Origin of the sequence: Thalassospira profundimaris (assembly GCF_003326755.1) — a bacterium.
GTDB classification, from domain to species: domain Bacteria; phylum Pseudomonadota; class Alphaproteobacteria; order Rhodospirillales; family Thalassospiraceae; genus Thalassospira; species Thalassospira profundimaris_B.
In genome coordinates this window covers 173,014-230,515 of the sequence record NZ_JPWH01000007.1, presented here as the reverse complement: position 1 = coordinate 230,515, position 57,502 = coordinate 173,014, and the positions used below count along the sequence as shown (strand labels likewise).

48 protein-coding genes (2 of these 48 running past the window's edge) are annotated in these 57,502 nt (G+C 53.8%); 20 read left to right on the top strand and 28 right to left on the bottom strand.

The window, feature by feature from the left end; translation table 11 throughout:
• Nucleotides 1–28: 28 nt before the first annotated feature.
• Nucleotides 29–805, bottom strand: a complete 777-nt coding sequence (locus TH25_RS10650; RefSeq protein ID WP_114088405.1) for a FadR/GntR family transcriptional regulator — start codon at nucleotides 803–805, stop codon at nucleotides 29–31.
• Between the two features lie 344 nt (nucleotides 806–1,149).
• On the opposite strand from TH25_RS10650, the gene gndA reads away from it, so the two are divergent.
• The 4 genes from gndA (at nucleotide 1,150) to TH25_RS10630 (ending at nucleotide 5,963) form a co-directional block, all read left to right on the top strand.
• Entirely contained in the window at nucleotides 1,150–2,568 is a 1,419-nt protein-coding gene (gene gndA, locus TH25_RS10645; RefSeq protein ID WP_114088404.1) for an NADP-dependent phosphogluconate dehydrogenase, read from the top strand.
• Nucleotides 2,569–2,709: 141 nt separating this feature from the next.
• Nucleotides 2,710–3,633 carry a LysR substrate-binding domain-containing protein gene (locus TH25_RS10640; RefSeq protein ID WP_181847545.1) on the top strand — a complete coding sequence of 308 codons (924 nt, stop codon included), beginning with the start codon at nucleotides 2,710–2,712 and terminating at the stop codon, nucleotides 3,631–3,633.
• Nucleotides 3,634–3,742: 109 nt separating this feature from the next.
• Nucleotides 3,743–4,783 (top strand): aromatic ring-hydroxylating dioxygenase subunit alpha, encoded by a 1,041-nt coding sequence (locus tag TH25_RS10635; RefSeq protein ID WP_114088402.1) that lies wholly within the window; start codon nucleotides 3,743–3,745, stop codon nucleotides 4,781–4,783.
• Between the two features lies 1 nt (nucleotide 4,784).
• Complete coding sequence (locus TH25_RS10630; RefSeq protein WP_220151388.1) at nucleotides 4,785–5,963, top strand: 2Fe-2S iron-sulfur cluster-binding protein; 1,179 nt, start codon at nucleotides 4,785–4,787, stop codon at nucleotides 5,961–5,963.
• A gap of 128 nt (nucleotides 5,964–6,091) precedes the next feature.
• On the opposite strand, the gene TH25_RS10625 is transcribed toward TH25_RS10630, so the two are convergent.
• Entirely contained in the window at nucleotides 6,092–7,033 is a 942-nt protein-coding gene (locus tag TH25_RS10625; RefSeq protein ID WP_114088400.1) for a bile acid:sodium symporter family protein, read from the bottom strand.
• A gap of 511 nt (nucleotides 7,034–7,544) precedes the next feature.
• On the opposite strand from TH25_RS10625, the gene TH25_RS10615 reads away from it, so the two are divergent.
• Genes TH25_RS10615 through TH25_RS10605 form a run of 3 tightly spaced genes read left to right on the top strand, consistent with a single transcriptional unit; the run spans nucleotide 7,545 to nucleotide 10,353 of the window.
• Nucleotides 7,545–8,564 carry an ABC transporter substrate-binding protein gene (locus TH25_RS10615; protein ID WP_114088398.1) on the top strand — a complete coding sequence of 340 codons (1,020 nt, stop codon included), beginning with the start codon at nucleotides 7,545–7,547 and terminating at the stop codon, nucleotides 8,562–8,564.
• Nucleotides 8,561–9,601: a FecCD family ABC transporter permease gene (locus tag TH25_RS10610; RefSeq protein ID WP_258549113.1), complete on the top strand. Its 1,041-nt coding sequence runs from the start codon at nucleotides 8,561–8,563 to the stop codon at nucleotides 9,599–9,601. Before TH25_RS10615 ends, TH25_RS10610 begins: the two co-directional genes overlap by 4 nt.
• The gene (locus TH25_RS10605) at nucleotides 9,598–10,353 is read left to right on the top strand and encodes an ABC transporter ATP-binding protein (protein WP_114088396.1); all 756 of its coding nucleotides are present in this window, start codon (nucleotides 9,598–9,600) and stop codon (nucleotides 10,351–10,353) included. Before TH25_RS10610 ends, TH25_RS10605 begins: the two co-directional genes overlap by 4 nt.
• 73 nt (nucleotides 10,354–10,426) lie before the next feature.
• On the opposite strand, the gene TH25_RS10600 is transcribed toward TH25_RS10605, so the two are convergent.
• Together TH25_RS10600 and TH25_RS10595 are read right to left on the bottom strand one after the other, a co-directional pair.
• Nucleotides 10,427–12,589 carry a dihydroxy-acid dehydratase domain-containing protein gene (locus TH25_RS10600; RefSeq protein WP_114088395.1) on the bottom strand — a complete coding sequence of 721 codons (2,163 nt, stop codon included), beginning with the start codon at nucleotides 12,587–12,589 and terminating at the stop codon, nucleotides 10,427–10,429.
• 70 nt (nucleotides 12,590–12,659) lie between these two features.
• The gene (locus tag TH25_RS10595) at nucleotides 12,660–13,421 is read right to left on the bottom strand and encodes an SDR family NAD(P)-dependent oxidoreductase (RefSeq protein ID WP_114088394.1); all 762 of its coding nucleotides are present in this window, start codon (nucleotides 13,419–13,421) and stop codon (nucleotides 12,660–12,662) included.
• A gap of 235 nt (nucleotides 13,422–13,656) precedes the next feature.
• On the opposite strand from TH25_RS10595, the gene xylF reads away from it, so the two are divergent.
• The 4 genes from xylF (at nucleotide 13,657) to TH25_RS10575 (ending at nucleotide 18,392) form a co-directional block, all read left to right on the top strand.
• Entirely contained in the window at nucleotides 13,657–14,688 is a 1,032-nt protein-coding gene (gene xylF / locus TH25_RS10590; protein WP_114088393.1) for a D-xylose ABC transporter substrate-binding protein, read from the top strand.
• An 82-nt stretch (nucleotides 14,689–14,770) separates the two neighbouring features.
• Nucleotides 14,771–16,036 (top strand): sugar ABC transporter permease, encoded by a 1,266-nt coding sequence (locus tag TH25_RS10585; RefSeq protein ID WP_258549112.1) that lies wholly within the window; start codon nucleotides 14,771–14,773, stop codon nucleotides 16,034–16,036.
• A 12-nt stretch (nucleotides 16,037–16,048) separates the two neighbouring features.
• On the top strand, nucleotides 16,049–16,858 hold the full coding sequence (locus tag TH25_RS10580) for an ATP-binding cassette domain-containing protein (protein WP_114088392.1): 810 nt from the start codon (nucleotides 16,049–16,051) through the stop codon (nucleotides 16,856–16,858).
• Between the two features lie 229 nt (nucleotides 16,859–17,087).
• Nucleotides 17,088–18,392 carry an ROK family transcriptional regulator gene (locus tag TH25_RS10575; protein WP_114088391.1) on the top strand — a complete coding sequence of 435 codons (1,305 nt, stop codon included), beginning with the start codon at nucleotides 17,088–17,090 and terminating at the stop codon, nucleotides 18,390–18,392.
• Nucleotides 18,393–18,446: 54 nt separating this feature from the next.
• Here the strand turns inward: TH25_RS10575 and TH25_RS10570 are convergent, their stop codons facing one another.
• Complete coding sequence (locus TH25_RS10570) at nucleotides 18,447–18,836, bottom strand: DUF983 domain-containing protein (RefSeq protein ID WP_114088390.1); 390 nt, start codon at nucleotides 18,834–18,836, stop codon at nucleotides 18,447–18,449.
• A gap of 257 nt (nucleotides 18,837–19,093) precedes the next feature.
• On the opposite strand from TH25_RS10570, the gene TH25_RS10565 reads away from it, so the two are divergent.
• A complete protein-coding gene (locus tag TH25_RS10565; protein WP_114088389.1) occupies nucleotides 19,094–20,473 on the top strand; it encodes an aminotransferase-like domain-containing protein in 1,380 nt (459 codons plus the stop codon).
• A 95-nt stretch (nucleotides 20,474–20,568) separates the two neighbouring features.
• On the opposite strand, the gene TH25_RS10560 is transcribed toward TH25_RS10565, so the two are convergent.
• Together TH25_RS10560 and TH25_RS10555 are read right to left on the bottom strand one after the other, a co-directional pair.
• On the bottom strand, nucleotides 20,569–21,531 hold the full coding sequence (locus TH25_RS10560; RefSeq protein ID WP_114088423.1) for a threonine/serine dehydratase family protein: 963 nt from the start codon (nucleotides 21,529–21,531) through the stop codon (nucleotides 20,569–20,571).
• Nucleotides 21,532–21,536: 5 nt separating this feature from the next.
• Nucleotides 21,537–22,529, bottom strand: a complete 993-nt coding sequence (locus tag TH25_RS10555; RefSeq protein WP_114088388.1) for an ornithine cyclodeaminase family protein — start codon at nucleotides 22,527–22,529, stop codon at nucleotides 21,537–21,539.
• A gap of 570 nt (nucleotides 22,530–23,099) precedes the next feature.
• Between TH25_RS10555 and katG the strand changes: the two genes are divergently transcribed.
• The gene (katG, locus tag TH25_RS10545) at nucleotides 23,100–25,283 is read left to right on the top strand and encodes a catalase/peroxidase HPI (protein ID WP_114088386.1); all 2,184 of its coding nucleotides are present in this window, start codon (nucleotides 23,100–23,102) and stop codon (nucleotides 25,281–25,283) included.
• A 100-nt stretch (nucleotides 25,284–25,383) separates the two neighbouring features.
• Here katG and TH25_RS10540 read toward each other — a convergent pair whose 3' ends face one another.
• On the bottom strand, nucleotides 25,384–27,012 hold the full coding sequence (locus TH25_RS10540) for a hypothetical protein (protein WP_114088385.1): 1,629 nt from the start codon (nucleotides 27,010–27,012) through the stop codon (nucleotides 25,384–25,386).
• A gap of 298 nt (nucleotides 27,013–27,310) precedes the next feature.
• On the opposite strand from TH25_RS10540, the gene TH25_RS10535 reads away from it, so the two are divergent.
• On the top strand, nucleotides 27,311–27,871 hold the full coding sequence (locus TH25_RS10535; RefSeq protein WP_220151387.1) for a DUF6653 family protein: 561 nt from the start codon (nucleotides 27,311–27,313) through the stop codon (nucleotides 27,869–27,871).
• Between the two features lie 21 nt (nucleotides 27,872–27,892).
• Here the strand turns inward: TH25_RS10535 and TH25_RS10530 are convergent, their stop codons facing one another.
• From TH25_RS10530 to TH25_RS10450, 17 genes are all read right to left on the bottom strand, one after another.
• Complete coding sequence (locus TH25_RS10530; protein WP_114088384.1) at nucleotides 27,893–28,669, bottom strand: ABC transporter ATP-binding protein; 777 nt, start codon at nucleotides 28,667–28,669, stop codon at nucleotides 27,893–27,895.
• Nucleotides 28,663–29,730 (bottom strand): FecCD family ABC transporter permease, encoded by a 1,068-nt coding sequence (locus TH25_RS10525; protein ID WP_114088383.1) that lies wholly within the window; start codon nucleotides 29,728–29,730, stop codon nucleotides 28,663–28,665. Before TH25_RS10525 ends, TH25_RS10530 begins: the two co-directional genes overlap by 7 nt.
• A complete protein-coding gene (locus TH25_RS10520; RefSeq protein ID WP_114088382.1) occupies nucleotides 29,727–30,860 on the bottom strand; it encodes an ABC transporter substrate-binding protein in 1,134 nt (377 codons plus the stop codon). The genes TH25_RS10525 and TH25_RS10520 overlap by 4 nt, the downstream gene beginning before the upstream one ends.
• Before the next feature lie 11 nt (nucleotides 30,861–30,871).
• Nucleotides 30,872–32,137 (bottom strand): MFS transporter, encoded by a 1,266-nt coding sequence (locus TH25_RS10515; RefSeq protein WP_181847541.1) that lies wholly within the window; start codon nucleotides 32,135–32,137, stop codon nucleotides 30,872–30,874.
• On the bottom strand, nucleotides 32,137–34,050 hold the full coding sequence (locus TH25_RS10510; RefSeq protein ID WP_114088381.1) for an IucA/IucC family protein: 1,914 nt from the start codon (nucleotides 34,048–34,050) through the stop codon (nucleotides 32,137–32,139). Before TH25_RS10510 ends, TH25_RS10515 begins: the two co-directional genes overlap by 1 nt.
• Nucleotides 34,047–35,213 (bottom strand): NAD/NADP-dependent octopine/nopaline dehydrogenase family protein, encoded by a 1,167-nt coding sequence (locus tag TH25_RS10505; protein WP_181847539.1) that lies wholly within the window; start codon nucleotides 35,211–35,213, stop codon nucleotides 34,047–34,049. The genes TH25_RS10510 and TH25_RS10505 overlap by 4 nt, the downstream gene beginning before the upstream one ends.
• Complete coding sequence (locus TH25_RS10500) at nucleotides 35,213–35,695, bottom strand: ParB N-terminal domain-containing protein (RefSeq protein ID WP_114088380.1); 483 nt, start codon at nucleotides 35,693–35,695, stop codon at nucleotides 35,213–35,215. The genes TH25_RS10505 and TH25_RS10500 overlap by 1 nt, the downstream gene beginning before the upstream one ends.
• The gene (locus TH25_RS10495; protein ID WP_114088379.1) at nucleotides 35,692–36,732 is read right to left on the bottom strand and encodes a PLP-dependent cysteine synthase family protein; all 1,041 of its coding nucleotides are present in this window, start codon (nucleotides 36,730–36,732) and stop codon (nucleotides 35,692–35,694) included. The genes TH25_RS10500 and TH25_RS10495 overlap by 4 nt, the downstream gene beginning before the upstream one ends.
• A gap of 2 nt (nucleotides 36,733–36,734) precedes the next feature.
• Nucleotides 36,735–38,012 carry a type III PLP-dependent enzyme domain-containing protein gene (locus TH25_RS10490; protein WP_220151385.1) on the bottom strand — a complete coding sequence of 426 codons (1,278 nt, stop codon included), beginning with the start codon at nucleotides 38,010–38,012 and terminating at the stop codon, nucleotides 36,735–36,737.
• A 273-nt stretch (nucleotides 38,013–38,285) separates the two neighbouring features.
• Nucleotides 38,286–40,721 carry a TonB-dependent receptor gene (locus tag TH25_RS10485; protein WP_258549111.1) on the bottom strand — a complete coding sequence of 812 codons (2,436 nt, stop codon included), beginning with the start codon at nucleotides 40,719–40,721 and terminating at the stop codon, nucleotides 38,286–38,288.
• Nucleotides 40,722–40,841: 120 nt separating this feature from the next.
• A complete protein-coding gene (locus TH25_RS10480) occupies nucleotides 40,842–41,801 on the bottom strand; it encodes a FecR family protein (protein WP_114088376.1) in 960 nt (319 codons plus the stop codon).
• Nucleotides 41,802–41,919: 118 nt separating this feature from the next.
• Nucleotides 41,920–42,441 (bottom strand): RNA polymerase sigma factor, encoded by a 522-nt coding sequence (locus TH25_RS10475; protein ID WP_114088375.1) that lies wholly within the window; start codon nucleotides 42,439–42,441, stop codon nucleotides 41,920–41,922.
• A 230-nt stretch (nucleotides 42,442–42,671) separates the two neighbouring features.
• Nucleotides 42,672–43,709, bottom strand: coding sequence for a DUF475 domain-containing protein (locus tag TH25_RS10470; protein ID WP_114088374.1), 1,038 nt, complete (start codon nucleotides 43,707–43,709; stop codon nucleotides 42,672–42,674).
• Between the two features lie 56 nt (nucleotides 43,710–43,765).
• Complete coding sequence (locus TH25_RS10465; protein ID WP_114088373.1) at nucleotides 43,766–45,388, bottom strand: ABC transporter ATP-binding protein; 1,623 nt, start codon at nucleotides 45,386–45,388, stop codon at nucleotides 43,766–43,768.
• Entirely contained in the window at nucleotides 45,381–46,316 is a 936-nt protein-coding gene (locus TH25_RS10460) for an ABC transporter permease (RefSeq protein ID WP_114088419.1), read from the bottom strand. The genes TH25_RS10465 and TH25_RS10460 overlap by 8 nt, the downstream gene beginning before the upstream one ends.
• A 10-nt stretch (nucleotides 46,317–46,326) precedes the next feature.
• Nucleotides 46,327–47,241, bottom strand: a complete 915-nt coding sequence (locus TH25_RS10455; RefSeq protein ID WP_114088372.1) for an ABC transporter permease — start codon at nucleotides 47,239–47,241, stop codon at nucleotides 46,327–46,329.
• Between the two features lie 68 nt (nucleotides 47,242–47,309).
• Nucleotides 47,310–48,815, bottom strand: a complete 1,506-nt coding sequence (locus TH25_RS10450; RefSeq protein ID WP_114088371.1) for an ABC transporter substrate-binding protein — start codon at nucleotides 48,813–48,815, stop codon at nucleotides 47,310–47,312.
• A gap of 477 nt (nucleotides 48,816–49,292) precedes the next feature.
• Here TH25_RS10450 and TH25_RS10445 point away from each other — a divergent pair, with 477 nt between their 5' ends.
• Genes TH25_RS10445 through TH25_RS10430 form a run of 4 tightly spaced genes read left to right on the top strand, consistent with a single transcriptional unit; the run spans nucleotide 49,293 to nucleotide 53,498 of the window.
• Nucleotides 49,293–50,501 carry a sialidase family protein gene (locus TH25_RS10445; RefSeq protein WP_220151384.1) on the top strand — a complete coding sequence of 403 codons (1,209 nt, stop codon included), beginning with the start codon at nucleotides 49,293–49,295 and terminating at the stop codon, nucleotides 50,499–50,501.
• Nucleotides 50,498–51,451 carry a 4-hydroxythreonine-4-phosphate dehydrogenase PdxA gene (gene pdxA / locus TH25_RS10440; protein ID WP_114088369.1) on the top strand — a complete coding sequence of 318 codons (954 nt, stop codon included), beginning with the start codon at nucleotides 50,498–50,500 and terminating at the stop codon, nucleotides 51,449–51,451. Before TH25_RS10445 ends, pdxA begins: the two co-directional genes overlap by 4 nt.
• Nucleotides 51,448–52,377, top strand: a complete 930-nt coding sequence (locus TH25_RS10435) for a dihydrodipicolinate synthase family protein (protein WP_114088368.1) — start codon at nucleotides 51,448–51,450, stop codon at nucleotides 52,375–52,377. The genes pdxA and TH25_RS10435 overlap by 4 nt, the downstream gene beginning before the upstream one ends.
• A complete protein-coding gene (locus TH25_RS10430; protein ID WP_114088367.1) occupies nucleotides 52,374–53,498 on the top strand; it encodes an iron-containing alcohol dehydrogenase in 1,125 nt (374 codons plus the stop codon). The genes TH25_RS10435 and TH25_RS10430 overlap by 4 nt, the downstream gene beginning before the upstream one ends.
• On the opposite strand, the gene TH25_RS10425 is transcribed toward TH25_RS10430, so the two are convergent.
• Nucleotides 53,495–54,217: a FadR/GntR family transcriptional regulator gene (locus TH25_RS10425; protein ID WP_114088366.1), complete on the bottom strand. Its 723-nt coding sequence runs from the start codon at nucleotides 54,215–54,217 to the stop codon at nucleotides 53,495–53,497. The two genes, TH25_RS10430 and TH25_RS10425, sit on opposite strands and share 4 nt — an antisense overlap.
• A gap of 1 nt (nucleotide 54,218) precedes the next feature.
• Entirely contained in the window at nucleotides 54,219–55,316 is a 1,098-nt protein-coding gene (locus TH25_RS10420; RefSeq protein ID WP_181847537.1) for a four-carbon acid sugar kinase family protein, read from the bottom strand.
• Between the two features lie 299 nt (nucleotides 55,317–55,615).
• Between TH25_RS10420 and TH25_RS10415 the strand changes: the two genes are divergently transcribed.
• Nucleotides 55,616–56,515 carry a LysR family transcriptional regulator gene (locus tag TH25_RS10415; RefSeq protein WP_181847535.1) on the top strand — a complete coding sequence of 300 codons (900 nt, stop codon included), beginning with the start codon at nucleotides 55,616–55,618 and terminating at the stop codon, nucleotides 56,513–56,515.
• 44 nt (nucleotides 56,516–56,559) lie between these two features.
• On the opposite strand, the gene TH25_RS10410 is transcribed toward TH25_RS10415, so the two are convergent.
• Nucleotides 56,560–57,502, bottom strand: partial view of an isoaspartyl peptidase/L-asparaginase family protein gene (locus TH25_RS10410; protein WP_114088363.1) — the 3' portion only. Its footprint extends 2 nt past the window's final position; 943 of the gene's 945 nt are visible here — the last part of the coding sequence; its start codon straddles the right edge of the window (only 1 of its three bases is visible, at nucleotide 57,502); its stop codon occupies nucleotides 56,560–56,562.
• A protein-coding gene (locus TH25_RS10405; RefSeq protein WP_147253007.1) for a hypothetical protein crosses the window boundary here: on the top strand, nucleotides 57,486–57,502 show its 5' end (the start). Its footprint extends 283 nt past the window's final position; the window shows 17 of its 300 coding nt (coding positions 1–17); the start codon lies at nucleotides 57,486–57,488; the stop codon falls past the right edge of the window. The two genes, TH25_RS10410 and TH25_RS10405, sit on opposite strands and share 19 nt — an antisense overlap.

Genomic DNA, 57,502 nt, shown 5'->3' with positions numbered 1-57,502 from the left:
CCGAAAAATACGCGACCTCGCGCCGGGGTTAGGAACCGGGCGTTGCCGCCCGGTGGCGTGCGATGACATGCTCGATCACTTTGCGCATCGCGTGGCCTGCTTCCTGCGGGTTTTTCTGGCAAAAGGCATAATACAGGCCTTCATACAGGTCCAATTCCGCCTTCTCATCCGCTGCGTTAATCGTTGGCGGATGTTGCTCCCACATCAGTTCCAGGGCTGAACTGATGGCGGGAAATATCTGGTCAACCAATTCCGAACCGGCGGCGTGGATCAGGGCCTGATGAAAGGCAAGGTCCGCGCCAATAAGGGCCGCACGGTGGTCATGTTCATCGCGGCTTTGGTCGCGGTGAACCTCTTTTTTGGCCTGCCAGGCCGCATCAACTTTTTGCCGTGCCGGGCTGTCTGCCAGCATTGTGGCATGTTCGATAATACCGGGTTCCACAATCAGGCAGAATTTCAACAGGTCACGCAACAAGCCATCGCGATCCCCGGCGCGAAGACGCCAATCCATGACATCGGGATCCAGCATCCGCCATTCCGACCGGGGCAGTACCCGTGTGCCATCCGATGTTCGCGACCTTATCAGTCCCTTGGCGGTTAAAATACGGCAGGCCTCGCGGATCACGGATCGGCTGACATCCAGTTCCGTTACCAGATCGGCCTCTTTGGCAATCGTTGCTCCTTCGGGCCAGTCCCCGCGAATAATACGCACACCCAGATTGGCCACGACCGTTCCAAGAATACCGCGTATTTCGATGGTTCCGGCAATCGGTGTCATGGAACGAAGAGGACGCGATGACCGCATTTTACAGATCCTTTCTGCTTTGTCTGATAAACATATAAACAAAATATGGCCTTGTCACCGGGGCAATTTTTGACGCCTGCAAAGGCAGAGCGGGAAAACTTTCATTCGTGAATGTAAAAATCATTCGTACTAACAGGTGCGAAAATTCGATCGGCACGCTATGTTAAGCGCGCAAATCAAGGTATGACCCTGTTATCGTTGGCGAAGAATTTGACTGATTGCCATTTTTGCGCTGCGGACAGGCGGTGCATATGTACGTATCTTGATTGATAAATTGATCAAAGACGGGCAGCGAAAGATGCTGTTCTTCTGCGTCCCACAAGATCGAAAATAGGAAAGTGAACATGTCGGAACAGCCTCGGGTAGGTTTGATTGGTTTGGGAACGATGGGCGCGGCCCTGTCGCTGAATATTGCCGAGAAGGGCCATGCACTCGCCGTTTATAACCGGACCGGAAGTGTCACCGATGCGTTTGTCAAAAATGCCGGCGATCTTGCCCCGCGCCTGACGCCGACCGACAGCCTGGAAAATTTTGTTGCCGCGATTGCGGCACCACGCGTGATTATTCTGATGGTCCCGGCCGGATCCGTTGTAGATGACCATATCGATGCGCTTAAACCGCTGTTGGGCGCGGACGACCTGATCATTGATGCTGGCAATGCCAATTTCTATGACACCGAACGCCGTGCCGAACGCGCCCGGAATGAAAAGTTCGGTTTCATCGGCATTGGTGTTTCGGGCGGCGAAAGCGGTGCACGGCACGGCCCGTCCATCATGGTCGGTGGCACGGAGGCCGATTGGCAGCGTGTTGCCCCGATGCTTGAAGCCATTTCCGCCAAATATGAAGGCACCCCTTGCGCCTCCCTGATGGGGCCGGGCGGAGCGGGCCATTTTGTCAAAATGGTGCATAACGGCATTGAATATGCCGACATGCAAATGATCGCCGAGGTTTACAGCCTGATGCGCGATGGCATGGGCTATAAGGCGCCGCAGGTTGCCGATGTGTTTGAAGGCTGGAATAAAGGCCGTCTTGAATCCTATCTGATCGAGATTTCGGCCAAGGTTTCGCGCGCGGATGACCCGATTTCGGGCAATGCGATGCTTGATGTGATCCTGGACAAGGCAGGCCAAAAAGGAACCGGCCGCTGGACCGCAATTGAAGCCCAGCAGCTTGCTGTGCCCGTCCCCGTGATTGAGGCTGCAGTTGCGGCGCGTAACCTTTCGGCACGCCTTGAAATGCGCCAGCGTGGTGCCGAACATTTTGGTGATGCGCAAAAGGCCCTGGAAGGCGAAGGTATTGCTGCCACCACGCTTGAAAATGCGCTGATTGCCGGGAAAATCCTGTGTTATGCGCAGGGTTTTGAAATGCTGGCGGCTGCTGCGGCGCATTTTAAATGGGATTTGCCGATGCCGGCCATTGCGCGCGTCTGGCGTGAAGGCTGCATCATTCGTTCCGACATGCTTAATGACATGGCAACGGCGCTAACGAATAATCCGGGTGATAACCTGATTTTCGCCGAACCGTTTTCGGGCCTGCTGAAAGAATGCGAAGCCGACCTGCGTGATACCGTGATTGCCGCCACCCGTGCCGGTATCGCCGTTCCGGCACTTGCCGCTGGTCTTTCGTGGTTTGATACGGTGCGTACCCGTCGTACGTCTGCCAACATGATCCAGGCGCAGCGCGATTATTTTGGTGCGCATGGCTTTGAACGTGTGGATGGTAAAGACGAACCGCACGGCCCCTGGGCCGGTCACGAAGACTGATTGTACCTTCTGCTTTTGCGGACGGCGGCGTATTTGGAATGCGCCGCCGTTTTGCTTTCAAGGTGCCAAAGAGTAGGGACAAGTCCATGTTCCTGCTATAGTGTTTGCACAGATCGGATGCTTTGGCGGAATATCGGGAAGGTGACTGTGAAATCCTATTTGCCCCCTTTGCGCGCCGTGCAGGTGTTTGAAGCCGTCGGGCGTCTTGGCTCTGTTGGGGGTGCAGCCCAGGAGCTGGGGGTGACGCCAGGGGCGATCAGTCAGCAACTCAAGGTCCTTGAAGAACATTTGTCCATCAAGCTAATTAACAAGGATGGCCGGCGGACAGCGATTTCCGACGAAGCCCTGGCCTATCACAAATTGATCAGCGAGGGATTTGACCGGTTGCGGATGGCCCACAAGGTTGTTGAACGCGCAAAAATGGGGGCTGACCTTAAGGTTTCGGGGTTGCCAACGCTGCTTTTGAAATGGCTGAACCCGCTTTTGCACGACTTTCAGTCACAGTTGAACGATGTGCCGTTGCGGCTGGAAGCAACGCATCTTGAACCCGATCCGGACATGCCGGTCGATATGTTCCGGCTGACCTATGGCAGTGTTGCGCAGAGGTTTCCCCATGCCCGGATGCTGTTTACCGATAGGTGCTTTCCGGCCTGTGCTCCAGCATTCTTGGAAAAGCATCCGGGGGCTCGCACGCCCGAAGGTCTGCTGGGTCTTCCCCTGATTGAGATTGACTGGGGACCGGCCTATAACGCGGTGCCCCGCTGGGCAGACTGGTTTGCTTCACAGGGAATGCCGGATGCCAAATTCAAAACGGTGGCGGTGCATTCGCTGTCAAGCAGCGCGCTAGAGGCGGCGGCTGGCGGGCAGGGTGTTGTGCTTGCACAGCGGTCTTTTGCCCGGTTTGACCTGGAACTGGGCCGTCTTGTGCGACTGTCAGATCATTACCTGCCCATGCCGTTGCCTTATTATGTCTGCTGGGGGGAGACGACCCTTGATCAGCCCAAGGCACGCGAATTTTTAAACTGGCTGATGACCATTTGCCAAAAACTTGCGACAGAGGCGTAACAGTCGCATCTTTTAGAATATCTAAAATATCCTCGAACATTTCTGACTGTTAAATATGGGATGTTCAGACATAGTTGGGCATAACAGCAAGAAATTTAAGAGGTCGATCATGTTTCTGCGCAATGCCTGGTATGTCGCCGCCTGGAGCACCGAGATCACCCGGGATCTTATGCAGATCAGGGTTCTGGGGGAAAAGATTTGTGTTTTCCGAACCGCGGAAAACGAAGTCATTGCGCTGGAAGATGCCTGCCCGCATCGCAAATTGCCGCTGTCAAAAGGCCGGATCAAAGGCAACACGGTTGAATGCGGCTATCACGGGCTGACCTTTGATTGCGCCGGGCAGTGTGTCTGGGCGCCGGGTGGGGGGCGTATCCCGTCGGCCGCCAGGGTGCGGCCCTATCCGACGCATGAAAAATACGGTCTGGTCTGGATCTGGATGGGCAATGCCGCAATGGCGGACCCGGAAGAAATTATCGACATTCCGAATTTCGACAGCTCGGACTGGGGCATTAATTCCGGCGATGCGATGGAATTGCAGTGCAACTATCTTTTGATGTGCGACAACCTGCTGGACCCCACCCATGTCGCATGGGTACATGAAAGTTCGTTTGCCGCACCGGCCACCAAAGATACGCCGTTGCGCGTCACAAAGACCGCAAATGGCGTGATTGTGCATCGGTGGATGATGGATCACGAGCCTGCACCCTTTTATAAAAAGGTGGTGGAATTTGAGGGCAATTGTGACCGTTTGCAGCATTACGAGGTGCGCTATCCCTCGCACGCCCTGATCCGCGCGGTGTTTACCCCGGCTGGTACCGGTGGCCCGGACGGGCAGCTGCATGAAAAGACCTTTGTCATGGACAGCTACAATTTCATGACCCCAACGTCGGAAACGGAAACGCGGTATTACTGGTTCCAACTTCGCAATGTCCGGCCCGATGACGAAAACCTGTCAAAGATGATGGCCGAAGATGTGCGTCATGCCTTTGAAGAGGACCGGGCCGTGTTGCACGAAGTCCAGATCGGTATGAGCAACAAACAATCCCCTCATATTGACCTTGGTATCGATGCGGGACAGTTGCGGTTCCGCCGTCAGCTTGAGGCGATGATCGCCGAGGAGCGGATGATTGATGCCAAGATGGAAGCGTGACATGGCAGATGCGTTTCGCAGATTTCGTGTCAGTGCGAAAATTCGGGAAAGCGATGTGGTGACATCCTTTCACCTTGCCCCGGTTGATGGCGGGCCACTTTGGCAGGCTTTGCCGGGTCAGTATCTGACCTTTCGGGTACCAACCGCTGCGGGGTCGGTGCTTAAAACCTATTCCCTGTCCGGCGACGTGCAGCAGGACAATTTCCACCGGATTTCGGTCAAGCGCGAATGTGCGCCGACGGGCAACGATGTTCCCGATGGGGTGGGGTCGTGCTGGCTTCATGACCATGTGACGGAGGGGAGTGAAATTGACATCGCCCCGCCGCGTGGCAGCTTTGTGCTGGATCAGGAAAGTACGCGCCCGGTACTGCTTCTGGCGGGTGGCATTGGCATAACGCCCTTGCTGGCAATGGCAAAGGTCTTGGCGCGCAGCAAGCGGCGTGTCTGGATTTTTCATGCCTGCGAAAATGGCGACGTTCAGGCATTTGATGCAGAATTAAGGGCGCTTGCCACAGCATCCGGCGGCAGGATTTCCCTGCATGTGGTGCATCGCCAGCCCACGGCGCGTGACCGTGCGGAACGTCGTTTTGACAGCGAGGGAGTGATCGACACGGCATTGTTGCAGTCGCATCTGCCGCTTGACGATTACGAAGTTTACATGTGCGGGCCAACAGCCTTTATGGCGGCCATGTATCGGCAGTTGCGCGCGCTTGGCATTGAAAAATCCCGCATCGCTTACGAGTTTTTCGGTGCGGCAACGTCGCTTGAACACCTGGCTGAACAACCGGCAACAATCTCGCGGGCGGCGTCACATGCGCCCAAAGCGATTGCCGCCCTTGTCAATCTGACCGACCCGGAAGCCTGGGCCGTACCGGACACCACCGTGCCAATGGCTGATGACATCCCTGATAGGGTGCCTAAGGACGGGGATATTGTTGTGTTCGCGAAATCCGGGGTGACAGCGGCAATGCGCAGTGACGTGCGAACATTGCTGGAACTGGCAGAAGACAAAGGTTTGGCACCCGATTTCTCGTGCCGGTCGGGTATTTGTAATACCTGTCGCTGTACCCTGGTTGAGGGGCACGTATCCTATATTGAAGAGCCACTGGAAACGCCAGCCGATGGTCAGGTACTGATCTGCTGTGCGCGGCCGGAAGGTCGTGTTGTGCTCGATCTCTGACAATCGTCAACGGTACACAAAAATTTGTCATAAGATAGATTATAGCTCTTTTGGGCGAAAAGTGTTTCCCGTAATCCCGGACCAAAGGCATTCATCCGCCTTGGTCCGGGTTTATCAGATTATAAGATTTACGAGATAGGCTGATTTTTAGCAGGTTTGAGACCGGCCTCGTCTACCGGTTTGCGGCTCCAGTACCCGGCCAGAAGCGAGCCGGATATATTGTGCCAGACACTGAACAATGTGCCGGGCAGCGCCGATACCGGGGTAAAGAATTTCATCGCCAGCGCGGTTGCCAGGCCGGAATTTTGCAGGCCAACTTCAAAGGCGATGGTGCGGCAAATTTTGCGATCAAAGCCCAAAAGTGCCGTTACCCCATAGCCCAGCGACAGGCCAATCGCGTTATGCAGCATCACGGCCAATGCCACGATCAAACCCACACTGGCGATTTTATCCGCATTCAGGGCGACAACGATGGCAATGATGACCAGGATGGCGACCATTGAAATATAGGGAAAAACCGCTTCAACCTTGCGCACCCATTTGGACGCGATTTCGTTGAGCACGACACCGATGATCACGGGCACCAGAACAATCTTGACCAGCGACATCAGCATCGACTGCACCGGCACATCAATGCTTTGCCCGGCCAGAAAGGCCACCAGAACCGGGGTCAGGAACACGCCGATCAGGGTCGAGGTCGCCGTCATGGAAATGGAAAGTGCCGTATCCCCCTTTGCCAGATAGCACATCACATTGGAAGATGTCCCGCCCGCGACACTGCCCACCAGCAACATGCCAACCGTCAGGTCATCGTCAAAGCCAAACAGCTTTGCCACCAGCCAGGCAGCAACCGGCATGATCAAAAACTGCAAAATCACGCCAACCGCCAGCGCCTTGCGGCTTTTGGCGACATTGGCAAAATCCTTTGCCGTCAAAGTCAGCCCCATTGCCAGCATGATGACCATCAGCAAGGGCACGATATAGGAACTAAGCGATGTAAACGGCCCTGGCATGAAAAAAGCCAGTAACGAGAGCAACAACGCCCATACTGGAAAAAGTTGAAGGATCACGAACGTTTCTCCTGTTATGCGGTTTTTTGATTATTAGGCCCCTGCCCCGGTGTCTGTCCCCCATGACAAGTGACCAACCCGACAAGACCCCGCAAATGGCACCCTATTCTGACATTAAGGTGCATGATGATACGTGTTTATGGAATAACATCAGGACAGACTCAACGTGTTATCCATTTTATTCATTCCAGTTCGCCCGACAGGTTCATTTCCTGGTGCAGTTGCGATCTTGTGATTGATAAAACCGGTTGGCCCTGGCGATGTTGGCCGGCGGCTGAAATGCCACCTGTTCGAGTATCCGGATTCGGTGGAACGGACTGTTTTGAAAGATTGACCTGGCGCTTATCCTTGAAACTGACGCCCTTTTCCCTGGTCAAGAATCGCGTTTGAGGATCAATTGCATTCATTTCAGTTGAATTTGATATTTATTCGCAAAAATTAACTTGAATTTGCGCTTTGTGGCAGAGTACTACTCGCCACCAAATTTAACGGATCCGGTGGATGGTGGTTCATGACGTGCGCTAAGTCTTTCTTTTTACCTTCGTGTCTGATGGCAGCATTTTTGGCGATTTCGCCTGCCAAGGCGGAAGCAACCAAATATCCCCTCACGATCGAAAATTGTGGCGTTGAAGTCACCTTCAAAAAGGCACCTGAACGCGCCGTTGCCCTTGGTCAGAACAGTGCCGAAATTCTGTTGATGCTGGGCCTTGAAGATAAAGTGAAGGCATCGGCCTTTTGGCCGACCTCGGTGTTGCCGGAGTTGGCGGAAGCCAATAAAAAAGTAAAACTTCTTACGGTTGAAATCCCGACCCTTGAATCGATCCTGGCTGAAGAGCCCGACTTTATTGCCGCACAGTTGCCACTGTTGCTTGGCCCCAACAGCAAAGTTGCCAAACGCGAGGATTTTGCCGCCCTTGGCATTCCCAGCTATCTTGCGCCGGGCATTTGCAACACGCGCAAGGATACCAACGACGTCTATGGAAGCCGTGGCGAATTGTGGAACATGGATCTTCTGTATCAGGAGATTGACGAGCTTTCGCGGATTTTCGATGTTGCCGATCGCGGGCAGAAACTGATCGCCAGTTTCAAGGCGCGCGAAGCGGCCCTGCGCGCCAAGTTTAAACCAAACCCCGATTTGAGCTTCCTGTTCTGGTTTAGCAGCCCATCGGAAGCCGATGATGCCTATTTGGGGGGTAAAAACGGGGCTTCGGGCTTCATTGCCGACCTGTTGGGCGGGCATAATGCCATAACGACCGAAGCCGAATGGCCGACCGTTAGCTGGGAAGGAATTATCGCCGCCAAACCGACCGTCATCGTTGTTGCCTCGCTGGACCGCAATCGCTGGGACCTCGACAAGGCGGAAAACAAAATCGCGTTCTTGAAAAGCGACCCGTCGGTAAAACTGATGGAAGCGGTGCAAAAGAACCGCATCGTTGTCATGAATGGTGCGGCCATGAACCCGACCATCCGCACGATTTATGGCGCGGAAGAAGTTGCCAAACAGCTTGAGGCGCTTGGGCTGGAGAAGTGACCAAAACCTCTATGATTTCCAAGAAAACAATCGGTTTTGAGCTGCTGCTGGTCATCTCGTTTGTGATTCTGGCATTTGCGATTGCCATGGCGGTTGGTATTGGCGAAATGCGCATTCCGCTGCGCACAGTTGCCCTGTCAATTACCAACCACATGGGCCTGAGCAACGCCGAGATCGGTCGCATTCAGGATAGCGTGATCTGGAATTTGCGTTTGAGCCGGGCTTTGGTCACGGCCTTGTGCGGGGCTGGCCTTGCCATATGCGGGGCGGTTTTGCAAACGCTGTTGCGCAATTCACTGGCCGAACCCTATGTGCTGGGGGTTTCTGCCGGGGCCTCGACCGGGGCGGTTGCCGTGATTATTCTGGGTATTGGCGCGGGCGCGGTTTCATTGTCAATGGGGGCCTTTGCCGGGGCGATGACCGCCTTTGTGTTTGTTGCCGTCTTGTCAAATAGCGGGCGCGGCGGGCCGGACCGAACCATTTTGGCCGGTGTTGCCGCCGCCCAGCTTTTTAATGCGCTGACCGCCTATATTGTGACGACATCGGGCAATGCCCAGCAGGCGCGCGACATCATGTTCTGGCTGTTGGGCAGTTTTGGCGGCGTGCGCTGGCCGGAATTTCAGCTTTTGATCGTGATCATCATTATCGGTCTATCGATTTGCATCTGGCATTCCCAGGCGCTTGATGCCTTTACCTTTGGCGATGATGCTGCCGCCTCGATGGGCATTGCCGTGGAACGGGTACGGATCATTCTTTTTGCCGTGACGGCACTGATTACCGCAACCATTGTCAGCATGGTCGGCTCGATTGGTTTTGTCGGGCTGGTGGTGCCCCATGCCGTGCGCTTCCTGATCGGACCGGGACATATTCGCCTGTTGCCTGCCTGTGCACTGGTGGGGGCGGTGTTTATGGTGCTGGCCGATATTGTATCGCGCAGTGTGATGGCCCAGCAAACCCTTCCCATCGGCATTGTCACCGCGCTGGTGGGTGTGCCGTGTTTCTCGCTTATCCTTTATCGGGCGAGGCAGGCTGTATGAGTATCCAGGCAGAAAATCTGATATGGCGGGTCGGTCGCAAGACCATCGTCGATAACGTTTCGCTGAGCATAAAGCCCGGCACGGTTTTGGGCCTTCTGGGCCCGAACGGGTCGGGTAAATCATCGCTATTGCGCCTGCTTGCCGGGTTGCGCCGCCCGGCCACCGGGCGCATCACCCTGGAAGGACGCGATATTGCCAGCATATCGCGCCGGGACTTGGCCCAACGCGTTGCCCTGGTGCAGCAACATGCCGCCACGGAAATAAATATGGCGGTCGAGGATGTTGTGCGTTTGGGGCGAACCCCGCATCGATCACCGCTGGCAGGCTGGACGCAGCTTGACAGCCACGCGGTTGATACTGCCTTGCAACAGGTTGGTATGACGGATTTCCGCCATGTAAGCTGGCAAAGCCTGTCAGGCGGGGAAAGGCAGCGGGTGCATATTGCGCGCGCCCTGGCACAGCAACCCCGTGAACTGTTTTTGGATGAACCGACCAATCATTTGGACATTCAGCATCAATTGGGGCTGTTGCGCCTGATTGCGCGTTTGGGCCTCACCAGCATTGTCGCCCTGCATGACCTGAACCATGCGGCCATGTTTTGCGATTATTTGCTGGTGCTTAATCATGGCAAAGTGGTCGCGACAGGCACACCGGCCGAAGTATTGACACCAGAGCTTTTGAAACAGGTTTTTCAGGTGGAATGCGATTTTGCCCCCCATGAGGACGGGTTTCACATCCTGTTTAAAAAGTAACCTGCAACATGACCGGGTAACGAAGGCCCCTGTCGCTGTGCGGCGGCCTGTCATTGCCCGGCATGATGGCCTGTTACCGCCACGGCAATATGGCGCGCCGGTCCACCATTTCGGGGACAATGCCGCGTGCCGCGTTCGAGACATGATCCATCACGTTACAGGCCGCAACGTCAAGCTGGCGGTTCGACATGCGCTGATGGCGCTGATCGAATATTACTTTGCGATCGGCGACCTTGGCCGGATCACCGGGCACTTCCCGCCCGTCAAGAAAGGCGTCGCGTTCCAGCCAGTCCAGGGACAGGCTGGTAAGGTTCAGGCGCAAAATATCGCCATTCTGCAAATAGCCAATACCGCCGCCGGTAAAGGCCTCGGGCACCATATGGCCAATACAGGCCCCTTTGGTGACGCCGGAGTAACGGCCATCGGTGATCAACATGCTTGATGCCTCGAGAATGCGGTGATGACGCAGATTTTGCGAGGGCGAGAACATTTCCGGCATGCCATAGGCCTCTGGCCCCTGCCCGCCAATCACAAAGGCAAAGGACAAATAACCCTGTGCCAGCATATCGCGCGCGGTCATGCCAGTGGAGGCATCGCCGCCATTGCGTTTGACGATGGCTTTGACCAGGGCCGGGTCAACGCCATCGGTCTTCATCAGGCGGTCCACAAGGTCAGGCGCGGCAAAGTCGTCATTACAAACATGTTCGTTTTCATAATAGCGCACGATGAAAACGTGATTGTTAAAGTGATTTAGTAAATGATCGCTCATACCCGATGTTTTTACAGCACAATTTTCAAAGAAGCTGCCGGTAATCACATCGACGCCAGAGCGTTGCCGCACAGGTGTGGCCCGGATGACGGATTTATCGCCCAGCGACAAATCAACCGGGTTATCCAGCCCGGCAATGCGTTCTGCCCAGGTTTTTCCCAAAATCGTGGGGGCATCCAGGTCCATTGCCACGCCAAGGTCGGAAAGAACGCGATAAATGCTTTCCATACCCCGGTTTTGGCCCTGTGCCATTTGCCGGGCCAAAACAAAGGTATCCCGGTTTTCAGTCAGGCTGTGGGCGAAAATCTCAGGCACGGGGGTTTCGGTACGCACAGCCTGATAATCGTCAATCGTAATGTCAAACCCGGCATGGCGCATCATGAAAGGCAGATGCAGCAGCATGTTGCTGCTTGACCCGGTGGCGTTATGGACCCGCACGAAATTGGCAAAATTCGCCTTGAGCAAATTGCCAATCGCATATTCCGGGCGATTGAACACCGAAAACAGCGTATCCACCCCACTGGCAACCGCCTCGTAGGGGGGCACATCGGTCAGAAGCTCCAGTTCCGGTGGGGTCAGGCCAAAGGCCGCGAGCATGGTGCGCGATGAATTGCCCGTGCCGTTAAAGGCACAAATGCCGCCTTTTGAATCACAGGTGGCGGTTGCCAATTCATCGAGAATGCGGCGTTCCATTGCCCCGTCAATCACACCGATCAAACGCGCCCGTTCCAGCAAACCGGCAAAGGCTTCGTCGGATGTGCATTGCAGGATGTAACGCATATTTTCGCGAATATCACCGCCAAGGTCGACATGCCCGGCAGCATCGGCATCATTTGCAACCTGATCAAGCAAACGGCGCGTACCTTCGGGGATTTCGCCACCCTTTAACACATGCGCCGGGGCAAATACGGCCCAGACCGGGGCCTGGTCTCCGCGATGGGCGCGTGCCCTGTCTGCCGCCGCCAACCCGGCCACCACGGCGGAGGGGGATTTGTCACACCCGGCAATCACGTAAGCCGCATGATAGCTGTGCCCTTCAAAGGTGATATTCACCGCTGTTGCCGTGGTGTTGCGCGATGCCAGCGAATAGCTTTGGCCGATATTGTTTTGCGCCGTGCCATCACAAATGACCGGCACATGAAACAAAAACGGCACCCCGCCCTGTTCCCAAACGCGCAGGGCGGCCATCAGCGCATGGGGCCGATCCAGCAAATGGGCCGGATGGTCCGGCGCACCGGCAATAATGGCAACGCGCGGCCGGTTTTCCACCAGGCGACCCACCACATCGCGGATTTCCGGCACATTGAATTTCTGCTGTTTAACCAGGGCCGGGTTTTCATTGGCGGCATCGCGCAACAGCCGCACAACCGTAATGGGCTGGTTTGCCAACCCCTGAATGCAATCGCGATAGGGGTTGGCTTTTTCGTTGATAACAACAGGTTCGTTATGATGTGTCAGGCGGGACATGGCGGCGGGCTCGATATTCGGGTGTTAAACACGGCGGGATGATGACAAAGAATGCTGCTAGCAGACAGTCTTATACCAGCCCGCCATCGACGATAAAGCTTTGTGATGAACAGGCCGAGGATACATCGGAGGCCAGAAACAGCACCATCTGCGCCACATCATCGCCAACCAGTCGACGTTTAACGCATTGCTGTTGCTGAATGCGGGCTTCATCCTCGGCGGTGATCCACAAATCCAGCTGGCGCTGGGTGATGATACAGCCGGGAATAACGGTATTGACACGAATACCATTTGCCCCCCAGTCACGTGCCAGGGCACGGGTCATGCCAATAATGCCCGCCTTTGCGGTTTCATAGGCAACCAGATCAGGCAGCCCCATTAAAAAGCTGACCGAACTGAAATTGATGATGCTGCCGCACCCCCGATCCGCCATTGCCGGGGCAACCGCGCGGGCACAAAAAAACTGGTGCGACAGGTTCACATCAAGCTTCTCGCGCCATTCATCCGGCCCGGTTTCGGCGGGTGAATGCCGGTCATCGCGGGCGGCATTGTTAACCAGCACATCAATCGTCCCAATCTTGTCGGCCATTTTGGCAATGGCATCGGGAATGGCCGACTGATTGCGAAGGTCCAGCGACGCAAAAACCGGGCGAACCGAGTGTTGTTTTTCAATATCATCGCACAGGTGCCTGGCAGCAGAATCGTCAATATCAAAAAAGCCGACCTTCGCCCCCTGGGCACAAAATGACCGCACAATGGCAGCCCCGATCCCCGATGCGCCGCCGGTTACAAGAACCGATTTATCGTTCAAATCATGATAGGTGGCTGGCATGACGTTTCCTGTTGTTCGTTTATTTTTCTACATAAATTAAATACTGCACCGCAACATGCGTAAGCGGCGAAAGGTTCAATTAAAAGTTACGCATCATGGCGCCATAAACCGTATTATTGTTATTTTTTAATTTTGAACCTAAAAAAAATTTGACAGGCGTGACGCAACCCGTCAACATTTTTTCAATAACAAAAATAAATGTCGTCCAAGGCAATTTTATTCAGGGAAGAAACAGATGAAAAAGCTCCTCTCCTCCGTCGCCCTTGCCGGTGCGGTGATGTTATCGACGCATGCCTTTGCCGCCGATCTGATTGTCGGGGTCAGCTGGTCCAATTTTCAGGAAGAACGCTGGAAAACCGACGAAGCCGCCATTGTTGCGGCCCTGAAGGCTGCCGGGGCGGATTATATCAGTGCCGATGCCCAAAGCTCGCCCAGCAAACAGCTAAGCGACATTGAAAGCCTGATTTCGCGCGGCGCGGATGCCCTGATTGTGCTGGCACAGGATTCCGCCTCGATCGGGGCGGCTGTCAACCAGGCAATTAACGAAGGCATTCCAGTTGTCGGTTATGACCGCCTGATTGAAAACCCCAACGCCTATTATATCACCTTTAACAACAAGGAAGTCGGGCGTTTGCAGGCCGAGGCGGTTTTTGCAAAGCAACCCACGGGGAACTACGTTTTTATCAAGGGCGCACCGACCGACCCGAATGCCGATATTCTGCATCAGGGGCAGCTTGAGGTTTTGCAGTCCGCCATTGATAGCGGCGACATCAAGGTCGTTGGCGAGGCCTATACCGAAAGCTGGCAACCTGCCATTGCCCAGCGCAATATGGAACAGTTCCTGACCGCAGCGGACAACAAGGTGGATGCCGTTGTGGCCTCCAATGACGGTACCGCTGGCGGGGCAATTGCCGCCCTTGCCGCACAGGGCATGCAGGGCATTCCGGTTTCAGGCCAGGATGGCGACCATGCCGCGCTGAACCGTGTTGCCCTTGGTACGCAAACCGTGTCGGTCTGGAAGGATGCCCGCGAGCTGGGCAAAAAGGCAGCCGAAATCGCGGTAGAGCTGGCAAAGGGCACCAAACTGGATGACGTCGATGGCACCCAGGACTGGACCAGCCCGAATGGCACGGTCATGAAATCCTATTTCCTGAAGCCGGTTGCCATTACGCAGGATAACCTGAATGTCGTGATTGATGCGGGCTGGGTCAGCAAGGATGTGGTGTGCAAAGGGGTTGAAAGCGGCAAGGTTGCGGCCTGCAACTAAGCCTTTTGTTTTTTCCGATCTTGCGAAACCACGGGGCCGGTCTGGAAACCAAACCGGCCCCGCTGCCTGACGAGCATATCAAATGACACAGCTTTTCGCCAAAATGGAAATAGACCGCCGCCTGGTGGGTCTGGCAGCAGTATTGCTGATTATCTGGATTGGCTTTGACATCGCTTCTGGCGGGCGTTTTATCACCCCGCGCAATATTTTTAACCTGTCGGTCCAGACCGCATCGGTCGCGGTAATGGCCTGCGGCATGGTCCTGATCATTGTGACACGCCATATTGATCTGTCTGTCGGCTCCATTCTGGGGGTGCTGGCGATGATCATGGGGGTGATCCAGGCTGATATTTTACCGCAGTTTCTGGGCTATAATCATCCGATGACCTGGATCATCACCCTGATGGCCGGTCTGGCAATTGGCGCCCTGATTGGCGGGATCCAGGGCGTTGCCGTGGGGTATCTGGGTGTGCCTGCCTTTATTGTCACGCTGGGCGGCCTTTTGGTATGGCGCGGGGCGGCCTGGTGGGTGACACAGGGCCGCACTGTTGCGCCGCTGGATGCCAATTTCATGCTGATGGGCGGCGGGATTCATGGCACGATTGGCGCGACCTGGAGCTGGATTGTCGCGGCCATTGCCATTTGCGCCATTATTTACAATGCGCTCATCAGCCGACGGCGCAGACTGGCGTTTGAATTTCCCGTTAAACCGGTTTGGGCAGAATGGACCAATGTGTGCCTGATGGCGGGCCTGGTGCTTGCGGGTATTGGCACATTAAATGCCTATATGCTGCCCAGCCGCGCGGCAGAGAAAATTCTGGAAAACCGGGGTATACCCGTTACGCCGGAAAATCTTGAAATTTCGCATGGCATTGCCATTCCCCTGCTGATTGTGGCCCTGGTGGCGATTGTTTTGACCATTGTGGCAAAACGCACCCGGTTTGGGCGCTATGTTTTTGCCATTGGTGGCAATCCGCAGGCGGCAGAACTGGCCGGAATTAACGTCAAACGCATGACCGTGGCCGTTTTTGCCCTGATGGGGGTTTTATGCGCCATCAGTGCGGCCATTTCCTCGGCGCGTTTGCAATCGGCAGGCAATGACCTTGGCACCCTTGATGAACTTCGCGTGATTGCGGCTGTGGTGATTGGCGGAACCTCGCTTGCCGGGGGGCTTGGCACCATTTATGGCGCATTGATCGGGGCGCTGGTGATGCAAAGCCTGCAAAGCGGCATGGCCCTTTTGGGGGTCGATACATCCCTGCAAAGTATCGTTATTGGCCTTGTGCTGGTTCTTGCCGTGTTTAGCGACAAATATTTCCACCGTCGTTACAGCGACCCGAGCGCATAAAGGAGACCGGAAATGTCAAATAGCAATGCCGGTAAAAATCCGCTGGTTGAAATGCGCGATATTCACCTTAGCTTTGGCGGGATCAAGGCGGTTGATGGCGTGTCGATTGACCTCTATCCCGGCGAAGTCGTCGGGGTGCTGGGCCATAACGGGGCCGGAAAATCAACCCTGATCAAGATTTTGGCCGGAGCCTATACGCCGGATAGCGGCGAGATCATTGTTGATGGGCGTGCTGCAAAAATTGAAAATGCCCGCGATGCGCGCGACAACAAAATTGAAACCATCTATCAGAACTTGGCCCTGGCCGATAATCTGGATGCGGCGCAAAACCTGTTTTTGGGACGCGAAATTGTCAGTAAAACCGGGTTTCTGGATGATGTGGCGATGGAGCACAAGGCCCGCGAAGTGCTGCATCGGCTGAACCCGAATTTCAAAAAATTCAATGCCCCGGTGGCGGCCTTGTCAGGCGGGCAAAGACAGTCCGTTGCCATTGCCCGCGCCCTGTTATTCGAGGCACGGATCCTGATCATGGACGAACCCTGTGCCGCGCTTGGGGTGCAGGAAACCCGCATGGTGGGCGAACTGATTGACCAGCTTAAAAAGGACGGGCTGGGCATTTTGCTCATCAGTCACGATTTGCACGATGTTTTTGATTTGTCCGACCGCTTGCATGTGATGAAAAACGGTCAACTGGTGGGGACGGTCCGCACAGAGGATGTTAATCATGATGATGTGCTGGGCATGATCATTCTGGGCAAAATGCCCGACCATCTGATTCATCTGGCCGGTCCTGGCGCAACCAATGTTCCGGCCCCGGCCTGATTTTTGGTTGTGCCGCACACACCGGGGTTACGGGGCGGCGATGGCGCCGGTTTTAATGCCGCCCGCCCAGGCCCTGCCGGTTTTTCAAATTCGATGGCGGGTATTTGTGCCAATTGCCAAATGGCCCGCGCATATATAACAATCGTCGTGACGGGATCATCCTGTCTCAAACCGGTTTTCGGACCCGAACCACCCTACTGCCTTGTTTCCTCAGTTTACAGGCCCCTGCATGCGCCGTCGCCCGACCTCCGATCTTCCGCGCCAGCCCTCCCAGATTGCCATTTTGCGATATTTAAGGCTGCATGGCCCGGTTGCGCGTATTGATATTGGCACTGCCACCGGGTTAAGCCCGGCCTCCGTTACCTCGCTTACGGCCGGGCTGATTGCGCAGGGTCTGGTACAGGAAATTCAACCCGGCCCCGGCCCTCATGACGGGTCAAATGGCGGATCAAATAGTGCACCGGATCCTCATGGCGGCATGACCGGGGCGGCATCCGGGGCCGGCAACGGGCGCGGACGACCAAAAGTGCTGCTCGATCTGGTGCCAACGGCGGCTTATGTCATTGGCATCAAGATAACCATCAATCTGATTGAAATTGCCCTGGGAAATTTCAAAGGGGAAATCGAGCGCATAAGCGAACACCGCATTCAGACCCGCGACCTTGATGCACAATCGCTGATTACAACATTATGCGCCCTGATTGACCGGTTCATCGCGGCGAATGATGATGTCATCACGCAAAACCCGGCGGGAATCAGCATCGCCTTGCAAGGGGTGGCCGATAATAATAGCGGCGAAATCATGTGGTCCCCGGCCCTGCGCCATCGCCAGATCGCGGTGACGGAACCCTTGCGCGCCCGCTATGGCGGGCTGGTGATGATGTCAAACGATGCCAATTGCATTGCCACGGCGATTACACAAAATACCGCCCTGCATCAGGGTGGCGATTTTGCCGTGATCATGCTGGGCTATGGCATTGGCATGGGGCTGGTTTTAAACGGCACGGTGTATAATGGTCCGTTTGGGGCGGCTGCCGAATTTGGCCATATGAAATATCAGCCCGACGGGCCGTTGTGCAATTGTGGCAAGCGCGGCTGTCTTGAGGCCCATATCGGCGATTATGCCATCCTGCGCGATGCCAGTGCGCTGACTGATACCCCCGATAGCGACGCGATCACCAACCAGTTGCATCCCAGCGAAAAACAGATGATGGCGCTGGTGGACAAGGCCCGGGACGGTAACGAGGACTTTGCCGATCTGTTTCGCCATGCCGGAAAGGTGCTGGGATATGGCATTGCCAATCTGATTGCCCTGTTGGGCCCGGAACGGATTTTTATCACCGGCTCTGGCGCGCGTGCCTTTGACCTGATGGAACCCGAACTTTATCGCAGCCTGAAGGATGCCCAGGTGCCGGAATTGCGACGTGGCCCGCAAATCGTGCATTTACCCTGGGACAAGGACATCGCCATCCAGGGGGCCATCGGGCAGTGCCTGCTGCGTTATGACGAAACCATGTTTATCGCGCAATCCTGATACAGTCCGTATGTAAAACATGAATATATCTTCATAAATATTTGATTTATAAAATTATTTTTCAAGCCCATCATCAAGTTTACCTTCTGCCGCCTTGAAATAATACTGGCTGGCAACCAGCCACCCCTTGAGCGGGCGGAGCGGCGGAATGCAGGTCAGCAGCAGGAAAGGCAATGTTGTCAGCAGATGCACCCAATAGGGTGCCTGATAGGCAAGCTCGATCCAAAGACCCATGATCAGCGATGGAATGCAGGCAAAACAGATGACGAAAAATGCCGGTCCATCCGCCGGATCGGCAAAGGAAAAATCGAGATCGCAATAATCGCATTTATCGGCAATTTTCAAAAATCCGGAAAACAAATGCCCCTGCCCGCAGCGGGGACAGCGCCCGCGAATGCCAACGCCAACCGGGCGCAAGGGCGGCCATTCATCATCATTTAGCATTGTTTTTCCTCCGAACCGCGTTTATTGTATGGATATTGTATGGCTTTATGATAAAGCCACGAATCATCCAGTGATCCTGAATTGCTTTATCTGATTTACAAGAATATATCATAAAATTCAGCCTGTTATGAACACACTTGAATCATATCTTCGAACTGATTTTGCAATCATAAGTAGGCATAGCACAAACAAGTCTGTTGGTGTATGCCTTTTTGTCACAATGCAAACATGCAATATATCCATACAATGAGGGGCATATGTGGAATCCGTGGGTCAAGGAAAATGCCCGTCTCAAATATCTCGGCATTGTTGATGCGCTGGAGGAAGATATTAACAATGGTCTGGTGGCGCAGGGCGAACGCCTGCCCGCGCAACGGGTCATTGCCAAAGCGATCGGGGTGGATTTGACCACGGTGACGCGCGCCTTTAACGAAGCGCGCAAACGCCATTTGGTGGAGGCAAGCCCGGGACGGGGGACCTTTATTCGCAAGGGCGTTGAAGTTACCGGGGTGGTCAATGACCGGTTGCCGCTGATTGACATGAGCATGAATACCCCGCCCCAGCTTGCGCATATGAATTTCCGTCGCCTGTTCGCACAGGGGATGTCCGACATTTTATCCAGCAAAACCGGGTTGCTTAACCTGCAATATCAGGAAAGCCGGGGCGCGGAATTTGACCGCGATGTCGCAGCCGACTGGCTGTCATCGCGCCTTGGCACCGTTGCACCGGAATGTGTTTTGCTCGCAGCAGGGGCGCAAAGCGGGCTTTACGCGCTCTGCGATCTTTTAATGAAACGCGGCGATGTTCTGGCAGCAGGAAATTTGACATATCCTGGTATAAAGGCCGTGGCACAGCAAAGGGGGCTGCAGCTGGCGGGCCTGGCGATGGATGACTATGGCATTATTCCCGATGCGTTTGAAAAAACCTGTGCCGAGGATCATCCCAAGGCGATTTATCTGGTCCCCAATATCGACAACCCGACAACCGCCACCTTGCCGCTGGAGCGCCGTGCGGCCATTGCCCGGATCGCGCGGAAATATCACGTCGCCATTATCGAAGACGACCCCTATTGGCCGTTACGAAATGATAAAAACAATCGCGCCTTTGCCAGCCTTGCCGGGGATATCACCTGGCATATTGCCACCCTGTCAAAATGCGCCAGCCCGGCCCTTCGGGTGGCCTATATTGTCGCGCCCGACCCCGCACAGGCGCAAAGGCTGGCCGCAATCCTGCGCACAACCATTTTAATGGCCCCTTCATTGATGGCGGCACTGGCAAGCCGCTGGATCGTTGAAGGGGTGTTACAGGATTTGACGGCCGCGATTATTGCCGAAAACACCGCCCGCCAGGCCCTTGCCAGAAGCGAACTAGGCCGGCCTTTTCATGCCAGCCCGAATGGGCATCACATCTGGCTGGAATTGCCGGCCCATTGGTCGGCCGACAGTTTTGCCCGACAGGCCGAAATGGCAGGTGTTGCCGTGGTACCGGCATCGGCCTTTGCCATCGGGCGGGGCACGGCCAATGCAGTGCGGATTTCGCTAGGTGTTAGCCCCGACCGTGAAACCCTTACGGGTGGCCTGCGCCGATTGGCCGAAATTCATGATCCCGATATGCCCTCTGCCAGGACTATCGTTTAAACAACAGGGTTTAGAAAACAGGTGTCATTCTCCGTGCCATCCCCCCTGCATCGGCCAGGGGGGGATGGCATTATATGACGAACCATCATGCGATTTTATGTGTAAATTTCGGCAAGATCGGCGAGGTCCCAGTTTCCGCCTGACAGAATGGCGCACACCTTTTCATCAGGTCGAACCGTAACATTGCCCGCCAGCAAGGCCCCGACACCGATGGATGCGGCGGGTTCCGCGATCAGTTTTGCGTCTTTGGCAAGGCTTCGCATCCCGGCAATAATATGTTCGTCTTCAACAAGAATGATTTCATCAACATATTTTTCAATAATGGGAAACGGGTTCTGGCCGGGAACGCTGATCCGCAGGCCATCAGCGATTGTATTTTTCAGCGGCAAGGACGTCCGTTTTTTGTTCAAACGGCTTTGATAATATTTTGGCGTCAAGGCTGGTTCCACACCGATCACGCGAATGGAGGGTTTGGTCTCTTTGAGCGCGGTTGCCACACCGGAAATCAGCCCGCCGCCCCCAACAGGCACAAGAACCGTATCAATGTCGGGCATATCCTCCAGGATTTCGCAGCCCATTGTCCCCTGGCCTGCCATCACCCGCGGGTCTTCAAAGGCATGAATGGGGGCGTATTTGTTTTCTTCGGCGATTTCATACACCCTTTTCCAGCGGGCAGCCGTATCACCATCGAAAAGAATGACGTCAGCCCCAAGCGCCTTTGTATTTTCGATTTTGATCTTTGGTGTTGTCACCGGCAGCACCAAAATCGCTTTTACACCCAGCATCCTGGCTGCATATGCCAGCCCTTGCGCGTGATTGCCCGACGAGGTGGCAATAATACCGTTTGCGATTTCGTCTCTGGGCAATGACAGCGCCGTATTCAGGGCGCCGCGAATTTTAAACGCGCCGGTGATTTGCAATGTCTCCGGCTTGAGATAAAGCTGACAGCCAACCTGACGCTCGATTTTATCGGCATGCAAAAGCGGTGTATGCCGAATATGAGGCTTCAGTCGCGCTCGTGCTTCGTGAATGTCCTGAAGGGTTGGGTAATTGCGCATGACCATTACTCGAAAAAGGTAAAAAAGGAGCCGATATTTCTGTTTATCGCGTTCTGATAAATTCTGTTTGCCGTTGTATTGTCCTGTATGGCCATGCCGGTGGAATCAAAAAGAGTGATTTCATCTTCGCTCTCCCGCCCGGATTTGTGGCCCAGCAATATTTCGCCAATCTCGGCATGGATGCCGTCGCGGGTGATGATGTTGTGTTCAAGTGCGTGGCTGGTTTCGCCTTTTTCGCAGCATTGCGAAACGGAATCGACAACGGTTCTGGCGGTGCGAAAAATTTCCGGATCAAATTCCTGTTTACCCGGTGCATCCGTCCCGATGGCGACAATATGTGTGCCAGGTTTTACCCATGACGCGTCAATGACATCCCCCTTGCCCCGCGTCGTGGTCACAAGGATGTCTGCCTGTTCAACTGCATCCTTCTTGGACGTCGCAATGGTGACGTTAATCCCGAATTCCTGCTCGATTTCCGTCTTGAACTGCGTTCGTTTGTCGGGGGTGCGGCTCCAGGCGTGGATTTCGTCAATTTTCATGACTTCAACCAGGGCACGTATCTGCATCCGGGCCTGATTGCCCGTTCCGATGCAGCTTACGCTCCGGGAATTTTTGCGCGCCAGTGCGCGCGCCGAAACCGCCCCGGCGGCCCCGGTGCGCAGCCCGGTGATCAGGCTGCCATCCATAACGCAAATCAGGGTGCCGCTATTGCCGTCAAACAAAAGCACGGTACCCATACTGTTGGGAACATCATATTTTTGCGGATTATCGGTAAATCCGCCGGAATGCGCCTTCATCGAGATGATTTCATTCACCCTGGAATAACCAAGCTTGAAATCAATCTCGCCGCGATGATCAGGTAATGCGATACCGATATAACCCGGTTGTACAACCTGTTTGCTGCTAAATGTCTTATAGGCCTCTTCGACGGCTTCTATCACGTCAGGCATTTTGATCAATTGATCAACTTCGGTTTTTGTAAGCAGAAGTGTTTTCATCAAAATACCTTCCCATAACAATCGTTGCTGCCGGTTTGACGGCCAACTCCGCCGGGCACACTGACCCAAAAGAAGCTGCGAATTGGTAATCGTCACAGGAATTTTGCGCTCTCTATTCCCAATATTATGCCGAATGCGATGGCGTTTACCCAATTTATGACCACATTCAGTCCGTCGACAAAATTTGCCGACGAAAGTGAATAGCAAACCACATTATTGCCAGACTTCCCCACAACATGGAGGATCAGGGCTGACATCGGCTTTGGGTGATCAGCCATCAACATGCCGTGTTGAACGGTTCTGCCGCAACGCCAACAATTAATCGATAAAACCTATCAAAAAATAAAAAAATACCTATTTCCCCTATAATATCATTCCACGCTAAATTTTTCTTCAGCACAAACAGCACGACACACCCACCACAAGACGCCACAGGCAATCATCTAGGTTGAATATTGACTTGGACATAAACGTATTTCGCACATATTCTGGTTATCAGGCCATGCGTTTACAAAAGTCCTGATCAAGACAACAAGCGGCAAATATCTCAGCCAGCATACGGAGAGAGAAATGGACGGAAAAGCAGCAACAGGCAAATGCCCGGTCATGCACGGCGGTCAAACCGCGCTGGGCACCACAGTGATGGATTGGTGGCCCAATGCCCTGAATTTGGACATTCTGCATCAGCATGATGTGAAAACCAATCCGCTGGGTCAGGACTTTGACTATCACGAAGAACTGAAAAAGCTGGATGTCGAGGCCCTGAAAAATGACCTGCGCCAGTTGATGAAGGACAGCCAGGATTGGTGGCCGGCCGACTGGGGCAGCTATGTTGGCATGTTTGCCCGTGTCGCCTGGCATGCCGCCGGGTCCTATCGTCTGGCCGATGGCCGTGGTGGTGGCGGTACCGGCAACCAGCGTTTTGCCCCGCTCAATTCCTGGCCCGATAACGTCAATACGGACAAGGGCCGCCGTCTGCTGTGGCCGATCAAAAAGAAATATGGCAACAAAATCTCGTGGGCGGACCTGATCATTCTCTCGGGCACCATTGCCTATGAAGTGGCCGGTCTGAAAACCTTTGGTTTTGGCTTTGGCCGCAAAGACATCTGGCACCCGGAAAAGGACACCTACTGGGGTGCCGAAAAAGAATGGCTTGCGCCGAGCGATGGCCGTTATGACGATGTTTCCAAACCGGAAACAATGCAAAACCCGCTGGCAGCGGTTCAGATGGGCCTGATCTATGTGAATCCGGAAGGTGTTAACGGCCAGCCGGACCCGATGAAAACCGCCGCCCAGGTGCGTGAAACCTTTGCCCGCATGGCAATGGATGACGAAGAAACCGCCGCCCTGACCGCCGGTGGCCACACCATTGGCAAATGTCATGGCAATGGCGATGCCGCCAATCTGAGCCCCGAACCCGAGGCCGCCGATGTTACCGCGCAGGGCATGGGCTGGATGAACACCAAGGGGCGTGGCATTGGCCGTGATACCGTTGTATCCGGCATCGAAGGGGCCTGGAGCAAAAACCCGACCCAGTGGGATATGGGCTGGTTTGACCTGCTGTTCGGTTATGAGTGGGAGCTCAAGAAAAGCCCGGCAGGTGCCTGGCAGTGGATGCCGATCGACATTAAAGAAGAAGACATGCCGGTTGATGTCGAGGACCCGTCGATCCGTTGCATGCCGATCATGACCGATGCCGACATGGCAATGAAGGTTGACCCGACCTATAACGCCATTTGCCAGAAATTCATCAAGGATCCGGACTATTTCTCGGAAACATTTGCCCGTGCATGGTTCAAGCTGACCCACCGTGACATGGGCCCGAAAGCCCGCTATTTCGGCCCGGATGTGCCGAGCGAAGATCTGATCTGGCAGGATCCGATCCCGACGGTGGATTACACCCTGTCGGACAGCGAAATTGCCGATCTGAAGGCAAAGCTTCTCAATTCCGGGCTAACCAGTGCCGAACTGATCAATACTGCCTGGGATAGTGCACGCACCTATCGCGGGTCGGACATGCGCGGTGGTGCCAATGGGGCCCGTATTCGCCTCGCCCCGCAAAAGGACTGGGAAGGCAACGAACCGGACCGTCTGGCAAAGGTTCTGAAAACCCTGGAGGGTATTCAGGCTGGCCTGGACAAAAAGGTCTCGATTGCGGACCTGATCGTTCTTGGCGGGACGGCAGCGGTTGAAAAGGCCGCCCATGATGCGGGTGTGAAAATCACTGTCCCGTTTGCACCGGGTCGTGGCGATGCCACCGACGAAATGACCGATGCCGACAGCTTTGATGTTCTGGAACCGTTGGCAGATGGTTTCCGCAACTGGCTGAAGAAAGACTATGTTGTGTCGGCCGAGGAAATGCTGCTCGATCGTGCCCAGTTGATGGGCTTGACGGCACCGGAAATGACGGCTCTGGTTGGGGGTATGCGTGCCCTTGATACCAATTATGGCGGCACCAAACACGGTGTCTTTACCGACCGTCCGGGCACATTGACGAACGACTTTTTCGTTAATCTGACCGACATGGCCTATAGCTGGAAACCGGCAGGACAGAACCTTTATAACATCGTCGACCGTAAAACCGGCGATGCCAAATGGACCGCAACCCGTGTTGATCTGGTATTCGGATCAAATTCGATCCTGCGTTCCTATGCCGAGGTTTATGCCCAGGACGACAACCTTGAAAAATTCGTCAAGGATTTCGTTGCCGCCTGGACCAAGGTGATGAATGCAGACCGGTTTGATTTGCAGTAATCCGGCAACTGACTGAGATATAAAGCCATTTGGCTTGAACATTGGAACACTCCCGGTTTTGTGGCCGGGGGTGTTTTATTTAAAAATCCAGAACTTTCATTTAGTGATCAGAAACCGGCAAATGCTTACCGCAGTAACCAATTATTATCTTTTCTCTCGAATAATCCCAATAGAAGTGAACTCTAATAGTCTTGGAAACATCGTCAGATGTCCCGATTTTCAAATGCCGAAACATTTCCACATCTTCACCCAAATAATTAAATGTTCTATATCTCTTCAGCTTTAAATGACTCATAACCGTCTCAGATTCCTTAGCCGCGAACTCATTTTGCCCAAAAACTTTTCTCGCGGCTGCATCACCATTTTTAATTAACTCCTCTCGATAGTCAGTCACCAATCGCACAAGCATATCTAGTAATCTACGTCCATCTTTAAAGCGATTTGAATCTTGTGCACTTTTTGTCGCGCTTTCTAAAATTTCACAAACAGAAAAGTACTTAACACTTAAAGCATTGAGACATTCTTCAGGAGTTGGCTCATCTTTTCGACATGCAATATTAAATAATAAATCAATATCATGATTACTTGTCTTGTTTTTTCCATTGTTGTCAAGAAGGCCTTGCAATGACGATATTTGGAAATCTTTTTGTCGCACTTGATCCGAAAGATCTGATGCCTGATTTTGCGTCTCTGCCAATAAAATTTCGAGGTTCTTATTTTCCTCCACTATATCATTAAAATAATGTTCTTGCCGTTCGACTTGCTTGTAAACTTCATTAAGTTCAACCTTTAACTCTTCAGAATCCATACTGTTTACATGTAGCTGAGCATACTTTATCCTTGACCTAAACGCAGCCTGAATAACTCCTTCAAAACGAATTCGGTTCTTCAGTTTCTGTGCATTTGTATCATTAGTCACCCAGGCTAATATGCGCGAAACATAATCTTGCCTCTTCTCGCCCCAGCCCCTAATTTCATCGGCCAAAAAATATCTACCTTGAATAAAACCTCTGTTTCTAGGAGTGTGAATCACGTTTATGGCACCATGCCATGCAGACCATTTTTGACCAAGTTCTGCGCACATTTCGTAGCGATCATAATTTTCTGAAACTTTTATAACTTGGGCCAAGCCAATTAAAGAATTCTGCAGATAATCACAGTTCACCAGATATTCACCGTCTTGAGTCGGGCTTACCAAAACAATTGGATAATCTCTCTGTGATCTTTCTATTTCATATAAGAATGCACGATACGACGTCAAATCACCTTTTAACTCTTTTATTGAATCTCCTACTAACGATCCTAAAAAACTTGCATTATTTGCATTTTTTATATTGTTAAAAATATATGTAATGACGCGAGGCTTAGAGGCAATAACTGGTTTGGCAATGAGCGCACTTAATTCATCTGTTTTAAGAACACACGAGAACTCTAACCTATCTGAGGATATTTTTAGTCCTAGCTCTGTCTGCCATTGTCTGCCTTTGACATATTGGTCTTGAACGCTTAATTTCCAAAAAAACAGTTTCGGACTGTAGTCTGTGGCGGAGATAATCTTGAGATAACTTGATGATGAACCTTTTTGGCCGGGAAATTCACCAGTAGCGACCAATTGCTCAGGGTGCAGGCCGTATCCTAGCTGTTCTTTTATCCAGCCGCCTATGGCTTTTAAAACGCAGTACTCAGTATCTTGACCACTCATTATAAAGTGATTGGCATAAACTAGCATGTATTCCTCCCAACATTTTCCCATACCAGCATTCTACTCAGAAGAGATAAGGTCAACATCTTATTCCAATATCTCTCTAAGGCTAAGGAATCGATTGAAGTATCTTAAAAAAATCTCTATACTTGTACTATTTTATCATGGAAATTTAGATAAAGCACAATCAATCCCAAAGACGAATCAGAATATATGAGAAAATGATGATCCCATATCGATATTTCCGTTGATCTAAGGAGGCTGCATGCTACTAATGCGCAAATATTACAACAATATCAAAATCTTATTTTGAAGTGGTTATTAGTTGTCATCAAAATATAAAGCGTCACGCAAGGTGAAACTTGCCGAACGGGCCGAAAAGCTGATGGGCATGTCGCCGGAAATTTGGCAGCGTCATGCCAACCCCTGGAGTGGCTGGAGCCGCGTTGCCGCCCTGCCCCTGATCAGCCTTGCGCTTTGGTGCCGTATCTGGATTGGCGGCTGGGCGTTGCTGCCCTTTGCCATTGCCCTGTTGTGGTTATGGGTTAATCCCCGGCTGTTTCCACCCCCAAGCGATACACATAACTGGATGTCCCAGGGAGTGCTGGGGGAACGGGTCTGGCTGAACCGCCAGAAAGTCCCGATCCCGCAGCATCATCTTCGGATGGGGCATATCCTCAATACCGTTTCGGCCCTTGCCTGCATTCTCTGGCTTGCCGGGTTGGTCTGGCTGAATGTCTGGGCAACCCTGTTTGGCATGAGCATGATAATGCTGGCAAAGCTCTGGTTTGTGGATCGCATGGTGTGGCTTTATGCCGATATGCAGCCAAACCACCCTGAATATGCCGCCTGGATGAAACACCGGGGGCAAACAGCCCCTAACTAACTGCACGGCCCGTCCAGCATGTCAGACATATTCGTTTAAGGCCCCATCCACTATCACCCGTGTTTGCCCGGCACTGCAGGGTTCCAGCCGGGCGCGCACCTGATACACATCGTGCAGCAGGGCTTCGGTAATCACATCCTGTGTCGCCCCGCCGGCCACCAATGCGCCATTGGCAATGACCAATGTATGATCGGCGTATCGCAATACGTCATTAAGGTCATGCAGGGCCATCATGATCAGCATGTCGTGTTTTTTGGCAAGGCTGCGCATCAAGGCAAGGATCTGGTGACTGCGGCTAAGATCCAGGGCGGATGTCGGCTCGTCCAAAAGCAGTACTCTGGGATCACGCACCAGCGCCTGGGCAATGCTGACAAGCTGCATTTGCCCGCCGCTAAGCTCGCCCACCGGCCGGTTGGACAGATCGAGGATACCCAGCAAATTCAGGGTCTGGTCAACCGTTTCCATATCCTGCTGTGAAACATGCCAGTCACCACCCTGTTTTTTGGCCAGCAACACCGCCTCATAAACGCTTAAGGCAACGGAAACCATCGTATTTTGTGGCACATAACACATGCCGTCATGCGACGATCCCGGGCTTGTGTCATGATACTGATAGTCAACATGACCCTGCCCGTTAACCAGCCCGCAAATGCGTTTAAACAGCGTGGATTTCCCCGCCGCATTTGGCCCGACCACAGCAATGACGTCGCCGCCGCGAAACGGCCCGGCGGAAATGTTGGAAAGTACGGTTTTTTTACCCAGCCGCGCACCAATCTGGTCCAGTGTCAGAACTACCATAACTTTTTTGAATTCGTCAGAACAAGGGAAACAAAAAACGGAATACCCACCAGCGAGGTAACGATGCCAATGGGCAGGATTGCGCCCGAAATCAGGGTTTTGCTGGCAACGGAACTGGCCGACAGCAACAGGGCCCCGGCCAGGGCGGATGCGGGCAGGAAAAACCTCTGATCCTCGCCAATCATCAGCCGGGCAATATGCGGCCCCACCAGGCCAACAAAGCCGATGGTGCCGACAAAGGATACCGGAATGGCAGCCAGCAAACTGACCAGCAGCATGGTTTCCAGGCGCAACCGGCCGACACGAATGCCAAAACTGGCCGCCTTGTCATCGCCCATGCGCATGGCGGTCATGGCCCAGGCCCGGCGAATGAATACCGGCAGAACAATGACCAGAATGGCAGATACAACAAAAAACTTGGGCCAGGTTGCCTTGGTCAGGCTGCCCATTGTCCAGAACACAACGGCGGCCAACCCCTCGGACGAGGCCAGAAACTGCACCAGGGCCAACAGGGCGTTGAAGCTGAAAACCATTGCAATACCCAGCAATACGATGGTTTGGGTATTGGCGCCGCGTCGCATGCTGAGCATATGAATGACCAGTGCCGCCAGCATCGCCATGATAAAGGCATTGACCGGCACCATAATGGCAGCGGCAACCGGCAAAACCGTAATGCCAAAAGCCAGCACCAGCGATGCCCCAAACCCGGCAGCGGCCGAAATACCCAGGGTAAAGGGGCTTGCCAGCGGGTTGTTCAAAATGGTTTGCATCTGCGCCCCGGCAATCGCCAGGGCCGCGCCCACAACCACGGCCATTGCCGCGACCGGCAGGCGAATGTCGCGCACCACCACCGAAACCTGGTCCGTCACAGTGCCCGGCAAAAACAGGGCGCGCACCACATCGACCAACGGAATACTGGCCGGGCCAAGTGACAGATCAAAGCAGATGCTGACGAACAGGGCGGTGCCAAGACCGGCCAGCAAAAACAAACGACGACGGACAACATGCCGATAATGTTGTCCGCCGATCAGTTCCTGATTTTTAATGTGACGCAATTTCATGGTTTTGTCTTCAGGCTGGCAAAATATCCCGGTTGATAATCAATCGGCAAAAATTGTTCATGAAATTCTCGAAATGTCTCATCAGGATCAAGATCACCAAACAGCTCTGGATGGAACCATTTGGCAAATTGCTGAATGGCAACAAATTGATAGGGGCTGTTGTAAAACTGGTGCCAGACAGCATGAAACGCGCCGGTTTTTTGCGCGGCAATGCCCTGATAGGCCGGACGTGTGGGGTAAAATGCCAGTTTCTTTTGCACTTCGTCCATATCGGCCCCCGGCCCGACCGGCACCCATTTGCCCCCTGGCACATAGGCCTGCCAGTCCGCACTGGTGACAATCACCTGATCCGGGTTGGAGACAATCACCTGTTCGGCATTAAGCTGCCCGAATGTGCCTGGGAGGATGTCTTTGGCGATATTATCGCCTCCGGCCATTTCGACCATCGCGCCAAAATTGCCATAACCGAAGGTATGGCAGCAATCCTGGTAAAATCCGGCGGCACGATCAATAAACACCTTGGGGCGCGGCGGGTTGGCTTTCGCCAAGACATCCGTCACCCGGGCGATCTGGGCGCGGCGAAAATTGATAAAGGCCTCCGCACGTGCTTCCTGACCAAAAAGTTTACCCATCAGGCGCATGGAAGGTTCGGTATTATGTTCAGGATCATGCCGGAAATCGACATAGGCCACCGGGATGTTCAGGCTGGCGAGTTTCTCGACAAAGTTCGCCTCATCTACCGCCTTTTTGGTTTCGAAATTGAGAAAAACCACATCGGGTTTTTGGGCAATGGTTGTTTCAATATCAACCAGGCTTTGTTCCAGGCCGGAAAATGTCGGTATTTTGGCGAATGCGGGAAAGGCCTTTTCATATTCGTGATAGGTGCCCGGATCCGCCTCGATCAAATCATTGCGCCAGCCAACAATGCGTTTGGCCGGGTTTTCACGGTCCAGCATCGCGATGACATAAAGCTGGCGTCCCTCGCCCAGCACAACACGGTTAACCGGTGCATTTACCTGAAGTTTACGCCCGGCAACATCCGTAATCGTGATCAACTCAGCCCGAACAGGAGCCGTAAATGCCATCAATGCGGCGATTGTGATGGCAAAAATGCCTGCGATTTCACTCATTATTCTCACTTTTACTCTCCCGGAAGGCGGGCAACGGTGTTTTGACGCATCATGGCGATACGCACGGTGGCCGTTATCCCCAGCCCGATAAAATAGATGAAGGCGACAAAGAAATAGATTTTCGACAAGCCGACAGACTGGCTAAACAGGCCCCCAAGGGCGATGCCGGTGATAGAGGCAAATTGCGAACTGCTTTGCGCAATTCCCAATACATGTCCCTGGTGGTTTTCGCCTGCCGCGCGCGAGATCAGGGCGGTCAGGACCGGGGTGGTTGCGCCGAGCAAAACACCCCAGGAAAAATACATTACGGTAAATACCGGGACCGAGCGGGTTAAACCGGCCACCAGTGTTACAATAACGCACCCGGCAATGATGGCGCACATCCGGGCCAAAACATCGCCCATATCGCGATTTTCAAAATGACGCGCCCAAAACGATGCCGAAACGACAAACCCCATCGCCAACAGACCGTAACACAGGCCAACAAGCCAGTTTCCGACATCAAAAGTTGACAGCACGTAAATCGAGAACGGGGATTGCGTAACCATACGCGCCATTAACAACACCCCCAAAATCGTCAATAGAGACAGGATTTGCGGAGATCGCAAAACGCTAAGGGAGGCAGCAGGTGCGTTGGAGGGGGTGTTTTTTGCCGTTGTCGTCTTTGTTGGTGCCGTGTCGTGGCGACGGGCTGCGCTAACCGTGGGCAGTAAAATGGCAACCGCACCGATACAACCGACACACATCAGACCAGCGGAAAAATTGATCCAGAAAAACGCGGCGTGATCCAGGATCACCCCGCCTATGAGCGCGCCAAGCAACGAGCCAAGATTGGTGGAAACCTGCAAATAGGCAAACAGTTTTGCCCGGCGGGCCGGGTTTTCAATGCTGACACCATAGGCCTGGGCGGGGGCAATATATCCGGCACACGCCCCTTGCAGGAACCGCAACAGCAAAATGACAAAAACATCATTGGACCATGCCAGGGCAAGTTGCGTAATCGCCAGTCCGGCCAGAGCACGGATCATCATTGCCTTGTGACCATAACGGTCGCCCAAACGGCCCCAAAATGTGCTGGTCAGCATAATGCCCAGCATCGGGCCAACATAAACACCGATGCTGGCGATGGTGAATATCTGATCGGAGCCTGCCAAAGCACGCAAATGAACGGGCCAAAACGGCCCGCTCATTTCCATTGCGCCCATCGAGACAAGCTGAATGATGAACAGAATGTGTATTTTCCAGCGGAGGGGAATCCGCGCATGAACCGGCATCATCACGCGTTATCTGCCCCACTTGCCATCGGGTTGGGTAATTGATGCTGAATGCGGTAATCCGCATATTTTTGCAGGTGCATCCGCAAGACCGACCGGGTTGACCAGCCCTGCTCCAGAAACTGGTCTTTTTCCTGTTGCCAGAAATCGGCATCCGCGATCCGGTCACGCAACGCGTCAAACGCGCCTTTGGTTTCCTGTGCCATCACGCGCCAGAGAACATCATCCACCAGCCCGTAATGCCGGGTTAAAACCTGTGCGACTTCGTGCAAATGACAGACAAAACAGGCATCAATGACAAAGGAACGCACTGGTTCGATGTCATCATCAAAGATGGTCGGCAAAATCCCCTTGTAATAATAGGACTTCAGGTCATAGCCGCGTTCATTAAGCAAGGGCCGATAGGCGCGACCATCACCAAAATCACGAATGAGCATCCGCACCGGTTTGCCTGCCGGATCAAACAGAATGGAGGTATTTTGCTGATGGGCTTCCAGAGTAACGCCATAGAGCATATACATCCGAATAACCGGCAGAATAACGACCTTCGCATAGTCCCTGAAAAAGGCAACAACATCGGCGGGCTTTGCCATGCCGGAAGGCCCATCGATCAATTCGGCAATCAGGGGACGATCCCCCGAAGGCGCACGGGTTAATAATGATGCGACCGTTACCGGCAACAAATTGTCTTTCCGGTCCAGTTTGCCATTGGTTGTGCGGAAAATGACCGAGAGGTGCTTGCCTTCGGCATCATCCTGGCGCTCGGCATGTTTGTAATGAATGCCCACATCCTCGGTAAACATTTCAAGGGTTTTATCAAACCCGTTTTCATCGGCCAGGATCTGGCGGATGACGGTGCTGAAACGCGGCCCCATATGAATGGATTTGGCCTGCAAGGTGCGCATTTCGCTGGTCAGCCAGATGGCAACCGGCAGCTTGATGAAGGGGGTGGATTCACCCTCGACCGGCAGCATGGTCCTAAAGGACATGCTGGGGCGGGTTGCAATATCCGGCCCGGCAAGGCGTAAAATGCCGTCTTCTATCTCGGCGCGGAAATGCGATTTGACATGATTTTCCATATGCCAGGCATGAATGGGCAATGGCAGCCAGTTTTCAACGTTTTCGCCATCCGCGCGCAGTATGTCGCACCATTCGTCCCAGGTTTCCGGGTAGTTTTGCGCAAACCAGTCATGGATATTATCAATCCCGGCCATACATTCGAGATGCGCCATATCGCGTCGCAAGGCTGCCAGCCGTACCGGCACAATGGCTGAAAACTCCGGCGACAGGCTGATCACTTCCTGCACATCCAAATTGGGTTTGGTTTTCCAGGTCGGATAAAACGGGTGTCCTTCCAGCGAGCCCCACTGATCAAGCAGAATGGCTGCATCGCGCACCGAATAAGCCTGCCGGAGATACTCAATCAGGCCGCCTGCGTGATGATCCTTGATGGCCTGTTGTAACTGGTCATTCCAGTCTTTGCGAAAGGCACGGGCCAGCACATCGTTATCGATACTGTTGGCAATGTCCCGCTTCAGGTTTTCCGCCCCGCTATCGGCGGGGTCAAAGTCAAAACAGGGCAGTAAAAGATCAATCAGATCGGCGACTGTGGACACTGCATGCCTGCGGCCATCTTCATGAATCACGGCAATATCACCATGATTGGTAAATGTACTGGCCGGTGACTTTTGCAAATCATCAAAGCACAGCAGGCATTTTTGCTCCCAGATCGGGAAAATGGCGGCGTGATGGTTTCCGATAAACACCAGTTTGCCGGGATCGAGGATATTTTCGGCAAACAGGCAGCGGATCACGCGGCGCATTGCATTACGTTGGGCTAAGTTAAATGCGCCGGGAACAACCGATAAACTGGAACCGGTATTCGGGGCGAAATGAATGGGAAGGTTCTGATTCATAACGTAGGTCTTTCCGTCGGCCAGTGTTGTGGGAAATAGTCAAGAGACGAGCGCTTCAAACCGCCCATATGGTTGACACACCAGCTAAAAATCTCTTGGATATGCGGCAGTGGGACAGCCATGCGCCGACCCATTTCAACAAGCAGCGCCAGGCCAAATGCCACATCCTCGTGAAAGGCACGGCTTTGCCGGTCCATAACCCAGCCCTTGCCGCTTTCATCGGCAACCAGCGGGGCCTGAATGCCGTCATAGGCGCGGTTGGTTGTCAGCACGCTCCACATCGTGCGTGCATCCCTGATCTGACTTCCATAAGCATCGGCAATCTCATGCTTTAGCGGGCGCACAGAGGACAGATCAACTTCAAGGTCACGGGCGATCTTGCGACACAGCGCCTGGCTTTCGGCATCGCAGCGTTCCAGGAAATAGGCCCCGATTTCGGGGCAGTCGGACCACCAGCACAGGGGTTCGTCAAAGGCCCGGTCATGCCATTGTCCATAAGGCCCGATCAGCCCGTAAATAACCGAACTGTGCATGATCGGATTGCCCGGTGTTAGGGTGATTTCAAGGAAACTTTGCAGAAGTTCGACCGGGCATTGATAGAGACGTTGCAAATATTGCTGCAATATAACGCCGTCCCCCGTGTTCTCCCGGTCATGCAATGCGATATGCAAAACGCTTTTTGCCCCGCCCATGCGAACGGACTGACCGGGTGTCAGATCAAAGGCGGTGTGAGGCACGTCTTTCATGCCCCAAATCACGATATTATCCCGCCCCTCCAGCACATTTTCCGCCAGCCAGTCAAACCCGCAAAAACCGGGAATGGCGCCCAGAAACACCTTTTTGTCCGTCGGCAGGAAGTCGACCATTTCCTGCAACGCCGCCAGCCGCACATGGGCGGGCTGTGTCATCACCACAATATCGGCATCATGCAGTACATCACCGGCATGGCAACTGACACCATCCAGCCGGGCCGAGAGTGTGCCGCCATCCGGCAGCAGGGCGGTTAAATCATTGCCCGCCTGATAAAGGGCAACAATATCGCGATTACGTGTCAACAGCCGAACCTCGACATCGGCAAGCTGTTTGAACAAAATCGCGTTCAAATGCCCGGTACGCCCGCCACCACAAATCACAACACGCAACGGTTTCGCCATATTCGTCATCAGGCAACCCCCGTGCCGAAATGGTGCGATTGCGACGTCAGACCCGAAACGGACTGGTTATGTCGAACCGGAGCACCATATAAACGATCCAGGCCAATTTCGGCATTATGCAGCCAGCTTTCGGGGAAAATATGCCGTGTGGTTTTGGCCGGATAAAGCCGCCTTTCGCGGGCGCGGATGCGAATATCATCCGGGGTCACGGCAATGTCGTCCCGCCGGGACGTTACCGGCACCGAATGGTAATCCGCCAGCAGGCAGGGCACATAGGCAAGCCCCGCTGCCAGGGCCACGGACAGGCGATGATGCCCGTCCATGACAATCAGGTCTTCCCATTCAACAATAACGGGGCTGGTCCAGATACCGGCGGTTTCGATCTTTTGCCGCAAATTGCGGGCATGGTCGCCGTCATGTTCTTCATGGGCGCGCAAACGATGCGGATTGATCAGCACAACCGGATGCTTGCAGGATGGCAGATTGATCATGCAACCTCCTCAAACAATTCAGCATCGGTTTTGTAAGGATGGTGAACCGGCATCCATTCGGCCATTTGCTGCCAGACAGCCGAGCTTAAAAGATCGCGTTCGGCCAGCCAGTCGCGGTTAAACACGCTGTGCAGATATTTTTCGCCGCCATCGGCCACCGAACAGACAACCGTGCCGCTGATCCGGCCGCTATGAAGGTATTCAAGGGCGGTATAAATCGCCCCGCCAGACGACCCGCCAATCAAAAGGCCGGTATTTTCGGCAATGTAGCGCGCGGTCTCGAAAGCCTCGGCATCGCCCACCTGGGTACCGATATCAATAACGTCATAATCCAGGATAAGGCCGACTTCGTCGCCCTTGGGCGTTCCCGTGCCCGACTGATAATAGGGGTGGCCCGGCTGACCAAAAATGATGGAGCCCTTGGGCTCAACCCCAATGGTGACAATATCGGCATTATGCTGTTTCAAATATTTGGCAATGCCGCTTAAAGATCCGCCAGTGCCGGTACAGCCACAAAAGGCATCAACCTTGCCGTCCGTCTGGACCAACAGTTCCTCGACAAATCCCTTATATCCTTCGGGGTTTGCCGGATTGTCCGACTGGTTCATAAAAATGGCACCGGGAATTTCGGTGGCAAGGCGCGCGGCTGTTTGCTGGCGTTCAACAACGGCCACTTCGTCTTCGGCGTAATCGCCTTCAACAAATTTCAGCTCCGCCCCCAGCGCGCGCATCACGGCAAGTTTGTCGGGGGCGGCGTGATGATCAACAACCGCAATAAATCGAAACCCCATTTCAGCGGCCACAATCGCCAGGCCAATGCCGGTATTGCCCGAGGAGGATTCAACAATCGTGCCGCCCTTGCCCAAACGGCCATCGCGGATTGCAGCCAGAACCATGCTGCGCGCCATGCGGTCTTTCATGCTGCCGCCGGGATTATTCTTTTCAATTTTCAGCAAAAACCGGGCGTTGGGGGCCGCAACAGGCAGTTCCAGAAGCGGGGTATTGCCAATCAGGCTGCTTACCTTGTCATAAATCATTGTCATGCTCCGTGGGTCTTGGCGGCGCGCGCGGCGCTATCGATGTGAACGCTTGTCAGATCGGCATCAAGCGAGATGCGGCATGGCATGGGCACCCGGTGGAATTCATTTTCCAAAAGGTCCATCTGGTATCCGGCGGTATTGCCATAAACAAGAAGATCGCCCGTTTGCGGCATGCGGGAAAACGCGATCAGGCGGTTGGACAAAACGTCCTCCTCGAGGCAGCTATGCCCGGCAAGATAGGCCTGGGTCGGGCGGTGGTTTTCCCGGTGTGCTGCGGATTGACGCGACGGGACCAAGACCGGATCAATCAGAAATTCCGAGGCAAACCAGGTTTCACACGCGCTAAAACTGCTGCCCTCGACAAAGATGACATGGTGCCCGCCCTCAAGTTCCTTGACCCGGCTGATGCGAAAAACGGAAATCGCGGTTTGATCAGCCAGGCTGCGCCCCGGTTCGATCCCGAGCGTAATGGCCTGATTTCGCAAATAGTCGGCAATGGTTTGATCCGTCTCGCCTTTTGCCGACAGAAATGTTTCCATCCAGCCTGCGGCATCCATTTTATGGCCATAGGGATAAAAACTGGCGGGAAGAACGGCATTGCGATAATGCCCGGCATCCTGCCGTGCCAGAAAGGCGTCATAAATTTCAGCATCCACATAGCGCACCGGCAAGCCGCCGCCGATATCGATCATGGAGACCACAAGGCCCAAATCACGGGCAGCCTCAACCCAGCGGGTCAATTCCCAAAAGGCGGCAATGCGGGTTTCCGGCGCGTAGCCGCCCAAATGGAAATGGAAACCTTCAAAGGCAAAATCGTCATTGTGCCGGGCAATGATCTCCAGACAGGACGGCATATTTTGCGCCGCAATACCAAACCGGCTTTTTGCCGCACCATCTGGCCGGTATCGCAGAATGATCCGCGCCTTTCGCCCATGATCCCGCCCTGTCAAAAGGCGGACCAGATCCTCAAGCTCCTCGCGGGAATCAACTGAAATCAGCGCCTGTTGATCGATCAGTTCCTTATGGAAATCCGGTGTTTTGGCGGGCCCGGATGCGCAAATTTCCTGCCCGGCGCACCCGGCATCAAGCGCATCGCGCAATTCATAGCGGCTGGAAACATCAATTCCCAAACCCGCCGTTACCGCCTCACGAACAAGCGATTGCGACTTATTCACTTTGACGGCGTAAAAAATTTTGCCGCTAACGGCGTGGTGCTCAATCGTGTTGCGCAGGCACGACAAATTGTCATTCAGGATGGAGGGAACAACAATGTTCAAGGGCGATCCGTAACAGTCAACCCAGTGAAACAGTCGTTCCTGATGATAGTCCAGCAACCTTGAAATCTGAGGGTGCAGGATCGGTGGTAAAGACAAATCGTTTGCTGACAGCAAACCTGGCCTGGAGATATGTGTCATTGATGTATTCCCGATAAGCCATGTGAAGGTTTATTGCTGATAATGCGTGTCCCAAATCAGTCGTTAAGTGCCAGGAAGCAGAGCCGTGAAGATTATTGCGCTCGCATTTATGCGGCTCTGCTTCCCGATTGCTCGTCAGAAGTCTGCGGTTAATGACACCAGGGCGGTACGCGGTGCACCCTGTGAAATCATGGAAAACTCATTCACGCCCGACCAATAGGATTCATTGGTGACGTTCTGGATGGTCGCACGCACCGTTACCGGCGTTTCGGAAATGGTGGTTTTATAGCGCAGCCCCAGATCCAGTGTGGTCCAGTCCGGAATGTCCTGGGTGTTTTCGGTATCGATATATTGCTCGGCGGTATGGGTAATTGTGCCGCTTAATGTCAGCCCCGGTGCAAAGGGGGTGTCCCATTCGGCCGTCAGATTGGCCTGCATTTTCGGTGTTCCCACCGGGCGGTTGCCCTGGGTTGTGCTGCTGTTGGTTTTGGTAAGTTCCGCATCCAGGAACATGACACCTGCCAGCAGGCGCACATCTGGCGTGACTTCCCCAAAAACATTCAGTTCCAACCCGCGATTGCGCTGTTCGGCATCGGAATTGTAAACATTGTTAACCGTCTGTCCCGATGGTTTGGTGATTTGAAACAAAGCAGCACTGCCACCAATTGTTCCAAAGTCAAGTTTGATGCCAGTTTCAATCTGTTTGGCTACATAGGGGGCCATTGCTTCGCCAGCATTTGACGCCGAACTTGGTGCGATATCGCCTTTGCTCAGACCTTCCAGATAATTGGCATAGACCGACATATAATCTGTCGGTTTTACGACAAGACCGACCATTGGCGTGATGACACTGTCATTGTAATGCGCGGTTTTAGCCCCGGTTGTTGCGCTGAAATTGTTTGTTTCAATCGACTGATGCCGCCCGCCGAGCGTCAACTTCACCTGGTCCTGCCAAACCGACAGGGTATCGGCGATGGCAATGCCTCTCAGATCCGTTTCGGAAAGTTTCGGCTTTGAAGTTGGGGCGGCAACAAATATCGGCGGAACCGACGATGGATTGTAAATATTGGATGCCGGATCAGTGGTCGAATAGATCGCCCCGCGATAGAAAGTATCGGCGTAATAGCTGGTCGAGACTGTTGCTTCGTGATCAATCGACCCAGTACTGAAATCACCCCTTAATCCGGCATTTGCTGTAAAACGGTTGGTCTGAAAACGCATGTAGGACAATGAATCGTCATCAATATCGCCCGCACTGTTGGTAATAATCGGATAGCCGAACAAACGGTCCACTTTGGTGCGACCACCCCCAACACCGCCAAACAGGGTCAGGTTATCGGCAAGGTCATATTCGCCTTTCAGCATGGCGGACTGATCGGTCGTATCCGACCATTGCCAGTCCTGAACGGCATTTTTACTGCCATCGGGGGCGGAGGGCATGGTCACACCAGAAGCCAGGCGATATTCACGGAACGGCGCATCCATATTTTCACGCTGGTCAATCAGGTCCAACGACAGACGGAGGTCTTCCCCCCTGTAATCCAGGGCCAGGGCCCCCAGTGTTGCCTCGCGCGACTGTTTGTCCAGATAGGTATCGCCGTTATGGTAGCCGCCATTAAATCGGATACCGAACTGCTTTTCCTTGCCAAAGCGGCGGCTGAAATCAACGTTGCCGCCCGCCTGTTCACCCAGCCCGTAATCAACACTGACCCGGTTAAGGTCTTTGTCTTCGGCACGCTTGGGCACGATATTGATGACACCGCCAACACCGCCATTGGGCGACATGCCATTGAGCAAGGCGGCCGGGCCTTTCAAAACTTCAATACGCTCGGCAAAGCCTGCCTGCACACGATAGTTCGGTGCCACCCCATAGGCACCATCCATCGAGATTTCGCCCGAATTGCCGGTATTCATGTTAAAGCCGCGAATTTGGTAGGTATCGAGCATACCCCCGCCGCTATTGGGCGCACGGACAGAGGGATCATTTTTCACAACATCGGCGATGGTTTGCGCCTGCTGATCCGCGACTTTTTCACTGGTATAGCTGGTGATGCTGACCGGGGCATCCATGATGTCGGTATTGCCCAGCATGCCAAGATTGCCGCCACTGGCAACCATGCCGCCGGCATAGGCTGGCGACAATCCATCCTGTTCCCGGGTGGCTTCAATACGAACAGGATCAAGAGTTGTCACACCGCTGTTGGCGGCATTGCCGGACGGCTTGACGATGACAAGCGCGTTATCCCCCGTCGTCCGGTAAGAAAAACCCGTTCCCTTAAGCAAAATATCGAGCGCCTGCATCGGCGACATCGTGCCGCGGATAACCCGGGCGGTTTCAAGGGGCGGCAATGTTACTGTATAGGCAATCCGCCAGCCAGAGGTCGCACCGATTTCGGCAATCCCCTGGGCCAGCGACTGTGCGGTTATGTCAAAGGAATACTGAGCCCGTTCAACACCTTGTGTCGTCCCCCCTGTTTGCGGATAGGCCGCTGCCGGTATCAGCAGGGCGGTGGAAAACAAAAGTTTCGCCGCAAAGGCATTCATCCGTTTTTTGGTCTTGTTCGGTCTCAATTTCCCGCTCCAGTTTTATTGTCTTCAAAAGCAGGTCCCCCCTGCTCCTGATTAGACAAACGAACGGGTGATAAAACTCCTCACATCCCTTCTGCAATTTTTTGCGAATTTTTCGCAATCTCAATAAACCACAGTCATCCAGGGTGAAATCCGGACCACTTTTGCGTCCAGTGCGGCCGCCATTGTTTGCAGTGATGCCGGGATGTTGGCCGTTGTAAAGGTGCCGGAAATTTTTTTGTCGGCCAGAGCGCCCATGACGACAATGCGGTCATTTTCATAGCGGGCAAATTGCGCCACCAAATCCGCAACCCGCACATCTTCAACACTCAACCGGCCCTTTAACCACGACAACGCCCATATCGGGTCGACCTTGCGGGGCGTTTTCAGACCGCCATCCAAAACCGACACCTGTTGACCGGGGCCAATTTCGACATTGTTGTTTTTTTGCCAACCGGCGACCTGTACCCGCCCTTCCTCAACGGTAACAACCGTTCCGGCGTTCAGATGTTCGACACCAAACCGCGTTCCGACCACCCGAACCGACGCCTCGCCCGATGTCACGGTGAAAGGATCGCCATGACGCGACACAACATTAAAAAACGCCTGCCCGCGCAACAGTTCGATGCTGCGGCGTCCACCGTCAAAATCTGTCGTTACCGCACTATTGGCCGCCAGAATGACGGCTGATCCATCGGGTAGCTGAAAACGGCTGGTAACATCGGGGCCCGCAACAATATCGGCCCGCAGATTTTGCAAAAGCCACGGATTGCCTGACCACACCGCACATAAAGCAACCAAAATAACGGCAAAAGCCATCCCGATCGTAACGGGACGCGAAAACGGACCCGCTATCATATGCCAGACTGTGCGACGCTGTTTTGCCAGCCGTTTGGCCGGTTGTTCAAGCTGCCCCCACAATTGACGCATTTCCTCAAAGGCAATCCGGTTGCCTTTGTCGGCATTCAGCCAGGATTCAAATTCCGCCTGGCGGCGGGGTGACATTGACCCGCCCGCCTGGCGGGCACACCAGAGGGCAGCATCGTCTTTTTGCTGGTCGGTCAATTCGGTATGATGCGACATCGCCTCTGACTATTCCCTTCCCGCGGCCAACGGCCACCCCAATCACGTACCCAAAAAAAGTCCCTATAGGTCATAACGATTGAGACGGAAAATATCCTCATATTTTGTGCGGAAAAGATTAATCACGGTCAATATGCGCCGCAAGGCGTTCCTGGCAATGCCGTATGGTGCGGGCCAGCTGTTTTTCGACAGCACTTACGGAAATATCATATTTTTTGGCAAGTTTGGCATTGGAAATGCCATCAACGCGATGTGCCAGAAACATTTCCCGCGCCCGGGGCGAGAGTTCCAGCAAAGCCTGATCAAGCGCGCCCAGGGCCTGTCGGGCTTCGGCATGATCCTGCGGGGAATGGGTTTCCTGCTGTTCCCAAAGCTGGCTTGGCAACAGGCTTTCCATTGACCGGCTGTGATTTCGGATGGACCGGTGATGATCGATCACCGCATTGCGGACGGCAGTGTACAAAACCTTGATATTTTCGTCCCTGCTACCAACACTGCCATGCTGCATCATGCGTAAATACACATCCTGCACCAGTTCTGCGGCCACTTCCCGGTCCTGCATGCGACGAACAGCCATCGACAGCAACCTGCTTCGGTGCTGCTCGAACAAAGATGCGAGCGTTCTGGCCCAGAATTTCATTCTCAATAACTACCTGATGGCACGCAACCGGGTGACATGGCACAGCACCGCGAAAATCGCACAGATGCAACCAAAACCGGGCGCAAACTACCAGTAATGATAATGATTTTCAATATTAAGAATTGTGATTTTTCATCCTGCCTCATCAACAAATTTCAAAGGCTTGTCCGGATTTTTAAATCCCCTGCGGAGAGGGCTGTTGCGTGATCACTGTTACCACCCCTCAAGAGCTAACCAAGCCCGGAAGTTTGGCGACGATTGAATTGTACGGACGACATGAATGACAACCCGATCATGCTGGCACCGATCAAACCTGTGACCAATTCGGGAATTTCGGTCAGGGTTTGGACAAACATAATCAGTGCAAGGGCCAGAATGGAATAGAACGCCCCGTGCTCCAGATAGCGAAATTCGGTGAGCGTTTGGCGTTCAACCAGCATGATCGTCATGGACCGCACGTAAAATGCGCCGATGCCCAGACCAATCGCAATCAAAAACAGGTTTTGCGTCAGGGCAAATGCTCCAATGACACCATCAAAACTAAAAGAGGCATCCAGCACTTCCAGATACAAAAATGCGCCAAAACCGCCTGCACGCGCCAGGCTTTTCATTTCCGATGTCCGGTCCAGTATCTCGCCCAGGGCCTCTATGGCGATATGCACCACCAGCCCGGAAATTGCCGCTACCAGAAAAGTGGCTTTATCCTGATCGGGTAACGCCAGCGAAAAGGCAAGGATGATCGACAGCGCCACACCATAGGCAATACCACGCACCGAGGCACAGCGACGCATTTTGTCTTCCAGGCCCTTGAGCCAGTCAACTTCCTTGTCCTCGTCGATAAAATAACCCAGCGCAACCATCATTAAAAATGCACCGCCAAACCCGGCAATTGACAAATGGGCATGTTCCATCAGCCTGGCATATTCCGCCGGGTCACTGATTGCCAGATGCACGGCATCAATCGGGCCAATCGCGGCTGAGATGGCAACCACGGCCAACGGAAAAACAATGCGCATGCCAAAAACGGCAATCACAATGCCCCAGGTCAGAAATCGCCGCTGCCACACCGGCTGCATGGTTTTCAGAATATTGGCATTCACAATGGCATTGTCGAAAGACAACGATATTTCCAGAATGGCCAGAATGGCTGCAAGCAGGAAAAACGACAGGCCCCCGTTTACCGTGCCGGTATAGCCCCAGCCCAGCCAGAAGGCCCCCGACAGGCCCAGCACCGTAAAGCCAAAGGCCCATTTGAAATATTTTAACATGCTTGAAATCCCGAAAATTCTGGGTGAGGGGTATGGTGCCATCGAGGGACGACGGGTCAGGCGTCTACCAGTTCCTTGCGTTCTGCCCGGCGTTTTGCCTGGACCTCTGGATCGGGGTCAAGGCCCGAGGCCAGAAGGGTCTTGGTATACAGGCTTTTCGGATTTTCAAAAATCTCGCGCGTCGTACCCTTTTCAACAACCGCACCGGACTGCATGACCAGAACATGATCGGCAAAATCGCGCACAACAGGCAGATCATGGGCAATGAAAATAAAAGCAATACCCAGATCACGCCGCAAACGATCCAGCAATGCAATGACCTGTGCCTGAATGGAAACATCCAGTGCGGAAACGGCTTCGTCGCAAACAATCAATTTGGGTTCCAGCGCCAGGGCCCTGGCAATCGCAATACGCTGGCGCTGCCCGCCTGAAAACTGGTGCGGATAGCGCCTTGCATGGTCCGGCAACAACCCCACCTGTGTCAGCAATTCCGCAACCCGTGTCCGCCATTGCGCCCTGGGCACCACATCCTTGTGAATGCGCCAGGCTTCCGAGATAACCTCGAAAATGGTCATGCGCGGGTTCAGAGACTGGGTGGGATCCTGAAACACCATCTGAATATCACGCCGGACCGGGCGCATTTCCTTCAAGCTCATGGCAAAAAGATCACGGCCATTCCATGTCGCCTGCCCCGCCGTTGGCTCGATCAGACGCACCAGGGTTTTAACCAGGGTTGACTTGCCAGACCCGCTTTCACCAACGATGGCAACTGTTTCACCAGGGAAAACCGTTAAATCAACCCCTTTCAGGGCCTGAAAACTGCCAAATGCCTTTTCAACCCCTTTCATCTCCAGCAGGGGTTTGCCCTGGCTGTTGCCATCGCGCATCTCCCCTTTTCCGGGGGCCGCGGCAATCAAACGGCGGGTATAGGGATCCCGCGGGTTATGATAGACCTCGCTGGCGGGGCCGGTTTCGACAATCTCGCCCCGGTTCATCACCACCACCCGATCCGCCGTTTCGGCCACCACACCCAGATCATGGGTAATCAGCAGCAAACCCATGCCGGTTTCAGCCTGCAATTCCTCCAGCAGGGCCAGCACTTCCGCCTGAACGGTCACATCTAGCGCGGTGGTTGGTTCGTCAGCAATCAGGATGTCGGGTTTTAATGCCAGGGCCATCGCAATCATGATGCGTTGGCGCTGCCCGCCGGAAAACTGATGCGGATATTTTTCCAGTGCCTGTTGCGGATTGGGCAAACCAACCCGCCGAACCAGGTCCAGTGCACGGGCATTCGCCTCGGCCGGGTCTTTGCCATGCACGCGCATGGTTTCGGCAATTTGCCACCCCACCGGATAAACCGGATTAAGATGGGATAACGGATCCTGAAAAATCATGGCAATGCGTTTGCCGTTAACCTGCCGCCGTTCTTCGGCTGTTTGTTGCAACAGGTCATTGCCGTCAAACAGGATTTCGCCGCTGGTAATTTCACCCGGTGGAATGTCGATCAAATTCATAATCGCGGATGCGGAAACCGATTTGCCCGATCCACTTTCCCCCAGAATGGCAAGGGTTTCACCGCGATCAAGATGCCAACTGACATTGCGCACCGCATCAACAATACCGGCAGCGGTATGAAACCTGACCGAAAGATTGCGCACTTCAAGAAGATGATCAGTCATTTGACTTTCCCCCGATTTCCAGACGCCAGCGTTGTACCGGGTCAAGCGCAATGCGCAGCCAGTTGGACAACAGATTAAGCGACAGCGTTGTCAGAATAATCGCCAGCCCGGGCCAGAAGGAAAGCCACCAGGCATGAACCAGATAGGACCGCCCCTGACTGACCATCAGGCCCCAGGTAATTTCGGGTGACTGAATGCCAATTCCCAAAAAAGACAGAGAGGATTCTGCGAGCATGACAAAGGCAAAATCCAGCGTGGCAATCGTCACGATGGTTGGCATGATAACCGGCAAAATATGGCAAAACACAATCCGGCCGGTTGATGCCCCCATCACCTGGGCGGCCTGGACAAACATGCGTTCGCGCACTTCCAGCACCTCGGCGCGCGACGTGCGCAAATAAACCGGAATCCGCGTAATCGCAAGAACCACAATCAGATTGCCTACAGACGGCGCAAAAACATACAGAACAATCACCGCCAGCAACAGAGACGGGAAAGACATGATCACGTCCGCCAGACGCATGATCGCTTCGCCAACCCGGCGCGAGGCGTAACCTGCAATCATGCCGAGCGCGGTACCAATAATCATGGAACAGGCAACAGCCCCCGACGCGACCATCATTGTATTTTGCGCTGCAACCACAATCCGGGCCAGCAAGGGTCGGCCAAGAGCATCCGCCCCCAAAATGAACAACCAGCCATTCGACCAGGAAAAAGGCGGCGCGTTACGCCCGCGCAAATTTTGATGTGACGCCGCATCCCCGAGCAAAAGCGGGCCAAAGACTGCACATAACACCATCAGCAAAATGAACAGTGCGGCACAAAGAGCGAATTTGTCGCGCCACAGCATACCCAGTAACCGCGCGACCGGATTTTTTTCATCTTCAGCCAGTACAGGTGTCTGGCTGCTTTCAACAGTTTCCGTCATGGACATTGGCCTAATACCGAATTCGCGGATCAAGGAAGAGATAGGCAACGTCAATCAGCAGATTCATGATGAAAATGGCCAGGGCCGTTACCATGATCGCGGCAAGAATGACGTTGAAATCGCGCTGCAGGATGGAATCAATCATCAGCTTTCCGACACCGGGAAACCCGAAAATCGTTTCGACGACAACCGCCCCGTTTAGCAAAGCCGCCGCCTGGTCGCCCATTACCGTGATGACAGGCAACATGGCATTCCGCAGGGTATGGACAAAAATGATCGGTGTATTTTTTACACCCTTGGCCTTTGCCGTTTTAACATAGGCCGACCCAAGAGCGGAGATCATGGAGCCACGAACAACCTGCAAAATCAGGCCAAACGGGCGGATAAACAAAACAGCAATTGGCAATATCCAGTGCGCAATGCTGCCCGTGCCCGATGTTGGCAACCAGCCAATATTGATGGAAAAGATCACGATGGCGACAATCGCAATCCAGAAATCCGGTGCCGAAGCCCCGATCAGGGACACAAGGGACACCAGCCGGTCAAACTTGCCGCCAACACGAAAGGCCGCAATTGACCCAAGGACAATGGCACAAAAGGCCACCAGCGCCATTGTCATGATGGCAAGCTGAAAGGTCCAGCCAAATGCCTCGATGACCACATCAATTGCCGGGCGTGCCTTGCGAATGGATTCCCCAAAATCCAGATGCGTCAGATCGACGATATAATGCCAAAACTGCAGCAATAGCGGATCATTCAATCCATGCAGTTCACGAAAATTTTCGCGCATGGCATCGGTGGCATCAATCGGCAAAAAAAGCGAGGTTGGATCCCCGGTCAGCCGGGAGAGGAAAAACACCAGGACAATCAAGCCCAGCAACGAAAACAGACTGGTTACAGCGCGCTGCCTGAACAATCGGGACAAAGAACTTCCCTCCGCTGAAATGCGGTGCCGGGAGAAACAAATGTCTGGCTCCCGGCATCCATCTTGATTTACTTGAAACCGATTTCTGACAACTGAAGCTGCGAGTTGGTTGCGATGGTTGGCGTAAAGTCGATACGCGGGTTTACGCGGGCAAAACCGACCATGTGAAACAGCAACACATCCGCCACGACATCATCGTGAAGATAAGCAAACAGTTCCGACCACAGTTTTTTGCGTTCATCGCCGGTTGCAGCCGTTGCACGCGCGATCAGATCATCAACATGCGGGTCCGAGATACCCGACTGGCGGCCTTTGCTGTCATATTTGAAATACATCGAGAATACCGGATCCCCGCGCCCGTTATCATGCTGGGCGGCGACCAGTTGTGGGCCTCGATTTTCGGGATAGGGTTTGGAATAGTTATTCTCGAACTCGGCAACCTCATACATCTTGAGCTTCACATTCAGCCCGACATCCTCATACATTGCCCGCAGCGCTTCGAGCACCTCGGTGACATTGGGAAAATTGTCGGTACGGCCGACAAGCGTGATCTGGGTATCAACCGGCACGCCGTCCGCTTTGGCTTCGGCCAAAAGCTTTTTGGCCTTGTCCGGGTCATAGGCGGGCACCTTGATGTCCGGATTCCAGCCCAGTGTGGTCGGCGGGACAATTGCCGTTGCCTTCTGCACACCTTTGGGCAAAAGAGTGCCGATAAATGCGTCACGGTCGACAGCCAGGTTAAGGGCCTCGCGCACGCGTTTATCATTCAGCGGTGCCATTGCGTTATCAATACGCAAATAAAAGGTTTCCGAGTTGGGATAGGCAATATCCATCTTCGGATCCGTTGCGTCCTGCATGGCGATCAGCGGCGCGATATCCGCCTCGCCTTTGGCGACCATTGCGGCACGTACCGTCGAATCTTCGCGCGAGACATAAGTTGCCTGTTCGACTGCGGGTTTTTTACCCCAGTAATCGTCACGACGGGTCAGAACAATCTGCTGGCCCGGCTTCCATTCGGTCAATTTGTAAGGACCGGTTCCCACCGGATTACGGGTAAATTCCATCGGCGTGTCAGACGGCACAATCGTTAGCAACGACATCATCAATGGTAAAATCGGCTGTGCCGGGTCTGTTGTGAAATCAATCGTATGCTCGTCTATGATCTTTGGCGTCACCTTTATGCCGCCAAAATAACGCGAAACTTCGCAACTGTTTTTATCGCTAAACGTACGCTCAAACGAATGTTTCACATCCTGGGCATCAAATGCGGAACCGTCCGAAAACTTGACACCTTCGCGCAAATGAAAGCGCCAGGTGGTGTCATTGACCTCCTCCCAGCTTTTGGCAAGGCGCGGCATGACACCTTTGTCGCCACGAACATCGAGTTCCGTAAGGGTTTCGGAAATATTTTCCAGAATAACACGCCCGATATTGGATCGGGTTGACATACAGGGGTCCAGCATGTCGACATTCTCTGACAGCACAATGGTAACATCCTTGCTGTCCTTGGCATAGGCGGGCATCGCATACATGGCAACGCACATTGCACCGGCCAGTAACAGTTTACCTTTCATTTGCACCTCCCTTGATGCGCAGCGCACTTTCATTGTCCGGGGCAAAATCGCTGCATAAACGCCCCGAATGCTTTTATTGCGAAACACGCAACAATCGCCGGAAAACCGGAGATCTGCCTAATCGCTATATTCAGTGCGGGAGAAATAAATGCCAGGCCAGCCATTCCAAACATGCCCAAAAGATACCGATAGACCAATCATCGACATCATATTTTGGGAAGCAAGGGACAGGAACTGACGAAAGATATCCTCCCGAAACGCCGTCTCTTATTGTTTTACAAACCATGTCCGAAATGACAAATGTTGTCAACATTAATAGAATACAGGTTCAGAGGTAAAAATTCTTTTGTCACGTAATTTATTGAAATTATTGATTTTATTATCGTAAAAACAGGAAATAATGACAAAAATAAAATCAGTTTCAACTTGACAACTTTTTTAAGAAGCTGGATGTTCAAGCGAAATCGGGAGGTAAACTTGACAAAATTGGGAACATCCGGACCAACAACACCGCCCCAGATCGCGGCACAAATGTCTGGCGAATTGCGGGCCATATCAACAAACCGCCACGAAGCCTTTTTGCCATCGCCATCGGTGCAAAACCACGCGGCATTTTTGTCGTGGCAGCCGGATGGCAGCCTGGCCTGTGCCTGGTTTGGCGGCACCCTGGAAGGCAAATCCGATATTTGCATCCATCTTTGTCTGCTTGGCAAAGATGCAACCACATGGGGCAAAACGACACGTATCGAGGGTGATGCCAACCGATCGGAACAAAATCCGGTTCTGTTTCAAAGCCCGAAAGGCGGTCTGCTGCTGTTTCACACCTCACAACCGGACGGCAACCAGGATCAAAGCAAAGTCCGGGTCCGCACCCTTGATGTTGCCCCCGCTAACCCCGGTCAAATAATCGCGCATCCTGCAAGGGACCTGCCGCTGCAACCCGGGACTTTCATTCGGGCCCCCATCATTGTGCGAAAAGACGGAGCATGGCTGCTGCCGCTGTTTTTATGCAATGCGCGCCCAGGATATCGCTGGAATGGCAGCTTTGACACAGCGGCCCTGGCAATCAGCACGGATCACGGACAAACCTGGAGCCAAACCGACATTCCAGGTTCCGAAGGGGCCGTGCATATGACAATTGTTCCGCTGGATGACGGGCGGATGGTTGCCTTTTATCGCCGCCGACAGGCTGATTTTGTCTTCAGAAGCGACAGCAATGATGATGGCCGCACGTGGTCGCCGCCAGCCGCAACCGATATACCAAACAACAATTCATCCATTGCGGCCATTCGCCTGTCGGACGGACGCATTGCCCTGTTGTGCAATCCGGTTTCTGCCGCCATGTCGCGGGATCGTCGCAATTCGCTTTATGACGAACTTGATGTTGCCGACAGCCGACCTGACGCACAAGACGGCTGCAAGCCGGTTTGGGGCGTACCCCGCGCCCCCTTGACACTTTGCGTTTCCGACGATGGTGGCCACACATTCCCCAAACGCAAAATCGTCGAAGACGGACCAGGCACTTGCCTGAGCAACAACTCGCTGGATGGCGAAAATAAAGAGCTTTCCTATCCGGCGCTAACCGAAGGCCCGGATGGCAGCCTGCACCTTGCCTTCACCTATCACCGCCGCGCAATCAAATATATCCGGCTGGCTCCAGGCTGGCTGGATGGAGACCCGCAATGAGCGATATTATCGGAATTACAATGGGTGATCCTGTCGGCGTCGGTCCGGAGATCATTATCCGAACCCTCGCCGACATGAGCGATACCGACCGGGCACGCACACGGATTTATGGCAACCTGGCAACGCTGGAGGCCGCGAAGGCCGCCATTGGCAAGGATGTTGATCTTGATGGCATGGTCGAAAATATTGACTTTCCCGGTGCGCCCCTGCCCTGGGGCGTTCTGAGCCCGGTTGCCGGTGATGCCGCCTTTCGCTTTATTGAAAAGGCCGTTCGCGATGCCGAGGCCGGTAAAATCGGCTGTGTCGTCACCGCGCCGATCAACAAGGAAGCCCTGAATGCAGCGGGCCACCATTATGACGGCCATACCGGCATGTTAACCGCCCTGACCGGGTCCAAAACAGCCTTCATGCTGTTGGCGTCCGAAAAACTGAAAGTCATCCACGTTTCCACCCATGTTTCACTGCAAGACGCCATTCGTCGCTGCACCCCTGAACGGGTTTTTGCCACCATTTGTGCGGGCAATGAGCACCTGAAACGTCTTGGCATCGAGAACCCGCGCATTGCCGTGGCCGGCATTAACCCGCATTGCGGCGAACAGGGCCTGTTTGGCACGGATGACGATATCAATATCCGCCCTGCCGTTGCAAAAGCGCAGGAAACGGGAATCAATGTTCAAGGCCCGATTTCGGCCGATACGGTTTATTACCGTGCCTATTCTGGCGCCTTTGATCTTGTCATCGCCCAGTACCACGATCAGGGGCACATCCCCATCAAACTTGTTGCCTTTGATACTGCCGTCAATGTTTCGGTCGGGCTGCCTATTGACCGTACCTCGGTTGATCACGGCACAGCCTTTGACATCGCCGGAAAGGGCATTGCCAACCATGAAAACATGCTTTCGGCAATTGCCTATGCCCGCAAACTCGCCACGATGGGGAAAAACGCATGACATCGACTTTGCCAATATGTGGTGTATTTTGCGCCGCAGCCACACCGCTTGATCCACAGGGCAACCCCGATCACGGTACCTTTGCCCGACATTGCAAGGTCCTGCTCGAAGAAGGCTGCCACGGGCTTGCCCTTTTGGGATCAACCGGGGAAGCCAATTCTTTTGGCATTAATGAACGCAAATCCATTCTGGAAAACTGCATTGAAAACGGCATTTCTGCCGGGCATTTACTGCCAGGTACCGGCCTTCCCAGCCTTGCAGATACCCTTGATCTGACGCGCCATGCCGTTGGCTGTGGTGTTCGGGGCGTCCTTGTCCTGCCGCCTTTTTATTACAAAAATGTAAGTGATGAAGGGCTTTATCGCTTTTATGCCACTTTGATCGAAGGGGTTAAATCCGACAGGCTGAAAATCATTCTGTATCATATACCACCCATTGCCGGGGTTAGTATTTCGCATGACCTGATCAAACGGCTTCTGGCCGATTTCCCCAATATCGTTGTCGGGATCAAGGATAGTTCGGGTGATATCGAGAACATGCGCAGCATGGTTGCGAAATTTCCGCAACTTTCGGTTCTGGCCGGTGCCGATCCATTTTTGCATCCCCTGCTGGAGGCCGGGGGAGCCGGGTGCATTACCGCCAGTTCCAATCTTATTGCCCGTGATCTGCGCTTTGTATTCGATCACTACCAGTCCCCTTCCCAAAGCGATGCCGTCGCAAAGGCCCAGGAACGTATCATCGCCTGGCGCAATTTAACCAATGCCTATGTTCAACTGCCCACCGTGAAAGCGATGATTGCACGGCGCAGAAACAACGAAAGCTGGCACAAGCTGCGCCCACCCTTTGTCGAACTTGGCGAAAGCGAACGCCAGGATGTCTGGAACCGCATGGCCGAACTTGAAGAAAAAGACCAGAGGACAGCATGAGCAATATATCACGCGCCATTACACTATATCAGCCGCGTCAGGTTGAGGTCGGCATCGGGGCCATTCAACGCCTGAATGACTGGGCCCGGAACCATAAACGCATTTTGGTCATTGCCACCACCCATACCAAAGGCTTTGTCGAACGCCTGAAGCTTTCCGGCGACATCCGCGTCTTTGCCGATATCCCCCCTGAACCGGACACTTCGGCGCTAAATGCAGCCCTTGCGCAGGCGCGGGCCATAAAGCCCGATCTTGTCATTGGCCTGGGCGGCGGGTCCGTTATGGATGTTGCCAAGCTGGTTGCCGCCTTGTGGGATGGCGACCACACACTTGACGATGTTGTTGGTCCCAATCGGGTAAATGGTCGCAAAAGTGCCTTGGCACAAGTCGCCACCACATCTGGTACCGGGTCCGAAGCGGGTACCCGCGCCCTGATCACCGATCGCGAAACACATGCCAAAAAGGCCGTCGAGAGCCCTTTTCTGCTGGCCGACATCGCAATATTGGACCCCGAACTGACCGTTTCAGTACCCCCGGCAGTTACGGCCGCAACAGGCATTGATGCAATGGCACATTGTGTCGAGGCCTTTACCAATATTCGTGCCCACGACCTGATTGACAGCTATGCCCGCATGGGCATGACCCTTGTGGGGAAATATCTGGTCCGCGCCGTACAGGATGGCACCGACCTTGAAGCGCGCACGGGCATGATGCTGGCGTCTTATTATGGCGGCATTTGCCTCGGGCCGGTTAATACGGCAGCGGGTCATGCCCTGGCCTATCCGCTGGGTACACAGCTTAATCTGCCACACGGGCTTGCCAATGCGATTATCTTTCCGCATGTTCTGGCTTATAATTTGCCGGTATGCCGCGAAAAAACTGCCGAGATCCAAACAGCTTTGGGACTTTCCCCTGCTGCTGACGAAGACGAATTGCGAAAATCCGCCTATCAATTCTGTCAGGATTTAGGGGTGGAAATGCGCCTGTCCGCGCATGGAGCAAACAAGGATGATTTGCCAGCCTGGGCCAGCGAGGCCCACGCCATTCGTCGCCTGATGGACAATAACCCGCGGGAAATGTCCGAGGAAGACGTGCTTAACATCTATCTGAATGCCTTTTAGGCATTGCGGGCTGTCGCGCGGCCAACAAACAGACGGTCGCGCGACCCGCTTAAATGCTGAAACATCAAATCACGCGCGATATCGGGTTTACGGTCGCGGATGGCCTCAAATATCGCCTTGTGCTCATCAAATACATGACGCAATCCACCCTGTGTCATTTTCAGTGACAAACCGTGAAACTGCATGCCCACGGCAATATGGTCTTTCAGGGCCTCCATCGCCGTCGAAAAATAATGATTGCCCGACGCCCGGGCAATTGCCAGATGAAAGCTGAAATCCGCATCCTCGCGATGTCGGCGCCGCGTTGTCGCATCACGCATCAAATCCAGCGCATCGGCAATATGCTGCAAAGAAAATTCGTCATATCGCGTTGCAGCGGCGGCGGCGGCGGCCGGTTCCATCGTCAGACGAAATTCGTAACAATTTTGCAAATCCGCAATATTTTCTAGCTGACCAAAGCCCAACGGCTCCTTCACGCCAGAACTGCGCACAAAGGTACCCGCACCCTGCCGGGAATATACCAGCCCCTGCTCGCGCAGACGCTGCAATGCCTCGCGAACAATCGGTCGTGACACCTCAAATTCCGATGCCAGATCATATTCTGTCGGCAATCTCTCGTCCGCCCCATAGGCACCCGATTTGATCGCTCTTTGCAATCGCTCGAAAACAAGGTCCCCCAGGCTTTTGCGCGGCGCGACTTTCTGTGCTCCTTTTGGCATTTTATCCTTCCCTTTGCCCCAGCATCCTCGCAGCAATCTGCCGTAACGCATCAGGCGCACCAAAACCACCAGATTTGGTGATAATCAACACATTTTCACAACGTGCCAAAGGCACCCCGTCAATCACATCACCAAGCAATTCAAATTGTGCAATTCCCATTTCACCCAGCACGGCCTCGGCCGTGGCACCCCCGGTCAGGAACAGGGCCCCGTCATTCTGGCAGCTAATGTCCTTTGCAATATGTCGCGCGATATCCCGGACCGCGTCCAGCGCGGTTTTCGATGCGCTTTCCGATGCCAAAGACTGTATTAACCGCAACCGCATTGCGGCGGGCTCGGTCATTGGAGGTGCCCAAGCCGGAAACGCCGTTTCCCCCTGCGAGGTGATAACACCATCGATTGCCGCCATATAAGCAATATCCTGACGATGCGCGCAAAGTTCCAATACCTGTGCATTTGTAATCGGATCGCGTGATCCGACGATAAATGTCATGCGCGTAACCGGTTCAACAAACTGCGGCAATTGTTCATCGCCATGCCGCTGACGGGCCATTTTCCGTGCCAGTGCAACAGCCAAACCACGGGCCCCAACAAACAAATCTGCGCCATGATTTCTCGCAAAAATACTGTCTATTTCGTCGTCACTGGATATATCGGGAAATAAACAGCGTTTGGCCAGGTCGCCCAATTGCGCGGCAATATCGATTGGCGCGTCAACACCAAAGCCAACAACCGCGCCGTTTTTAACATTGCGTTCAAAAGCGGGAATTGCAGGAATGACCAGTGCGCGCTGAAAATCAAATACGGATAATTCCGCTGCAATATTTCCTTTTAACCGGCTGTCTATCTTTTTGAACACCATTGTTTCGGGCGGCACCGCGGACAGCACCCTCCGGATAATACCCCGGGCATCCGATGCCGGTAATTCACGACTGGCCGTTGATACCGAAACAATATCCGCCCCTTGCGTTAAAACCTGGTCCAGCGCATCGGGACGCAATGCCACCTGCACCCGCAAACCCTGCATTGCAAAAGGAGACGCCGCATCCAGCGCACCTGTCAGATCGTCCGCAATAATTAACAGTTTAGGATGCCTCAAGGGCATGCTCCCGAATTTTACAAATTACCAAATTATCTTAGCGCATTAATTCATATTGATAAACGATTAGAGAATAAATGCCTAAATCAATTTTACAAATATTGAGTTTCCTGTCAGGTGGTCTCCATACAGGAAACTTCACCAAACTGTCGTGTGGGCGTTCCCATTGGCAAGCTGGCAGGGATATCAGGGATTGGGCAAAAGCCCGTATTGCCGACGTGAAATTACAAATATGATCGCATTATTCCATAATGCAGTGCTACAACACGCCTGTGACCGTCAGATCAAGGGCTTGTAACATGGAAATAAAATGGCTAGAGGATTTTGTCTCACTGGCCCGGACACGCAATTTTTCGCGTTCGTCCGAGGAACGCAATGTCACACAACCGGCCTTTAGCCGCCGCATTCGTGCCCTGGAAAACTGGATTGGCACCGATTTGATTGATCGGCGCACCTACCCCATTACCCTGACGGAAGAAGGCCGCCTGTTTCGCGATACGGCTGAAAATGTTCTGCACGATATTTACCATGACCGTGCCCAGTTTCATCAAATCCAGCATTCCGGCCGCCCGGATATCCGGATTGCGGCGGCCAGCACGCTCAGCATCAGTTTCATTCCAAACTGGTTAAAACAGGTGCAGCAGGCGATTGGCCCGTTTACCAGCCATATCATGACGGAAAATTTTCATGACATGGTGCGCCATCTGGCCGATGGCGACATTGATTTTGTGTTGCAATATTGCAGCCCGAAGGCCCCGGTTCTGTTTGACACCACCCAGTTTCGCGCCATGACACTTGCCAGCGAAAACATGATCCTGGTCGCCCCGGCCGATGATCAGGGTAACGCTGTTATCCATCCTGATACAGACGGAGAAATTCCGTATGTCGGCTATTCAAAAAATGGCTATTTTGCTGAAATCGAGGGCATGATTTTCAGCCAAAACCCGATCGTACGCAAAAAAATCAAACGCATCAGCGAAAGCCCGACTTCGGAATTTGTCAAACGCATGGCGATTGAATTTGGCGCCCTGACACTGGTGCCCGAAAGCTGCGCCAAAACGGAACTTGCGCGCGGCGAACTGGTTGAAATTGATGCCGCAAGCTGGCGCCATGCCCTGGACATTCAAATTTACCGCAAGGCGGATACCAAACGGTCCATTACCCGCAAATTATGGGATGCGCTGGCCGATATTACCTGACCCGTCGCAAAAACAGGGACGGGCCAGGCATAACCCCACGCAGCTTAGGCGGGCGTTTCATCGCTATAGATATAGGTCTCGAACCGGCCATCCTGGGTGACAACGCCACGATACATGCCTTCGCTGTTCATCGGCATGACAACATTGCCCGCGCCATCCACGGCAATCAACCCGCCAGAACCGTCATTTTTGCCCAGGTCTTCCATCACCACATGGTTGGCCGCATCGGCCAGGCTTTGCCCTGCATGGCGCATGCGGGCCGCAATTTCATGGGCCGCACAATAGCGAATAAAAACCTCGCCATGCCCGGTGGCCGACACCGCACAGGTGGCATTATCGGCAAATGTGCCCGCGCCAATCACCGGTGTGTCACCAATCCGGCCCGGGGCCTTGGCCGTCATACCCCCGGTCGAGGTCGCGGCAGCCACCTGCCCGTTGACATCGCGCGCAACTGCGCCAACCGTGCCATGACGCCGGGCGGGGTCGTCGCTTTCCAGGCCCTGGGCGCGTAACTTCAACGTTTCCTGCAAGGCATTCCAGCGGGCATCGGTGTGAAAATAATCGGCGTCCTCAAATGGCAACCCCGCTTTTTGTGCAATTGCCAGCGCGGCATCCGCACCAAAGAACACATGGTCGGAATGATCCAGCACCTCGCGCGCCAGCCGAACAGGATTGCGCGGGCCACAAATACCGGCAATGGCACCAACATTGCGCTGTGTGCCTTCCATGACGGCAGCATCCATTTCATGCTTGCCATCGCTTGTAAAAACCGCCCCGCGTCCGGCATTGAATAACGGGTTGTCTTCCAGGGCACAAACGGCCTCCACCACGGCATCAACCGCTGATCCGCCTTTTTCCAGCACCGCATATCCGGCCTGCAATGCCGTTTTCAAACCGGCATGATAGGCGGCTTCTTTTTCGGCGGTCATTTTGCTGCGCAAAATCGTCCCTGCACCGCCATGAACGGCCAGTGAAAAGCGATGGGTC

Coding starts and splice junctions, on each gene's coding strand:
- TH25_RS10585 (WP_258549112.1), top strand. CDS start 14,771: ATGACACAGCTTTTCGCCAAAATGGAAATAGACCGCCGCCTGGTGGGT.
- TH25_RS10635 (WP_114088402.1), top strand. CDS start 3,743: ATGTTTCTGCGCAATGCCTGGTATGTCGCCGCCTGGAGCACCGAGATC.
- TH25_RS10430 (WP_114088367.1), top strand. CDS start 52,374: ATGAGCAATATATCACGCGCCATTACACTATATCAGCCGCGTCAGGTT.
- TH25_RS10580 (WP_114088392.1), top strand. CDS start 16,049: ATGTCAAATAGCAATGCCGGTAAAAATCCGCTGGTTGAAATGCGCGAT.
- TH25_RS10555 (WP_114088388.1), bottom strand. CDS start 22,529: ATGAAAACACTTCTGCTTACAAAAACCGAAGTTGATCAATTGATCAAA.
- TH25_RS10435 (WP_114088368.1), top strand. CDS start 51,448: ATGACATCGACTTTGCCAATATGTGGTGTATTTTGCGCCGCAGCCACA.
- TH25_RS10650 (WP_114088405.1), bottom strand. CDS start 805: ATGCGGTCATCGCGTCCTCTTCGTTCCATGACACCGATTGCCGGAACC.
- TH25_RS10605 (WP_114088396.1), top strand. CDS start 9,598: ATGAGTATCCAGGCAGAAAATCTGATATGGCGGGTCGGTCGCAAGACC.
- xylF (WP_114088393.1), top strand. CDS start 13,657: ATGAAAAAGCTCCTCTCCTCCGTCGCCCTTGCCGGTGCGGTGATGTTA.
- TH25_RS10450 (WP_114088371.1), bottom strand. CDS start 48,815: ATGAAAGGTAAACTGTTACTGGCCGGTGCAATGTGCGTTGCCATGTAT.
- TH25_RS10460 (WP_114088419.1), bottom strand. CDS start 46,316: ATGACGGAAACTGTTGAAAGCAGCCAGACACCTGTACTGGCTGAAGAT.
- TH25_RS10495 (WP_114088379.1), bottom strand. CDS start 36,732: ATGATTTATGACAAGGTAAGCAGCCTGATTGGCAATACCCCGCTTCTG.
- TH25_RS10500 (WP_114088380.1), bottom strand. CDS start 35,695: ATGATCAATCTGCCATCCTGCAAGCATCCGGTTGTGCTGATCAATCCG.
- TH25_RS10510 (WP_114088381.1), bottom strand. CDS start 34,050: ATGAATCAGAACCTTCCCATTCATTTCGCCCCGAATACCGGTTCCAGT.
- TH25_RS10530 (WP_114088384.1), bottom strand. CDS start 28,669: ATGGTAGTTCTGACACTGGACCAGATTGGTGCGCGGCTGGGTAAAAAA.
- TH25_RS10520 (WP_114088382.1), bottom strand. CDS start 30,860: ATGAGTGAAATCGCAGGCATTTTTGCCATCACAATCGCCGCATTGATG.
- gndA (WP_114088404.1), top strand. CDS start 1,150: ATGTCGGAACAGCCTCGGGTAGGTTTGATTGGTTTGGGAACGATGGGC.
- TH25_RS10515 (WP_181847541.1), bottom strand. CDS start 32,137: ATGATGCCGGTTCATGCGCGGATTCCCCTCCGCTGGAAAATACACATT.
- TH25_RS10525 (WP_114088383.1), bottom strand. CDS start 29,730: ATGAAATTGCGTCACATTAAAAATCAGGAACTGATCGGCGGACAACAT.
- TH25_RS10540 (WP_114088385.1), bottom strand. CDS start 27,012: ATGCTAGTTTATGCCAATCACTTTATAATGAGTGGTCAAGATACTGAG.
- TH25_RS10630 (WP_220151388.1), top strand. CDS start 4,785: ATGGCAGATGCGTTTCGCAGATTTCGTGTCAGTGCGAAAATTCGGGAA.
- TH25_RS10560 (WP_114088423.1), bottom strand. CDS start 21,531: ATGCGCAATTACCCAACCCTTCAGGACATTCACGAAGCACGAGCGCGA.
- katG (WP_114088386.1), top strand. CDS start 23,100: ATGGACGGAAAAGCAGCAACAGGCAAATGCCCGGTCATGCACGGCGGT.
- TH25_RS10575 (WP_114088391.1), top strand. CDS start 17,088: ATGCGCCGTCGCCCGACCTCCGATCTTCCGCGCCAGCCCTCCCAGATT.
- TH25_RS10565 (WP_114088389.1), top strand. CDS start 19,094: ATGTGGAATCCGTGGGTCAAGGAAAATGCCCGTCTCAAATATCTCGGC.
- TH25_RS10465 (WP_114088373.1), bottom strand. CDS start 45,388: ATGACTGATCATCTTCTTGAAGTGCGCAATCTTTCGGTCAGGTTTCAT.
- TH25_RS10470 (WP_114088374.1), bottom strand. CDS start 43,709: ATGTTAAAATATTTCAAATGGGCCTTTGGCTTTACGGTGCTGGGCCTG.
- TH25_RS10600 (WP_114088395.1), bottom strand. CDS start 12,589: ATGTCCCGCCTGACACATCATAACGAACCTGTTGTTATCAACGAAAAA.
- TH25_RS10595 (WP_114088394.1), bottom strand. CDS start 13,421: ATGCCAGCCACCTATCATGATTTGAACGATAAATCGGTTCTTGTAACC.
- TH25_RS10475 (WP_114088375.1), bottom strand. CDS start 42,441: ATGAAATTCTGGGCCAGAACGCTCGCATCTTTGTTCGAGCAGCACCGA.
- pdxA (WP_114088369.1), top strand. CDS start 50,498: ATGAGCGATATTATCGGAATTACAATGGGTGATCCTGTCGGCGTCGGT.
- TH25_RS10505 (WP_181847539.1), bottom strand. CDS start 35,213: ATGACGAATATGGCGAAACCGTTGCGTGTTGTGATTTGTGGTGGCGGG.
- TH25_RS10615 (WP_114088398.1), top strand. CDS start 7,545: ATGACGTGCGCTAAGTCTTTCTTTTTACCTTCGTGTCTGATGGCAGCA.
- TH25_RS10480 (WP_114088376.1), bottom strand. CDS start 41,801: ATGTCGCATCATACCGAATTGACCGACCAGCAAAAAGACGATGCTGCC.
- TH25_RS10425 (WP_114088366.1), bottom strand. CDS start 54,217: ATGCCAAAAGGAGCACAGAAAGTCGCGCCGCGCAAAAGCCTGGGGGAC.
- TH25_RS10570 (WP_114088390.1), bottom strand. CDS start 18,836: ATGCTAAATGATGATGAATGGCCGCCCTTGCGCCCGGTTGGCGTTGGC.
- TH25_RS10415 (WP_181847535.1), top strand. CDS start 55,616: ATGGAAATAAAATGGCTAGAGGATTTTGTCTCACTGGCCCGGACACGC.